Raw genomic sequence first — 40609 nt, 5'->3', positions numbered from 1 at the left:
CACATCATGCCGACCCTCGGCCCGAGGTTCCTCGTGGACATCACCCCGGCCCGGGGGCGGGCCCGGCGGGCCCCCCCGCGGGGGGGCCGGGGGGGGCGGGGCTGGCGGGGGGGCGGCCCGTCCTGCCCGGACCACCGGCGGCCCGGCCGCCGTCCGGCGGGGGCTCAGCGGCAGTTCAGGAGGCCGAAGCTGTAGCCCCGTGCCTTCAGGGTGCGCAGGATGCCGGGCAGCGCCGCGACGGTCTGGGCGCGGTTGCCGCCACCGTCGTGCAGCAGCACGACCGATCCCGGGCCGACCCCGGCGAGCACCCGCCGCTCGATCGCCGCCCGGCCCGGCAGTGACCAGTCCTGCGGGTCGACGCTCCACAGGCTCACCGTCTTGCCCAGCCCGGCCGCCCTGGACCGGACGGTCGCGTTCACCCCGCCGTAGGGCGGGCGCAGGCAGCCCGGCGTCGAGCCGGTCTGCGCGCGGATCCGGGCGTCGGTGGCGGTCACCTGGTCCCGGAACGCGGACCTGGAGAGCGACCTGAGATCGGGGTGCGACCAGCTGTGGTTCTGGACGCTGTGCCCCTGCGACGCCACCCGCCGCGTCAACTCCGGGTAGCGGGCGACGTTCTGGCCGATCTCGAAGAAGGTCGCGCGCGCTCCGTACTGGGCCAGGACGGAGAGGACCTGCGGTGTGTACGGACCCGGTCCGTCGTCGAAGGTGAGGTAGACGACCCGGCCGGCGGCATGCGCCGAGGTCGCGGGCAGGGCGATCACGGCCGTGGCGGCCGCGACCAGGGTGCTGAGCAGGAGACGGGCGGTACGGCCTGGCCGGCCCGCCCCGCGGGGCGAAGACATCCGTCCTCCCAACGGCTGTGCGGCGCAGGCCGTCCTTCCCGGTCGCGCCCGCATCCCGCCACGGTAGCCCCGGCGACCGCCCCGGCGACCCGCCAAAACCGGCCGCGAACGGTGCGCACGTGGCCTGCCGACGTCACCGCGTCCCAACCCCCGGGCCCAACCCCCGGGCCCAGGCCCCGGAACCCAGGCCCCGGAACCCAGGCCACGGAACGTTCGGCCGCGTCCGGATCGCGATGCCGGCGTGGCGTTGTCGTGTCCCGGACGCGGAACACTCGGGCGCATGGGGACATCGGGGGAGCGGGACGCCGTGCGCGCCGTCGCGCGCTGGGCGGGGCATCCGGGGACACTGGGCGCCGTTCTGGTGCTGATCGTCAACGACCATGTGGGCAAACGGATCTGGCCGGACACCCTGCTCACCGGCAAGGCCAGCGACCTCGCCTGGATGCTCGCCGCGCCCCCGGTCACGGCCCTGCTCGTGACCCTGGTGCTGACCCCGCTCGCGCCCCTGCTCGCGGCCCTGCTGCCGGTGCGCGCACCGCTGCGCCTGTGCGGCGACCGGCCCGCGGTGATCGGCCTGCTGGTCACGGCGGTGAGCTTCGGCTTCGCCAAGTCCGGGCCACCGGGCGGTGAGATCGCCTCCGGCATCTGGTCGTGGAGCGGGCTGCCGAGCCGGATCGAGGGGGACCCGGCCGACCTGGCCGCGCTGCCGCTGCTCGGGCTGAGCTGGTGGCTGTGGACCCGGGCGCGTGCGCCCCGGCGCCGCCGGCCGTGGTCGGCGGTGGTGGGTGTGCCGCTGGCCGTGGCCGCGATGGTGGCCACCTCGCCGACGCAGGACCGGACCCCGTTCCTCCGGGACGATCGGGGCCGGCCGGTGCTGGAGGTCGGGAGCGACCTCTGGACGACCGGCGACGGCGGCTCCACCTGGACCCTGCTGAAGGGGGAGCCCACCGCCCGGCCCGGCGATCGGGCCCGGCGCCCGGACACCGGCTCCTGCCTGCCCGGCGACCCCCTGCACTGCTTCCGCCTGCTCGACTCCACCTCGCCGATCGAGGTCAGCACCGACGGGGGTCGCCACTGGGGGCTCGCCAACGACCCCGGCCCGTCGGTGCGGAGGAGTCTCCCACCTCCGCGGCCGTCCGTCCTGGTTCAGGCCCTCCCCGGGCTGCCCGCGGCCGCGACGTCGTGGGGGCCGTTCCCGTCGGAGTCGTCGGAGTCGCTGATGCCGGAGGTGCCGGTGCCGGATCCGCCCACCGCGGACCCGCCGATGCCGGAACAGACCGTCGACGTCGACCCGACCGACGCGCAGCCGCCGGTGCAGCCGACGGCCAGGGCCGACTATCCCGCCCAGATCGTGGTCGTCACCGTGCACGGTGGCTGGGCGGTGCTCGCCAACTACCCCGGGCAGGCGCTGATCCGGGGCGACCAGGACAACAGGTGGGAGTCCCTGGCGTACCCGGTCCGCCCGCCCGTCGTCCACGTCGAAGGACCGCGCTCCTGGGGTCTGGGCATCCCGGTCGCGGTGACCGCCGGATGCGCGGCGGCCCTCGCGGCCCTCGCCGCCCGGCTGCTGAGCGGTACCGCGCGCGGCCGTCGAGCCCACCCGGCGCTCGGGCTGGCGATCCGTCAGGTCGTCTGCCTGTGCTGGCTCTGGCTCGCGGCCTGGCTCTGCGGTGGACGTTTCCTGTGGGCCGTCCCCGGGGTGGCGTTGGCCGCCGTGCTGACGCTGCTCCTCCTCCCGATGCTGGCCGCGCTGTGGCGCGGGCCGCAGCCGCCCCGGCGGACCCTGCTCGCCGTGCTGGTCCTCGGCTCGGCGGTGGGCGTCGTCGCGCTGACGCCCTACCTGCGCTGGGCCGACGGGGCGATCGCCATCTGGTCCCGGGCCTCCCGCCTGGCCTTCCTCTGCGCTCTCGTCGGGACGGTCGCCGGCGCGGTCCTGGGCGCCGTCGGCGACCGTGGTCGCCGACGGCGCCCAGGACCGGGGGGACCGGGCGGGCCGGACCTCCCGTCAGACGTCGGCGGCGACGGGAGCGGGGGAGGCGGGGGCGGCGTGCTGCTCGTCCTCGGGGCGGCCCTTCGCGGGCAGCAGGAAGGTGATGGCGAGGAACGCGGCCAGCAGGCACATCTGGACGACGAGGGCGTTCCGGAAGCCGCCGGTGAAGTCACCCTCCCCGGCGCGGTCGAAGAAGACCGAGCCGAAGACCGCGACGCCGACGGAGCCGCCCACGGACTGCACCGCGGAGAGGACACCGGAGGCGGAGCCGATCTCGTGGTCGTCGACGGCGGCGAGGAGGAAGCTGAACAGGGCGGCGATCACCATGCCCGATCCGATGCCGGCCACGACCACGCCCGGGGCGATGTCCAGGACGGAGAAGGAGTCGGTGCCCCGGCCGTCGAGCTCGAACCAGAGCAGGACCGCGCCGAGGAGCTGGACGAGCGGGCCGATCTGGAGCACCTTGCGCCCGATCCTGTCGGCGAGGAACGCTCCGCTGACCGCGCCGCCGATCGCGGTGCCGAGGGCGAGCGGCAGGTTGCCGACACCGGCCTCCCCGGCGGTGAAGTGCCGGCCGATCTGGAGGTAGAGGGTCAGGACGAGCTGGGTGCCGACGAGCCCGGCGAAGAACAGGGCGATGCCGCCGAGCCCGACGGTGAAGGCGGGCTTGCGCAGGAGGCCGGGGGTCACCAGCGGCTCGCGGCCGGCGGCGGCCGTCCGGCGCTGGTGGAGGGCGAACAGCGCGAAGCCCAGGGCGGACCCGGCCATCGACAGCCAGGTCCAGAGCGGCCAGCCGTCCTCCTGCCCCTGGTTGAGCGGCAGGACCAGCAGGGCGCAGGACGCGACGATCAGCCCGGCGCCGACCAGGTCGACCCGGAGGGTCCGGTCGCCGGGCTTCGTCGGGATGAACCGGGCCGCGACGACCAGGGCGGCGATGCCGATCGGCAGGTTGACGAGGAAGACCGACCGCCAGCCCAGTCCGAAGAGGTCGCTCTCGATGAGCCCGCCGCCCAGGACGGGGCCGATGATGCCGCCCAGGCCGAGGACGGGGCCGAAGATCCCGAAGACCTTGGTGAGTTCCGCGCCGGAGAAGTTCTCCCGCAGCAGGCCCAGGCCCTGGGGGAGGAGCAGCGCTCCGGCGGTGCCCTGGAGCAGGCGGAAGGCGATCAGTGAGCCGATGTTCGGCGCGAGTGCGCAGAGCAGCGAGGTGGCGGTGAAGGCGGCCAGGCCGAGCAGGAACATCCGGCGGCGTCCGTAGCGGTCGCCGAGCCGGCCGCCGAGGACCAGCCCGGCTCCCAGGGTCAGGGCGTAGCCGCCGATCACCCACTGCAGGCCGACGGGGGTCGCACCGAGGGACTCCTCCAGGGCGGGCCCCGCGACGTTGACGATCGAGGCGTCCAGGAGATCCATGATCTCCGCGACGAGCATGACCACGAGGATCAGCCACCGCCACCGGTAGGGCCCGGTTCCCTCGCGGGTGGTGGGGGACGGGTCGAGCATCGCGATACCTCCATGGTGAAGTAATTCCATGATGAAGGTAAAGTGATGGCGGTAGGTTGTCAAAGCGACCGCCGACGCGGACCGTGCGACGGGAGAGGAAGGGTGGCTGGCCGATGGCGGAACCGGCACACGAGGAGAAGGCGGCGCAGCACGAGCGACTGATGGAGGGGCTGCGGATCTACGGCGGCCACTACGCGGAGCTGAGCCGGCGCTTCGCCGCCTGGCTGGGCCTGCACTCCACCGACGCGACCGCGGTCCTGGAGATCGCCGCAGCCGAGGAGCGGGGCGTCCCGCTCTCGCCGGCCCGCCTGAGCGAGCGCATCTCGCTGTCCACGGGCGCCACCACCGCGCTGCTGAACCGCCTCGAAGCGGCCGGCCACATCACCCGCACCCGGGAACACACCGACCGGCGCGTCGTGACCCTGCGCGGCGGCGACCACATCCAGGACCGGGCCGACGAGTTCTTCGGCCCGCTCGCCCACCGGATGGGCGCCGCCATGGACCGGTACCCGCCGGACCTCCTGGACCGGTTCGAGTCCTTCGTGGCGGACCTGAACGCCACCATGGACGCCCACCTCGCCGAGCCGGGCGTCGACGTCTGACGGCCGCCCGCCCTTCGGCGGACACGATGGACGCGGCGGCCCGGTGAACGGACACGGGCCCGGTGCACCGGCCCGGCACACGTGACGGGCCCGGTGCACCGGGCCCGCGACCCGGCGTGCGGGATCAGCCGGGGTAGGGGTCGTAGCAGTCGGGCACGGGGTTGTAGAGGGCGTTCCAGGTGGCCGGGCCGACGATCCCGTCCTTGGCGAGGCCGTGACAGCCCTGGATCCACTTGATCTTGGTGCGGGTCGCGGGGCCGAAGACGCCGTCCACCACCAGCTTCGGGACGCCGCCCCAGACGTTGGTCAGGCACTGCGCCTGCTTGACGGCGGCGCCGGTCGAGCCCTGGCTGAGCACCGGGCGGTGGCTCGACGAGGTGTAGGCGCAGCCGCCGGGGACGGCGGCGGCTGCGCCCTGGGGCGCGATGAGACCGGCCGTGCCCAGGGCGAGCACGGCGGTGAGGGCGGCGGCGACGGTTCGGCGTTGCACGGGCGGTTCCCCTTCGTCGGCGCGGGCCGCGACGGACCGTCACGGCCATGCGCTCCCACCCTAGGAACCGAGGCTCCGGCCGGGCAGGGCGTGAAAGGACGCGCACGGAGCGTGCCCCGGGCGCGGGACCGCCTGCCCCGCCGTCGACCAACCCGCCGTCGACCAACCCGCCTCGAACGCCGCCCGTCACGGGTCGGGGCCGGGCGAGGGTCAGGTGGGTGACGCCGCTCGGGCCGGCACCCGATCCGGACCGGACCCTCGCTCCGGGCGACTCCGACCTCGGACCCCGCCTCCCTCCGGGCACCCCGCGCGGGTACGCCGTGGGCCGCCGCGGTACGGGTGCGGTGTCACTCGTCCTCCTGCTCCGGGCCGCGGGGGCGCAGGTGCAGGCGCCACGGGTCGGTCGGCTCCGACGTCCTCAGGACCAGCAGGCCGGGACGGGGCACCGCGACGGTCCGCATGGCCTCGCCGCTCGCACTCGCGAACGTCGAACCCCTGCTGGTCCAGCCCGGCGGAAGCGGGCACTTGCAGGTGCCGTACCGGTCCGCCCGCCAGCAGCCGCAGACGAACCTCACCTGCCAGGAGGAGGAGTTGACGTGGACGACGAGCTCGGCGGGGGCGTCCGGGCGGACCATGAGGACGGCGTCGCCGGAGCCGTCGCGCTCGCGGAGCAGCTCGTCGATCTCGGAGGGCCCGAACAGCCGGACGGACCACTGGCAGTCGCCGCTGCTCTCGACCTTGAGGTGGGTGACGTCCCGCGACACCACCGTGCGCGCCGTGCCGCGCTCGGTCGCGGAGTAGTGGAACAGCAGGTTCGCATGGGTCTCCACCCGGGTCGGGGTGCGCGTCATCGGGGTGATGGTGACGTGCCCGTGCTCGGCGGAGGCCTCGACCAGGGCGATCGTCACGGCCTCGGGTTCGGGCCGCTCGATGGGGAACTCCCGTTCGGTCGGCTTGTCCCACACCCCGGAGTAGTGGTGCCGTTCCCCCTCCCGGCGCCGGGGCACCGGGCCCGGCCGGTCCCGCGGGACGGGGACGCGGTCGAGCCGGGGCAGCCCGTCGTCCGTGACCGGGGAGTCCTCGGGGGGCGGTGACTCCGCCGCCGGCTCGCTGCTCCCGGCCCGCGCGGGCCTGGGTTCGGAGGCGGGCGCGGGCTTGGATGCCTTCGCGGGCGCGGCTTTGGACGCAGGGTTGGACGCACGTTTGGAGGTGGGCTTGGAGGTGGGCCTGGTCGTCGGGCTCACCGCCTTGCCCGGCGGGGTCCTGCGACCCTTCACCGGCGCGGGCTGCTGCGCCGCGGCGGCTGCGGCGGCCGACTCGGTGGCCGAACGGGCGGCTGCGGCGGCCGACCCGGCGGCCCGCCGGGCAGCCCCGACGGCCTGGTTCCGCAGCGCCGCCGCCGCGACCAGACACCCCAGGGCGAACCCCAGGATCCCGACAGTGGCAACCGTCATCGTCCCCTCCAGAGATACCCGCACCCTCGGGGTGAGGTTATGCCCCGCCTGCCGCGACAACCAGTGGTCGTGCGGGAGGAGTCGTGACGGTGGCCGCCGCCCTCACCGCCGGAGGAGTCCGGTCAGGAGGCTCCACCAGCCGCGTCGCTGCCGCGGGACGGGGGCCGACGCGGTGGACGCCGGTGACAGCCCGTCCCCGGCCGGCGAGGCCGGCTGCACGGGCACCCCGGCGTGCGCCCGGACGCCCGCCGTCGCGCCCTCGGTGCTCTCGGTGCCCCCGGCGCTCTCTTCGCTCCCCGTGCCGGTAAGTGCCGCAGCTCCGGCGGCGGTGGCGGTGGCGGTCCCGGTGGCGGTGGCGGTCGTCACGGGCGCGGTCACGGGCGTGGGGGCCAGCGGCTCGGGCAGGTCGGTCCGCGGGGTGAACTCCACGGGCAGCGCGACCAGATGGCGGGAGAGCCACGCCGAGGTCCACGTCAGCTCGGACTCGTCGACGGCGAGCTGGAGGTCCGGCAGACGGGTCAGCAGGATGTCGATCCCGGTGTCGGCGATGGCCCGGCCGACGTCCTGTCCGGGGCACTCGTGCGGGCCGCTGCCGAACGCCAGGTGGGAGCGGTTGCCGTGCAGCGGCTTGGCCAGGTCGGGGCGGACGACCGGGTCGACGTTCCCGGCGGCGAGGCCCAGCAGCAGCATGTCGCCGGCCTTGATCCGCTGGCCGCCGAGCTCCGTGTCGCCGGTGGCCCAGCGGCCCGCGACGAGCGACATCGGGGCCGAGTCCCAGAGGACCTGGTCCAGGGCGTCCGGGACGGTCATGTGTCCGCCGGACAGGTGGGCGCGGAACCGCTCGTCGGTCAGGATGAGCTTCAGGGTGTCCGCGATCAGGTTGACGGTCGTCTCGTTCGCCGCGAGCAGGACCACCCGCAGGTGTTCCAGCACCTCGTCGTCGGTGAGCCCGGCGGGGTGGGCCAGCAGCCGTGAGACGAGGTCGGGGCCGGGGGTGATGCGTTTGCGCTCCATCGTCCGGCGCAGCGAGGCCACGACGTAGTCGTTGCTGGCGATGGCCGTCTCGGTGCCCTTCATCAGGTCCCGGGCGGCGTCGACCAGACGCGGTCCGTACTCCTCGGGCATCCCGACCAGCTGGGTCAACACCAGCATCGGCAGGTGCTCGGCGAACCGGGTCACGAGTTCGGCGTGCCCGGCCGGGCCGAACTCCCGGACCAGTTGGTCGGTGAACCGGGTGACGTAGCGTCGGATGCCGCGCCGGTCGAAGCCGTTGAGGCCGTCGTTGAGGGCCTCGCGCAGGCGCCGGTGCTCCGCGCCGTCCGCGAACACGCAGAGCGGTTGCCAGGCGATCACCGGCATCAGCGGGGAGTCGGGTGCGACCAGGCCCTCCTGGAACGCCGTCCAGCGGCGGGAGTCCCGGGAGAACCGGGAGGGGGTGCGCATGACGGTGAGGTTGGCGGAGTGGCCGAGGACCAGCCAGGCCGGGAGGTCGCCGTGGAGGAGGACGGGAGCGACCTCGCCGTGTTCGGCGCGCAGCCGCTCGTACAGGCCCGCGGGGTCCGCCTCGGCCTCCGGGCCGTAGAGCCGCCGGAGGCCGGCGGGGGCGAACGCCTGGAGCCCGAGTTCCCGCAGTCCGCGGTCCGGCGGTCCGGTCTGCTGCAGCCCGAGGCTCTCGATCCCGAGGTCCTGAAGGCCCTGAAGGTCCTGAAGGCCCTGGGAGCCCTGAAGGCCCTGGGGGTCCGGGAAGTCCTGGACGCCCGGGAGGTCGGAGCCGGGCCGGTGGGCGGGGCAGCCGCTCGGCGGGACGAGGGCGGCGTCGTCGGGGAACGGGCTGGTCACGGTGGCTCCGGGAGTGGTCGGCAGACGAGGAGGGGTCGGTGGCGGGGAGTCGGCGACGACGGGCGGCCGTCCGGCCGGTCCGGGCGGTGAGCACCCGGCCGGACCGGCGCGGTCATCGCACCGGCGACGGGCCCGCGAGGTCGTACAGGTAGTGCATCAGGGCGAGCAGCACGTCCCGGCCGGATTCGCGGACCCGCGCGTCGCAGGCCACGATCGGCACGTCGACCGGCAGGTCGAGTGCGAGCCTCAGCTCCTCCTGCGCGTACGTGGGCGACTCGGGGAAGACGTTGGCCGCGACCACGAAGGGCACGCCGCGGTCCTCCAACCGCCCGATCACGTCGAAGCTGATCTCCAGTCGCCGGGTGTCGACCAGGACGACGGCGCCGAGCGCACCCTCGAACAGGCCGTTCCACAGGAACCAGAACCGTTCCTGGCCCGGGGTGCCGAACAGGTACAGCACCAGTTCCTCGCTGATGCTGATGCGGCCGAAGTCCATCGCGACCGTGGTGGAGGACTTGCGCTCGACGCCGGCGATGTCGTCGACGTCCGCGCCGGCCTCGGTCATGGTCTCCTCGGTGGTCAGCGGGCGGATCTCGCTCACCGAGCCGACCAGGGTGGTCTTGCCGACGCCGAAGCCGCCGACGACCACCACCTTGACCGCCGCGGCGGCCGAGTCCGGGAGCAGATCGGCGCTCGCCGGCCCCAGCACCGTCTCAGAGCCTCTGAAGTCCATGCATCACCGCCTCCAAGAGGGCACGGTCGGGGAGAAGCGCGGCCGGGACGGAGGCGCGGGCCTCGATCCGCTCCTCGTCGAGGAGGTCCGCCAGCAGCACGGTGACCGCGCTGACCGGCAGCCGCAGGTAGGCGGAGATCTCGGCGACGGACAGCGGCGACCCGCAGATCCGCAGGATCGCGGCGTGCTCCGGCGGCATGGTCGGCGTCGGCTCCGAGCGGGAGACGATCAGGGTGACCAGGTCGAACGCGGTACGTCCGGCCGGACCACCGCGGCCGCGCGTGATCACGTAGAGGCGTTCCGGGGCCTCGTCGCCCCAGTCCTGGTCGGCTGTGCTCATACGACGGGCTCACCCCTGCGCGGAGGCGTACTGAGATGCTCGCCGATCCGGGCGACCAGGTCCCGCATCCGCTGGCCCATGAGGCCGGCGTCGACGCCCTCGTCGGCCAGCACCGCGAGGTACGCCCGCGCGCCGGCCGCCATCAGGTAGAAGAACCCGCCGCCCATCTCGATCACGACGAGCCGCATCCGGCCGTCGCCGTGCGGGAACTCGTGCCCCACGGCGGCGGCGAGGCTCTGCAGACCCGCGCAGGCGGCGGCGAGGCGGTCGGCGGTATCGGTCTCGGTCCCGTGCTGGGCCATCCGCAGACCGTCGGCGGAGAGCACGACGACGTTGCGGACGTGCGGCACCTCCTCCGCCAGTTGCTTCAGCATCCAGTCCATGTTGGTTCGTTGGCTGATCACCGCTCGTCCCTCCCCGCCGACTCGTCGCTGCTGTGGCCCGCCGGTCCGGCGGACGGTGAGGTCCCGTTCACTCCGTCGTGGAAGGCGGCGAGCCACAGGCCGGGCTGCACCGCCCCGCCCGGGGGTTCGGTGGCCGCCCGGGGAGGTGGTGGGGGAGCGCCGCCGGTGCGGGAGGCCGCGGGGACCCCGTTCCGGGACGGTGCGGGGGCGGCGCCCCGGACGGGGGCGGGGGTGACGGTCCGGGAGGGAGCGGCGTGGCGTCGCCGCCTGGGCAGGCCGTTCGCGGTCCGCTCGCTCACCACCGGGGCCTCGTCCCCCGCCGGGAACGCTCCGGACCCGGCCCGCCGGGCCGGCCCGGTGTGCGGCCGGCGGTCGTCCACCGGCGGCGGCCCGGAGGAGCCCGTGACGCCGATGCCGTGGGCGCGCCCGGTGGCGGGTGCGGTGGTGATCAGCTCCTGCGGCACGATCAGCACGGCACGCACCCCGCCGTACGCGGACGGGCGCAGCGAGACCTGGAAGCCGTAGGCCCGCGAGAGCCGGCCGACCACGGCCAGGCCGAGCCGGGGGGTTTCGCCGAGGTCGTTGAGGTCGATGCCGGCCTGTGCCTCCCGGAGCATCCGTTCGGCGCGGGCGCGGCCCTCCTCGCTCAGGCTGAGGCCGCCGTCCTCGATCTCGATCGCGATGCCGGTCTGCACCTCGACGGCGGTCAGGTGCACGTTGGTGTGCGGCGGGGAGTAGCGGGTGGCGTTGTCCAGCAGTTCGGCGACCGCGTGGATGAGCGGTTCGACGGCCGGTCCGACGACGGCGACGTCGGACACCGGGTGCAGTTCCACCCGCTGGTAGTCGAGGATCCGGGACATGCCGCCGCGCAGCAGGCTGTACAGCGGAACCGCCTTGTTCCACTGGCGGCCGGGGCGCGCGCCGCCGAGGACGGCGATGCTGTCCGCGAGGCGGCCGATCAGCGCGTTGCCGTGGTCCAGGAGCAGCAGGTCGTCGAAGACGGCGGGGTCGTTGCCGTGCCGGTGCTCCATGCCGCGCAGCTCGTGGGCCTGCCGGTGGACGATCGCCTGGACCCGGCGGGCGATGTTGACGAAGGCCCGCTGGGCGGACTCGCGCATGCCCTCCTCGGTGTCGACGGTCTCCAGCACGGCGCGCAGGAGCGTCTGTTGGGCGACCCGGAACTCCGGTCCGACGAGGATGTCCTGCGGTTCGTTCGCGGTGACGACGTCGTCCAGGGACTCGCCGCGCTGGAGGCGGATCACCGCGTCGGGCAGGCCGATCCGGGCCAGCCGGACGGTCTCGGCCTCCTGCCGGGACAGCCGGCGGCGCAGCTCGTCCTCCCGCTGGGCGCACCGTTCGCGCAGGGCCTCCGTCGCCCGGCCCCGGCGGACGGCCTCGGCGGCCACCAGGGCCACGGACAGCGTGCCCACCGCCGCGCACCAGCCGACCGCGACGCGGGAGCCGGGGGAGGCCGTGGACACGGCGAGGACGGCGACGGTCGCCGTCACGAGGGCGGGGACGAGCCAGACGAGTACGGGAGCGGAGCGCCGGCCTCCGGGTGACGATCCAGCACCAAGCATTCGGCATCCTCTAAACGGTCGGAAGGGTAGGGGGCGGGACGTGCGGGGCCGGCGCACCGCGGACCGGCCCGGGTTCCGGCGTCCGGGGCGGTGTTGGCACCAGGTTTACCGTGCCCCGGCCCCACCGAACCGCAGGCCGCGCGCAGTTCGCCAATGCGGGCGGTATCCCGGAGAACCCGTCACGCGGAGGGGGAGGTTCGTGCTAACGCGGCTGCCGCCGAGAGGTCTCCGGGCCGTGACCGCGGGCCCCGCCGGGGCGTCCCGCCGCCGCTCCCGCACCCGCTGACGCGGCGGAACTGCCGGTCCGGGTCTCTCGTCGCGGAGGCCGCTCGTCCGTATGATCGGGCTTCCTGCCGTCGGGGCTTGTGGGGGACGGGAGTTGTGCTGCCCGGCAATCGTGGGCGGTACCGGTGGAACGGGCGGTCTCCAGCAGTCATCAGCAGTCACCGGGAGCCTCGCCGGGCCGGGTGGACCGGTCCGGCGAGGCCCGAGGGAGGGGCGGGAGCATGCGATTCGCGGGTGTGGGTCTGACGCGGGACGGCTATCGGATCGCCGTGCTGGACACGGCGGTCAGCCGTCCGGCGACGGTCGAGGTGTACGAACACTGCGTCCTGGAGAGGCCGGTGGCGCGGCTGGTCGAGCTGGCGCAGCTCGCGCCGGACGGTTTCGCGGTGGTCGTCGACAGTGGCAACGGGATCTTCGACGGTTCCCTCGCCGCCGCCGGGGTCACGGTGTTCCGGGCCGACCCGCCGGTCCTGACGGACGGTCGGGTGACGGCGGAGGCACTCGCCGAACTCGGCCGCTCCCGGCCGGAGGCGCTCGTGGCGCTGGGATCCGGGGGCTGGACGATGAGCGGGCGCGAGGAGGGGATCACCGCCGCGGAGAGGGCGTCCGGTCCGGTCGAGCGGAGGCTCGCGGCGGAGGGCCGGCTCCTGCTGGGCGGACCGGTCCGCCGGACGGAGGCGGACGGTGAGGTCGCCGGGTCCGGGTCCGCGCCGATGGTGGCGCTGACCTTCGACGACGGTCCGGACCCGGAGTTCACCCCGCAGGTGCTGGACGTGCTCCGCCGGTACGACGCCCCGGCGGCGTTCTTCTGCATCGGCCTGCACGTGCTGGCCCACCCGGGCGTGGTGCGCCGGATCGCCGCCGAGGGCCACACCCTCGGCAACCACTCCTGGTCGCACGCCTACCTGCCCGACCTCGGCCCGATCGGGCTCCGTGAGCAGCTCGGCCACACCTCCGAGGCACTCGCCGAGGCGGCCGGTCTGGACGGGCCGGTGGCGTGGCTGCGCCCCCCGTACGGCGGACGGAGTCCCGAACTGCTGGACACGGTGGCGGATCTGGGCCTCACCACGGTGCTGTGGGACGTGGAGACCAACGACTGGGCGCTGCCCGGGCCCGAGGTGATCGCCGAGCGGGTGTTCCGGCAGGTCCGTCCCGGTTCGGTGGTGCTGATGCACGACGGCGGCGGGGACCGCGCGCAGACCGTGGCGGCGCTCCCCGCGGTGATCACCGGGCTGCGCGAGCGCGGCTACCGGCTGGTGGGTCTCGACGAGTTGCTCGCCGCTCGGGTGCCGGCCGGGCGCGGCGTCGGGACGTAGGTCGGCGGGTAGACGTTCGCGGACGGCCCGGACCGGTCCCTCCGGTCCGGGCCCCCGGCGGGTGCCGGGCGGGTGCTAGAGCTTGTCGGACAAGCTTGAGCAGAGGGGCGAACGGGCGCCCGCCCGCCGCCGATCCAGCCGAAGGGTTCCGTGATGGCAGAGTCCACGTCCTCCAGATTCTCCCGTGTCGCAGGCCGCACCGCTCTGGCGGCCGCAGCCGCGCTCGCCCCCGTGATCGCCGCCGCCCCGGTCGCGTCCGCCACCGCCTCGGGGCTGGACGGCACCTGGTCCTGTTCCGTGCCGACCGGCTACGTCTACGACCAGATCCTCGCCTCGTCCTCCTGCGGGACCCGGCCGCTGTACCGCCTGCGCACTCCGGTGGACGGGCTCGTCTCGTGCGTCACCGAGCGCGGTTTCGTCTACGACACCGCCTCGCAGACGTCCGACTGCAGCATGGTGAAGAGCTCCAAGTCGGCCTCCTACCGGCTGCGGATCCCCGGGGACCTGGTCACCTCCTGCGTGACCGCCACGGGCTTCGTCCACGACCTGGTCACCGCGCGCGCGGAGTGCAGCATGAGCCCCGGGTCGACCAACCCGGCCTACCGGCTCCGCACTCCGGTCGACGGCCTCTGGGCGTGCAAGGTGCCGGCCGGGTGGACCTACTCGGCCACCGTGACCGACCGGGACTGCAGCCACAGCATCACCTCCACCGCCACCAAGTACCGCCTGAAGGCCTGACGGTCTCCGCGCCCGCCGCGGGCCGCCCGCCGCGGGCGCGGTGGGGCCGACGGCCGGCGCCGTCGGCCCCGCCGCGCGCCGGCTCCGGTCAGCCGCAGGTCGGACAGGGCTGGCAGGCCTGGACCTGGACGTTGTCCACGACGGGTCCGGCGCTGCTGCCGGCGGTGGTGCTCCGGAAGGCCAGCGTGGTCGAGGCGTTGGTCGCCACGAAGGTGAACTGCCGGGTCACGTACCCCATGGCGGCGCGCGTCTTCCCGGTGACGTCGAAGGAGAAGGCCTGGAACTCCTGTCCGTCCACGCGCGCCTGACCGGTCTTCAGGACGGGACCGGCGTCCGGGTTGCCGGCGATGGAGTAGGTCACCGAGTAGGCCGTGCCGGGCGTCGTCGTGAAGGACTGCGAGACGGTCCCCGCGTTGGTCCCGTTGAGGTCCACCGACTGGTCGCCCTCGGCGGCCTGCCAGAATCCGGCGCCGATCAGGTCCACCGAACCGGCGGTGACCTGCCACGGCCCGAGGGTCTGTCCGGCCGAGAGGGTCTGGAAGGTGTTCGCCGCGACCTTGGGCGTCTCGAAGCTGCCGTCGTCGAAACGGCTGAGCGCGCGGGTGGCGCCGGAGGCGGTGCCGCTTCCGGCGAGGAGGGCGGCGACGGCGGCGGTGGCGACGGCGGTGACGGCGGTCGTGCGGAAACGCTTGATCGACATGGGGTTCTCCCAGGTACGGGCCCTGCTGCGGGCCGGTGATCGGCCGGACACCTGAGATCGTCCGGGGCCGGTGGGGGCGGGGCCAAGGGTGGGGCACCGGCGCCCCGTGGTACGGGCCTCCGTCGTCGGGCCCCCGCACGCCGGTTTGACGGGGCGGTTCTCCGGTGCCGGGCGTGCAGGTCCACCGGCCGAGCCTGTGACCTGGTCGTTTCTTTGTGGGATCGGGCCGGCGGCGGGCAGGTGCCGGGCCGGCCGGGCCGGTGGGCAGCGGTCGCGGGGCGACGGTTCCGTGGTGCACGAAGCTTCGTGCGCCGTCGATCGGCTTCGTGGGCGCCCCGGCGTGCGCGGACGGCGCGGGCGGGACGCGACGCCGTCCCGCCGGGCGGTCGGGCGGGTGTGCTTCGGGCCGGGGCAACTTGTGGATTCGGCGCCGAACCGTCCGTGCGCGCCGGTAGCCTCTCGACGGGTGTCCGGCAGGTGCCCCGCGCATCCGCACAGGTTCGAGGAGGCGTCCGTGGAGAGGACTTCGGCAGGGCGGGTGGACCCCCGGCCCCGGTCGGCCGCGCAGTCGGGCGTGCCCGGCACTCCGAGGCCGTTCACCGTCCCGAGGCGGGCCGGCACTTGGCGGGACATGCGGTCCGACGCACGGAAGGACGCCCTCCGATGACTCTCCCCTCCCACCGCAAGCCCTCCTCCCCGGTCGGCGGCGACCCGCGCCGGGGCGTGCTCGACGCCGCCCTGGTCGACCGCGTCACGGACGCGGTCCTGTTCGCCGGGCTGCCGGTCGCGTTCGGCGACCAGGGCCCCGGTGTCCGCATCCGTCCCGCGGAGGCGGTCGACCCCGCCGACCGGTGCGAGGGCCTGGCGGCCCTCGACTGGCTGCCGTCCCGGCGCCTGGCCGACGCGGCCGCCATGGAGGACCCGCAGCACGCGGCGGGTTCGGCCCGGCAGGTGGTCGGGGTGAGCATGGTGAACGCGCTCGCCGAGTTCCTCCCCGCCTTCGGGCTGGACGTGAGCCGGGACCGCTCCGGCCGCGAGCTGCGGGTGGGCGGATCGGCGGACAGCGGACTGCGCGTGCCGCCGGACGTCCTGGTCCGGCGTCCTGCGGGGGCCACACCGGCCGAGCTCGGACTCGACGCGGAGCTCGTCGACGCCGTCCGCCGCAGCGCCGCACTGGCGGGGCTCCCCGTCGCCGTGCACCTCGGCGCCGCCGGTGTCACCCTCGGCCCGTGGCCGACGGGGGAGGGCGGAACCGGTGGGGACGGGGGTGCGGACATCGGCTGGAACCCTTCGCGCCGGCTCTCCGACCTTGCCGACAGCGGCTCCCCGGCCGCCGGGCTCGCGGCGGTCGCCCGCACGTCCGTCCACGCGGCGATGCTCCACGCACTCGGCACGATCCTCGGGGCCTGCGGGACGGAACTTCGCTGGTTCCACGCCCGCAACCGGCTGCGGGCCCTCGGCGAGTCCACCCCCGCCATCCGGCACTGACACCGGCCCCGGGGCGCGGCCCGGAGCCGCCCGGAGCACCCCGGAGCCGGCTCCGCCGGGCCGGCCGCCGCGTGTCGGCGGGCTCCTTCGGCGGGGTGCTGGTCCAGACCACAGGTGAATCTGGTCCAGACCATTGACGGTCGGCGGAGCGATGCCTACGGTATGGGGCACTTACCTGGCGCAGGCATGCCAAGATCCGCACGGCTGGCGCACCCCCCCACACGCGCTTTCCTGCGTCGGGCGCACTCCCCACCCCCCACGGAGGAGAACCATGCGCAAACGCCACATGGTGGGCGCGGCCCTGGCCGCCCTCGCCGTCCCGCTCGCGATGGCCGTTCCGGCCCAGTCGCACGGGTTCATCAACCTGCCGCCGAGCCGCGCCGCGCTCTGCGGTGCGGGCGTCGTCACCAACTGCGGTGACATCCAGTGGGAGCCCCAGAGCGTCGAGGGCCCGAAGGGCTTCCCGACCAGGGGACCCGCCGACAACACCATCTGCGCGGGCGCCGACTCGCGCTGGGCGCCCCTGGACAACCCGCGCAACGGCGCCTGGCCGACCACGAAGGTGACGGCCGGCCAGCAGCTCACGTTCACCTGGGAGATCGAGGCCAGGCACTCGACCACCAACTTCAGGTACTTCCTCACCAAGCCCGGTTACAGCGCGACCCAGAAGATCACCCGGGCCGGTCTGGACCTCACCCCGTTCCTGACCGTCCCGTACAACGGGCGGCAGCCGGCCGCCACCACCACGCACACCGCGACCCTCCCCACCGGTCGCACCGGACACCACGTGATCGTCGCGGTCTGGGACGTCGCCGACACGGCGAACGCGTTCTACTCCTGCACCGACGTGCTGTTCTGATCCGACCCGCACCACCGGGCCCGCCGACCTCCTCCCCGGGGCCGGCGGGCCCGCCGGCCGCTCAACTCCCGGACAGCAGCGCCGCCAGGGCGAGGGCCGTGTCCGGGTGGCGGCCGAGCAGCGCCGTGCCCGCGGGGCCGGACTCCGCGGGCGCCCACCCCCCGTCGCAGCCCAGCAGGCCGGCCAGCGCGTCACACGTCCCGGGGTGCGCCGCGAGCAGCGCGGCGCCGACCGGGCCGCCGCGCCGGGAGATCCCGGCCGCGGGCGGCACCGGCTGCGCCCGCCACGGCGGGACCCAGGTGTCCAGTGCCCCCGGCCGGCCGGGGAAGATCCGCCCGGCCTCCCGGATCAGCAGCGGTGCGAGGTCGGCGCCGTCGGCGCGCAAGGTGCCGATCAGGGTCGGCAGCCAGGGCAGCAGCACCGGGTCGGGCAGTCGTGCGAAGGCGTTGGAGACCGCCTCCACCACGAAGTCGGCCAGCCCGGGGGCCGGCTCCAACGCGTGCAGGAACCCGCTGAGGTACCGCGGATAGGAGGGCAGCACCAGCGGGTTGGCGAGCAGCTCGTCACACCGCTCCCGCAGCTCGGCCCGCGTCAGCCCGCCGAGCTGCACCCGGGCCGCCCAGAGCAGCGCCGTCCTGGACGGGTCCTGCGGGTGCGACTGCGCGACGGCGAGTTCCAGCTGCGTCCGGTCGCAGCCCAGGGACAGGGCCAGGTCCTCCATGCTGAGCAGGAAGCCCAGCATCGCCGCGACCTGGCGGACGGTCGCGTCCTCGTCGACGAACGCCGTCGGCAGCAGCGTGCAGTAGTGCGCGTACCCGGTCCTGACGAAGGACTCGATCCACCCGGGCAGGACCGGCTCGGCGGTCCGGTAGTGCGCCAGCAGCCGCCGGACCCGGCGCAGCACCTCCGGTGCGCCGTCGACCCCGCGCTCGGTGGCCAGCACCTCCAGGGCGCGGGTGCCCAGCTCCTCGGCGAGGCGCCGGCTGCGCAGGTAGAGGGTGGCGTCCTCGACCGTCCGCAGGACGGTCCCCGCCGTGGCCTGCGGCGCGTTGGCGGCGCGCCGCAGGCGCTGTTCCAGGACCTGTTCGACGCTGACGCCCTCGTAGCCGAGCTCGATGAGCGCCCGCTGGTGGGTGCCGATCGCCACGTCCCAGGACTCCTGGATGGGCCGTTCGCCGAGCCGGCGCTCGCCCATGATCGGTCGGGCGGCCTCGTGCGGCAGCAGTTGGCGCAGGATCCAGAGGAGGTCGGAACACCGCTCCAGCTCGGGGCGGGACGCGACGTCCAGCAGGGCCCGCTTCACGCCCCGCTGCTCCAGGTTGAGGCCGAGCGGGGCGAGGCGGTCGTGGACGTCCCGGGCGAGGGGCGGCAGCGCGTCGTAGCCGACCTGGCCGACCCGGTCGCCGCCCATCATGATCTCGACCAGCCGGGCGACGTCGCGCCGGCCCGGCACGGTGTCCTTCTCGATGCAGGTGACCGCCGCGTCCTGGAAGTCGTACGGCGTGGGCCTGGCCCGGTCGCGCAACCCGGCCAGCAGGATCGACGTCTCGAACACCGCGATCGCGTCGGCGGTGGAGGCGAGGTAGCCGTTGCGGCGGGCCGCGCGCACGATCTCCACGGACCAGCCGAGGAGTTCGGCCTCGTCCAGGGCGTCGAGGACGGGCGGGCGCTGCAGGAAGCCGGACAGCTGGTCGGAGGCCGGTGCCGAAACGGGGGGCGCGGGTGCGACCCCGCGGGCCTTGGCGGTCGACTTCCTCGCGCCGGGCCCGCCCGCCAGGCGGTACGGCTGCACCCGGGTGCGCTTGAGGTTCTTCGTCCACACCGTCGCGGCGATCGACACCGAGCCCGCGGCCAGGCCGAACTGGGCCTCGATCGCCGCGTGGCTGGAGGGGATGAGGCCGTGCCGCCACGTGGTGGCCGTGCGCGGGCCGATCTCGAACCCGGCACTGCCGTGGACGCCGAACTCGGCCACGCGGCTGGCCGCGTGGAACGCGCCGCAGACGTACAGGCAGTCGGCGGGGTCGGTGCCGGTGGCGGCCAGGTGCTCGCGCATCCTGGTCCACATGTACCGCTCGCGGTCCTCGTCCACCCGCACCCGCCGGACGTCGCCCGGGGCGAGGCGCCGGAACAGGCTGCCGATCAGCAGCATGACCTGCCGGTACGTGTCGTGGTCGGCGTCGCCGAGCGGCAGCTCGACGTACTGGTGCCACCACTCCGACCAGTGCCGGACCTTGCCGTGGCGCAGCAGGTGCTCCTCCAGTTCGGCGAACCGGGGCCGCAGGTCGCCGATCTCCACGCCGACCGCGTCGCCGTGCAGCGCGGCTTCCGGTTCGGCCGCCGGGGCGTCCGGGTCGGCCGGCCCGTCGGCGGCGGCGTCGCGCGGCTCCCACTGGAAGACGTGGTCGCTGGAGCGGTCGACGAGGACGAGTTCGACACCGGGGGTGTCGAGGGCGTAGGCGATGGCCTGGTACTCGGCGGACGCCTCGGTGATCGGGGCGACCACCGACAGCGGCGCCCAGTCGGCGGGGAAGCCCTCGATCTCGCTCGCGAACGCCTGCACCGCCACCGGGAGCCGGCAGTTGCGCAGTTCGGCGAGGAGCGGCGCCATGTCCTCGCACAGCTCCAGGTAGACCACCTTGGGCTGCTTCTCCCGGAGCCGCCGCGCCATCGCGACGGCCGAGGCGGGGGAGTGGTGGCAGACCGGGAAGATCTCCAGGGGTTCGCGCACCGCGCGGTCGATGTCGTCGACGAGGCCGAGCAGGATGCCCTCCAGGGCGTCCGGTCCTCCGGCGAACGACGCCGCGGCGTCCTGGAGTTGGGACCGCAGTGCGTCGAAGGTCCCTTCGTCCGCGGAGCCCCCGCCCCGGGCGGGCGTGCCGGCCCCCGCCCCGGCCCTGGTCGTCGCGGCGGTCTTCGCGGCGCTCACGCGAGCGTGGCGATCGTGTCGCGGCCGCCTTCGAGGAACTCGGGCCAGGCCCCGCCCTCCGCCTTGCTGCGCGGCTCGACGACACCGTGCAGGTACTTGTTGAGGATGGCGAGGTCCTCCGGCTCGCGCCGGGCGAGCGACCCGACGAGCGAGGAGGCGAGGGTGCGGGCGGTCAGGGTGCGCTCGCCGAAGAAGGTGCCGTGCAGGACGGCGTCCTCCAGCACACCGATCTGCTCGGCGGTGGACAGTGCGGACTCCAGCTTCTCGTCGTCACTGCCGGCCGCAGCCGCGGAGGCGCGCAGGTCCGCGAAGGACTGCAGCAGGACGTCGAGCAGGGTGGGCGGCACGTCCAGGTCGATCTGGTGCCGGCGCAGCAGCTCCTCGGTGCGGAAGCGGACGATCTCCGCCTCGCTCTTCCGGTTGGTGACCACCGGGATGCGGACGAAGTTGAAACGCCGCTTGAGGGCCGAGGAGAGGTCGTTGACGCCGCGGTCGCGGCTGTTGGCGGTGGCGATGATCGAGAAGCCGGGCTTGGCGAACACGATGCCCGCGTCGCCGGTGAGCTCGGGCACCGAGACGTACTTCTCCGACAGGACGGAGATCAGTGCGTCCTGGACGTCGCTCGTGGAGCGGGTCAGTTCCTCGAAGCGGCCGATCGCGCCGGTCTCCATCGCGTTCATGATCGGCGAGGGGATCATCGACTCCCGGGACTGGCCCTTGGCGATCACCATGGACACGTTCCACGAGTACTTGATGTGGTCCTCGGTGGTGCCGGCCGTGCCCTGGACCACCAGCGTGGAGTTGCGGCAGATCGCGGCGGCCAGCAGCTCGGCCAGCCAGCTCTTGCCGGTGCCGGGGTCGCCGATCAGCAGCAGTCCGCGGTCGGAGGCGAGCGTGACGACGGCGCGCTCGACGATGCTGCGCTCGCCGAACCACTTCTGCCTGACCTCCCGGTCGAGGCCGTCGGAGGGCTCGGAGCCGAGGACGAACAGCCGGACCATCTTCGGGGAGAGGCGCCAGGTGAAGGGCTTGGGGCCGTCGTCGATCGACTCCAGCCAGTCGAGCTCGTCGGCGTACTTGATCTCGGCGGGGGCGCGGAGCAGGTCGGACATCAGCGGACTGCCTTTCCGGGGTGTCGGTACGGGGTCGTGCGGGGGTGGTGCCGGTGGAGCGGGGAGGCGCTCGGCGTTACCCGAGGAAGTTCTTGAGCTCGTGGACGAGCTTGCGGATGTGACCCGAGATCACCGGCGTGCCCTGGTCCTTGAAGCGCTCCCGGAACCACGGGTTGACGCTGGCCCGGCCGGCGCTGGTCACCGAGCCGACCGGGATGAACTTCGCTCCGGAGCGGTGCACGGCGGCCATCTGCTCGAAGAGCTGCTCGCCGTTCCACTCGTAGAAGTCGGAGATCCACACCACCACGGTGTTGCGGGGCTCGGCGATCTTCGGCTGGGCGAGCGCCATGGCGACGGTGCCGTCGGTGCCGCCGCCGAGGTTGGTGCGCAGCAGCGTCTCGAAGGGGTCGTGCACCCACGGCGTGAGGTCGACCGCGCGAGTGTCGTACGCGACGAGGTGGACGTCCACCCTCGGCAGCCCGGCGAAGATGGAGGCCAGGATGGTGCAGTTCACCATGGAGTCGACCATCGATCCGGACTGGTCCACGACCACGACGAGGCGCTGGGGCGTGGTCTTGCGTGCGGTGTGACGGTAGTACAGGCGGTCGACGTAGAGCCGTTCCTGCTCCGGGTCCCAGTTGGTGAGGTTCTTCCAGATCGTCCGGTCGAGGTCGAGGTTGCGGAAGACCCGCTTCGGCGGGACGGACCGGTCCAGCGCGCCGACCGAGGCCTTCTCGACCTGGGTGCGCAGCACTTCGGCGACCTCGTCGACGAACCTGCGGATGAGCGCCTTGGCGTTGGCGAGGGCGACGCCGGACAGGTTGTCCTTGTCGCGCAGCAGCTGTTCGATCAGCGACATGCTCGGCGTCAGCCGTGCGGCGAGCCCCGGGTCCGCCAGGACCTCGCGCAGGCGCATGCGCTTGACCAGGCCCGCCTCGATGTCCGCGAGTTCGGGGCCGATCCACGGGATGAGCGTGGACAGGTCGGGGGCGCCACCGTGGCCGCCGGGGTTGGTGCCCGCCGCCGTCCCGCCGGGGCGGGTGCCGCGCAGTTCGCCGGGCCGGCAGCCCAGCGCGCGCTCCAGCCAGCCCGCGTCGGCCTGCCAGCCGGCCAGCTGTCCGGCGGTGACGGTACCGGAACCGGTCGCGAAGACGTTCAGCAGCACCTTCGACACCAGGGCCGCGCGGCGGACCTCGGCGGCACGGTCCCGCCCGTCGGGTTCGGACGCGGTCTCGGGCGTCATCAGGCCGTCGAACTCGCCGGCCAGCTCCGGATGGCGCTGCACGATCGAGTCGACCGAGGCGGCCGGGTCCAGCAGGGCGGCCGGCAGGCCGGACTCCTCGACGACGGCCAGGCTCGCCGACTCCAGCGCGGCCTGCTCCTCGGGGTCGAAGAGCCGGGCGAGCAGGCGCCAGTACAGGACCTGCCGGCGGTTGGCGTCACCGTCCGCCCCGGAGTCCGGCGTACGGTCCGGGCCGAGGACGGGTTCGGTCGTGGGTCGGGTCATTTCCGCAGCAGCTTTCCGGCCCGCTCGCGCAGGGCCTGGACGGCGTCGAGGGCGGCCTTCTCCCCCTTGAGGCCGGTCTTGTCGGCCGTTCCGCCCGCCCACGCCCCGGCGTGCAGCGCGACGGTCTTCCGCTTCACGGTGGTCTCGACGGCGAGGGGCTGGACGCTGAACCCTCCGGCGTCCCAGCGCAGCAGCCCGATGCACGCGCTCGACGCCGCGACGGCCTGCGGGGTGAGCGGCCCCGCGGTCGGTATGCGGTCGGTGTCGACGGTGATCCGGTGCCCGGCGAGGGCGAGGGTCAGCGTCTCGCCGTCCTGCTCGACGGCGTAGCCCTCCAGGAGGACGGGCGCCGCGATCCGTGCGGGGTGCCGGTCCAGCGGCGCGGTGGGCGCGACGAGCGCCGTGGCGAGGACGACGCGGGCGGTGGCGAACGGGTCGGCGCCCGTACCCGGCCGGGCCGCCGCGTCGTCCCAGAGCAGATCCCCCTCGGCGGTGACCGGCATGGCGGTCAGGTCCATCGAGAGCCCTTCGCCCGCGGCGGCCAGCAGGGACAGGTGGGGGCGAAGGAGCTGCCACACACCGGCACCGACGACCGTGTCCGGCTTGGGGACCGACACCCCGGCGCGGACCAGGCGGGGCGCGCCTCCGTCGGCGGGTTCGAACACCGCGTGGACCTGGACCTGTGCGGCGGTCGCGTGGGCGTGCAGGTCGACGCCCAGCGGCAGCAGCCGGCCCGTCACGACCGCCGGCGGTGCGGCGGCCGACGGGGCGCCGACGGCGCCCGGCTGCGCGAGCAGCATCGCCCGGGACCACAGGTCGGCCCAGCGGCGCAACGGCACCTGGTCCAGGGCGGCGCCGGGGCAGGACGCGGCGAGTTCGGCGGCGAAGCCGTCCAGCAGTGCGGCGAGGCGGCGCACCCCAGGGTCGGGCAGCAGGGCGGAGACCACCGGTGCGGCGCCGGCGACCGACTCGTGGTCGATGCCCTGCCACCCGGCGCGGGCCAGGTCGGCCAGCCAGGAGCGGGCGGCCGCGAGCAGGTTGGCGGCCGGGCCCGAGCCCGCCGGGGTCACCGCGGCCGGGCCCGCGGCCGGATCGCCGGTGGGAGGCCGGCCGGTCGCCTCGCCGATCCGGTCCGTCAGGGCGTCGTGGACGGCGCCCAGCAGTGCGGTGCGGGCCGCGGCGAGGACGGTGAGGTGCTCCTCGCCCGCCGCACCGGCGGCGGCCTTCCCGGCCGCTTCGGCGACCCGGTCGGCCAGCGGTGATCCGGTGACCGCGTCGGCGAGTGCGGCCAGGCCGGCGGCCTGGGCGGGGCCGGGCCGGCGCAGGCCGCCGACCAGGGCCCGGTCGAAGGCGTCGACCGCCGCCAGGGCCTCCTGGAGCCCGGCGACCGGTTCGGTGAGCAGGTCGACGCGCATCAGGCCACCGCCCGGCTCGACGGGAACCAGTGCAGCTCCGGCAGCGGCGTGGTGGTCGGCGCGAGTTCGAGGTAGGCCAGTTGGCGCAGGAAGCGGCTGAACACGCTCGCGGCGGCCGATCCGTCGGCCTTCGGCGGGCGGGTGCCGGTCATGGTGCGGGTGATCTCCGGGCCGCCCGGTTCCGGGGTGCCCGCGTCGACCCGCAGGTAGCGGGCGACGCGCTCGCCGCCGTACTGCAGCACCGCCTCGTCGACCAGTGCCGCCAGGTGCTTGCAGAAACTGCCGTACGCGCCGCCGCAGGGCCGGTTGTTGTTGGTGCTGCAGGTGAACGCGAAGTCGCCGGCCGCGACCGACGAGACGTAGACCCGCCCGATGTCCGAGCCGCTGGACACCACGCCTTGCAGTCGACCGTCCGTCAGTTCCACGAACGGGACCTTGGCGAGCTTGCGCGGCCGGGCGGGCGCGACCACCTGGGCCGTGCTCGACTCCTCCCGGGAAAACGACACACCAACTCCTTGCACTGAGAGGGTTTTCGCGCCGGAGCGGCGCTGTACGGAGGAACCTATCGGGGGCCACTGACAACGGCCGCCGCCCCCCTGCGCTGCGGAAACGTTCCCCCCGCTCCCTCTCCGGCCTCCACTGCCCGCCTCCCGTTCCCGGCCGACGTTCGGGGGCGCCCGGCGCGGCGGACCGGCGGAAAAACCCTGTCGCCGAACGTGGTCGCGCGGTTATGGTGAGTGACATTCGGGTCGTGTGCCGGTGGGAGGACCAAGAGGGCGGGAGGGCGCGGCAGTGGCGGTCACGGAGGTCAGGGTCGGTCGGGACAGGGTCAGGCTGGACGTGGAGGGGCTCTGCGGTGCCCGCCTGGCGCCGACCGGCTCGGTGGTGCTGCCGGAGCACGTCGAGGTCTACCGGATCGGGGTCGGCTGGGGCGAGCCGGTTCCCTGCTCGGAGGCCGACCGCGCGCGCTGGGAGGGTGCCCTGCGCACCTTCCTCGACCGCCTGTCGCGGGCCCTGGAGGAGGTGTACCGGGCGCACGGTGGCCGCAGCGCCGTCATCGACCTGGCCGAGGGCTCACGCGCCTGGCACGGCATCGGCCGCCCGCGCCGGTGGCCGGGCCGGCAGCGGCGGGCCACCGAGCGGTCGGTGCACGCGCAACAGGTCTTCGCGCTGGAGCTGCACCGGGTCACCGAGCTGTACCGGCCGGTGCGGGCGGAGCTCGAACAGCGGGTGGCGGAGGCGCTGGTGGCGCGGAAGGCGGCCGAGGAGGCCCGCCGGCGGGAGGAGCGGCGGAGACGGGCGGTGCTCGACGGGGTCGCCGCCCGCGAGGTGTGGCTCTACCGGCCGGCGGGCCGGGGCGAGCCCGTCCGCATCCACCGCTCCGACATCCACCGCTCCGACCTGCCGGCGGCGGAGCCACCTGGGGCACCCGAGGGCCCGCAGGACTCCGCGAGCCCCTCCCGGGGCCCTCTGACCGCAAGGGAACTGGCGACGGCTCTGCGGGAGCTGGTGCGCGCCCCCGACGGCAGCGGTGACTTCCGCTGGGACGAACGGGCCCGCGCCGCGACCGAGGAGGAGTGCCGTGCCCAGGACGTCGCCGTCACCTTCCACGACTGGTGGCGCGAGGTCACCGGGAACCACTGGCGCGCGGGTCCGGAGGGCCCGCAACCGGTGGTCGCGAGTCCCGGAACGAGGGGGTCGAGCCGAAGCCACGGCATCGGAGGCACCGGTGTGTCCGGATCCGGCGGCTACTCCGGCGGCCACGGACTCAGCGGGTTCGGGGGCTTCGGCGGCTACTGAATCCACGCCGGCACCCCGCCACCCCAGCCACGCCGCCACCCCGGCTCCTACCGGTCGCGCTTCAGCACCCGCCAGCCACCGGCCCGGTTGTCGGCGACGATCTGCCGGAACATCGCCAGCAGCGCCGCCTCGTTGACCGCCCCGCCCTCCCGGACGGCCACCGTGCGGGCGGTCTTGTTGTCGTGGCCGCCGGTGACGATGCCCTCCGGGTCGGGCACGATGCCGCCGTCGTAGAGGAACACGTTGACGTGGTCCTTGGCCGCGAGCAGCGCGCAGATGTTGCCCTGGAGCACGAAGTACGGGACGACGGTCCGCTTGACGGTCTCCGCGACCTCCGGATCGGCCTCGTGGACGAGGTCCCTGACCCGCCGGCAGATCTCCTGCTGCCAGCCGGGCAGGGCGTCGATGTAGGCATCCACGCGGGGATCGGTCTCGTAGCGGGCCATGGCGCTGCTCCTCGTGCCGGTGACGGACGCGCTGTCCCGGACGATTCTGCGCCCGGCACCGGCACGAGCCGGTGAACACCGCGCCGTCCCTCGGGTCGGTGCCGCGGCGGTCAGACCTGCGCCGCGTACCGGGTCAGCCCGGCGCGGACGGCGACGTCCACGGCCGGCTCCAGCAGCAGGGGCGGGCGCCCGTCGTCCCCGGTGCCCGCCGCGGCCAGCAACTCCGCCACCACGGAGGTGTCGACGGTACGGACCTCGGCGCGCCGCAGGTACCGGACGAGGGCGGCGGTGAACACCGGCTCGTCCGCGCGCTGCACGCCGGCCAGGCCGGTCGCCTCGTCGACGAACGCCTCCTCCGAGCCCAGCCATTCGGCGGCCCCGGACAGCCCGTCGTCGTGGACGGCGGCCGGGTAGGGGATCCGGTGCCAGGCACCGTCCTCCCACCAGTAGAGGAACCCGAAGAGGTTGCCCCGGGCGTCCTCGCGCAACTGCTCCGAGGGCAGCCAGTCCGGGCCTCCGGCGAGGAAGTCGATCTGCCGGCCGTCGACGTGGGTCACGCTCCCGTCGGAGTCCTGGCCGCAGAAGACCGCGTGGCCGTCGTCGAGCACGGTGACACGCCACCAGTAGGACCCGCCGGTGGCGTCGCACCACACACCGTGCTCGTCCAGCCAGTAGCCCTCGGGGTCGCCCTGGGCGGCCTCCAGCAGGGCGAGGGCGACGGCCCGCGCCCACACGGCGTCCGTGTGGTGCAGGTCCTCGGGCCGGCTCGGCCTGTGCATGGTGGTACGCCCCCTCCGTCGGTGACGCACAGCCTGCCACACCCCCTCATCCGGCGGTCGGCCCCGGACCGGGTGGACCCGGGTTCCCGCAGGTCGACGAGGTCGACCAGAATGGCGGCGTGGAAGAAGTGGACTACCAGGTGCTGTTGCACGAGGCGATGGAGGCGGCCCGGCGGTCGCCCCTGCGAGGGCGGGTCGCCGACTACATTCCGGCCCTCGCGAAGGCCGACCCGGCGGCATTCGGGATGGCGATCGCCACCGTCGACGGGGAGGTGTTCGGGGCGGGGGACTGGCGGCACCCGTTCTCGATCCAGTCGGTGTCGAAGCTCTTCACCCTGGCGCTGGCACTGGCCGAGGGCGACGACGGACTCTGGACCGGCGTGGGCCGCGAGCCGTCCGGCAACCCGTTCAACTCGCTGGTGCAGCTGGAGTCCGAGCAGGGCATCCCGCGCAACCCGTTCATCAACGCCGGCGCCCTGGTCGTGACGGACCGGCTGCTGAAGCTGACCGGGGACGCGGTCGGGGCCGTCCGGGACTTCCTGCGCACCGAGTCCGGGAACCCGGCCGTCGCGGTGGACGACTCGGTGGCCTCCTCGGAGGCGCAGCACGGTCACCGCAACGCCGCGATGGCACACTTCATGGCGAGCTACGGGAACCTGCGTAACCCGGTCGACAGCGTTCTCGCGCACTACTACGCGCACTGCGCGATCGAGGCCAGCTGCCACGACCTCGCGCTGGCCGGACTCTTCCTCGCCCGCCACGGGGTGCGGGCCGACGGTTCGCGGCTGCTGTCGCGCAGCGAGGCCAAGCGGATCAACGCGGTGCTGCTCACCTGCGGTACCTACGACGCGGCGGGCGAGTTCGCCTACCGGGTCGGCCTGCCGGGCAAGAGCGGGGTCGGCGGCGGGGTGCTGGCGGTGCTGCCGGGCCGGGGCACGGTCTGCGTCTGGAGCCCGGGCCTGGACGCCGCCGGGAACTCGGTGCTCGGCGTCGCGGCCCTCGACGCGCTGACGACCGCGACCGGCTGGTCGGTGTTCTGATCCGGAGGCCCGCGCGGGGTACGGCCCGTACCGGGGACGGCGCGTGCGCCACCGGTGCGACCGCCGGCGCACGGGTGTGCCCGTCCGCGTCGCAGCCACGGGAACGGCGCCCCTGCGGCACCGTCCAGGTGGTGTCCGCACGGCGGTCGACGGTCAGGTCGCGGTTGTCGGCGGTGCCGAGGGCGACGACGTCGCCGCCGACCGGCGCCGGGCCGACCCCGGTGGCGGTGACCTCGCACTCCCCGCCGTGCCGCCGCGCCGCCCTGCGTCCCCGGCTGCCGACAGACGGCGGTCGCGCGTCGGGCCGGTGGCGTCGGCCGCACGGGGCTCACGCCGGGCGGACCGCCCGGGGGCCGACGACGTCGGCGCCGAGCGCGGTGACCCTGGCTCGCAGTCCGCGGTCCGCGGTGACGACCAGGCACCTCCGCCGGGTCCGGTCGGTCAGGGCGTTCCCGACGAGGTCGACGATCCGGTCGTCGCCGCTGCCGGACGCGGCCTCGACCCGGACTCCGGGGACCGGGGCGACGCCGCGCGCGGCGCCCTCCACGACGAGGACCACCTCCAGCGGCCCGGAGTGCGCCCACGCCGGGCCGCCGGCAGGTGACACCAGCCCGCCGACCGCGATGCCGGTCAGGGAGTCGCGCAACCGCTCCGCGGCGCCCCGCCGGTCGCGCCACCAGCCGTCGGGCACCGACCCGACGACGTTGGCGGCGTCCACCAGCAGCAGGGGCACCTGCCCGCTGCTCTCGTCCGTGTCGCCCTCGTCCATGGTCCGAAAGTCTTCCACGGCACGCCCCGACGCCTCCGTCCGCCGCCCGACTCCGCCGGAACCTCACCCGTCGGCCGCCCGCACCGAGCTCCCGCGCGACTTCTCGGACGCCACGGACCGGCGGTCGGACGAGCCTGTCCGGGGCGCGGCGGCGCCCCGAACGCGATCTCACCCCGCTCCCGGCGTCGCTGCGGGCGGCTGCTCCGGGCCCGTGAACGGTCCGGCGAGGGCTTCGAGTTCGTCCGGGCGGAGGACGAGGCCGGCCGCCGCCACGGAATCGCGGATGCTGGCCGGGCGACGGGCGACGGGCGACGGGCGACGGGCGGCGGGCGGCGGGCACCGGGGATCGGGACGACGACGGGGGAGAGCGCGAGGAGCCAGGCGAGGCCGACCTGCTGCGGGGAGACCCTCGGTGCGGCGGCGATCCGGTGGAAGGCGGTGCGGGCCGCGGTGTCCTCCGAGGGGTCGTCCAGGACGCTGCGGGCGAGACCACCGAGCGGGTTCCAGGGGAGGAACGCGAGGCCCAGCCGTTCACAGAGCCGCAGTTCGGGCTCGCCGCCGCGCACGGCGGGCGAGAACCGGTTCTGCACCGAGACCAGGTCCGGGCCGAGGACGTCCCGGGCCGTCAGGATCTGCCGCTCGTCGACGTTGGAGATCCCTGCGGCCCTGATCTTTCCGGCGTCCAGCAGTTCACGGGCGGCCAGGGCCCGGGCGACCAGCCGCTCGTTGTGGCCGACCTCGTCGGCGTGCTGGTGGTAGGAGTCGGCGGTGTCGAGCAGGGTGACGCCGGCGTGCAGCGCGGCGTGCAGGGTGGTGAGGGCGGCGTCCGTGTCGGGCCGGCCCTCGACCGAGAGCGGCATCGCGCCGAGCCCGATCGCGCCGACCGTCCGGTCGCCGAGGGAGCGCTGTCGCACGGTCACGCCGCCCTTCCGCCGGACACCCCGGCGCCGTGGCCGTCGCGGCCGTGGCGCTCCTCGGGAGCGTAGGAATCCCCGCGGTCCCCGAGCCCTCCGAACTCCCCCGGCCCTCCGAGGGCTTCGAGGACCTCGCCCACGGCGCCGTCCAGCCACTGCGCCGTGGGGGAGAACCGCAGCCCGAGGCGGCGGCGTGCCGGTTGTCCATCGGGTACCAGCGGTCGAAGGAGAACGGCGAGCGGTCCGTCTCCCCGGCCCGGCGGTAGCGCGGCGTGGTGCCGAGCCGTTCCGCGATCAGCTCGCAGAGCGCGACCGCGTCGACCGGCCCGTCCGAGCAGGCGTTCACCGCGGCCACGCCGCGCTCGCCGGCTTCGAACTCCGGGTCGCGGGCTCCACCACCGACTACTTCCTCGCCCGGTCCCTGGTGGCGGCGGGCGTGGGCGTGTCCCTGGTGCCGTACGTCGCGCTCGATCCGGCACTCCCCGGTACTCGGGTGGTTCCGGTGAGGCCGCCGCGTCCCGCCCGCCACTTCGGGATCGCCCGGGCCCTGCGCAGCCGCCCCCACCCGTACGCCGAGGCCCTGGCCGCCCTCCTCCGCGAACACGCCGCCCCGGCCTCCCCGGGCGAGGGCCTCGCGGCCCCGGCCGCGTCCGGCGCCGTGCCCCGGACGTCCTGACGCCCCGAGCCGAGGCCGTCCGGCTCTGCGGCCGGAAGGACAGCACCGTCGGGTACGACGGCCCGGCACCTCCTCCGGCACGGACTTCAGTCCGATGCGGCGCATCGACCGGTGCCGGCGGGGACCGGCGTCCGGGCGCACGACGGGTCGAACCGCCGTGCGCCCGGTTCCGGGTCAGTCGCGCCGGTCGAACAGCCGGACCGGGATGGGTTCCGGCCGAGGGGCCGGGCGACCCGAGAGGGAGGACTCCTGCGGGGAGAGCATGAGCGCGATCCCGCCGAGCGCGAGGAGGACGAGCACCGCCACCGCGAGCGGGGTGATGAACTGCGAGGCGGGCAGGCCGGCGGTCGGCGTGCGGCCGTCCAGCACGACCGAGACGGCGGCCATCCCGGTGTAGTGCATGGCGACCACCGCGACGCCCGCGATCAGCGCGGAGGCCAGCGAGGCCAGCAGGCCGGTGATGTTGAGCGTCATCCACAGCGCGGCGGTGGCCGCGAACACCGCGATCGCGATCGAGGCGGCGACGACGAGCGGCTGGTACGAGACCTGCCCCTGCACGTGCATGGCGGCCATGCCGAGGTAGTGCATCGCCGCGACGCCGAGACCGGTGACCGTCCCGCCGATCAGCAGCGTCCCGGCACTACGCGGTCGGTAGCCGACGTAGAGGATGCCGAGGCCGACCACGCCGATCGCCAGCAGCAGGCTGCACAGCGTCAGGGGCACGTTGTAGAGGATCGTCGATCCGGTGACGTTGAATCCGAGCATCGCCAGGAAGTGCATCGTCCAGATGCCGCAGCCGATCTCGGTGGCGCCGAGCAGCAGCCAGCCGAGGCGCCGGCGCGGCGGCAGGTCGAGGGCGCGGACGGTGCACCGAAGGCCGAGAGCGGCTCCGGTGCAGGCGACCAGGTAGGAGAGGACCGGGTTGATCCAGCCGTAATGGAAACCGTCGATGGGGGCGGTGTGGAGGTGCATGCGGTACCTGAACTGACGTGTCGCTGATGGATGGTGGGAGGGCACGCGCGGCGCGCGACCCGGCGGCTCCGGGGGACCGGAGAGGCGCGGGAGGCGTACGGGAGGGGCGGGAATCCCGAGGGGAACCGGAGTCGGCGCCGGTACCGGCGCCGGTACCCGGTCCGGGCCGGGGCGGTCCACCGGCAGCCGGTGGAGCGGGGCCGGACGCGCGCAGGCGTCCGGCAGGCTGCGATCCGGGCACGGTTCTCCTCGACGACGCTGATGACCCCGGCGGCCCGTCAGGCGTCGAGGGTCACGAGCGCCACGGAGTGTCGGCAGGCGGGAGCGGGCTCCGGAACGTACGGAGCGGACACGGTGCGACGTTCGTCGTCGGACGGGCGCCGTGACGGGAAGCCGTCTGCCGGGCCTCACGTGCGGGTACATACTATCGACCCGCCGGTCAAGGGCTGTACGGGGGGTACGTCTACGGAGGATGTCGCGCGGGCGTGGCGGTGCGACCGCGTCCGCGACGCGCCGAGCGGGCCCCGGTCGGCCTGCCCCCTGGCGCCCGCACGCCGCCCCGACCGTCGAACGTGCGGTCGACGCCCCGGCCGGTCGGTCCACCGGTCGGTCCACCGGGCCTGCGCTCCGGATGGTGAAGCTGCGGGAACGGGACACGGGCGGCCCGGTCTTGGGACATGATCGGAGGGTGTCGACCCAGAACCAGTCTCCGCCGCCCCCGACCGCCTCCCTGGTCTTCTGGGCCGGGCGGTGCGACCACCACGCCCGGACCGTCGAGCTCGAACTCGCCCGGTGGGGGCATGAGTTCCCCGACGGACCACCCGACGCGGAGGACTCGCTGATCCTGCTGCGCCGTACCGTGGGGGAGCTGCGGTCGGACGCCGGGGCGGACGCCCTCCATGCGGACGGTCTCCGGGCGGAGGCCCTCGGCGCGGACCGCCTCCGCGTCGCGGATCTCCTGGAGCGGGCCGCCGGTCCGTTGGAGGCGGCGCGGCAGTTCACGGCCCGCACGCTCTCTCCGGCGTTGCTGCCCCTGATCGCCCACCACCTGCGCACCGCGGGCGCCGCCCTCGCCGCAGCCCGGACCTCCGTGCAGGCGGGTGCTCCGGCGGCGGGTCCGTTCCCGCCGGGGCCGACGCCGTAGGGCGGTCACGTCCGGCCGGGCGCGCGGGGCGGCCGTGGCGCCCCCGGCCGCCGCCCGCCCCGCCTGCCCCGCCCGCCTCCTTCCCCCCTTGTCGCTTCCTTCTCTCCCGGCTCCCTTCCTGGCCGGGTCCGCCCTGCCGCGCGGGCCTCAGCCGGGGAGCATGGCGCGCCGGCCGGGCGCCGCGGAGGACTGCATGGTCATGCCGCCGTCGACGACCAGGAGTTGGCCGGTGAGGTAGCGCGACTCGTCGGAGGCGAGGAAGACCATGGTGTGGCCGATGTCCTCGGGTGTGCCCAGGTAGGGGAGGGCGTTGCCGTTCCTGAGCGACCGGATGACCTCCGGGGGCAGGTTGTTCTCCAGGGCGGGGGTCATGACCGCACCCGGAGCGACGGCGTTGCAGCGCACGTGCTGCGGTCCGTACTGGACGGCGATCGACTTCGTGATGCTGACCACGGCCGCCTTGACGGCGCCGTAGGAGGTCTGGAGCACGTCGCCGACGAGGGCCGCCACGGAGGCGGTGTTGACGATCGAGCCGCCGCCGGCGCGGATCATGTGGGGCACCGCGTGCCGGGAGCCCAGCAGGGTGCTGCGCATGTTGAGGGCGACGGCCCGGTCGAACTCGTCGAGGTCCATGCGCAGCAGGTCCAGGTCCTTGCGGGGATCGGTCCCGCCGACGTGGTTGCAGAGGACGTGCAGTCCGCCGAACTCGCGGACGGCGGCGGCGACCATGTCGGCCACCGAGCCCTCGTCGGTGACGTCGACGGTGACGGGCAGGGCCCGGCCGCCGGCCGCCTCGACGAGCCGGGCGGTCTCCTCGGCGCCCCGGGTGTTGTGGTCGGCGACCACGACGAGGGCGCCCTCGCGGCTCATCAGCTCGGCCGCCGAGCGTCCGATCCCGCTCCCCGCGCCGGTGATGACCGCGACCTTCTCCTTCAGGCGATCCATGGCCAGGTCCTTTCGTCGTTCGTGCTGGTGCGGTGGTTCGTGTCGGGCCGCACGGGCATGATGCCCATATTGTGTAGCGTACATATGATGTGCACTATGCACAAAGAATCTGCGGAGCGGAGGACCGGAATGAGTGAGCACGAACGTCGGCTGGGTGAGCTGGAGCGTGAACTGACCCTGCTGTCCCGCCACTTCGTGGCGGCCCGTGGCCCCCGGATCGGCCAGACGCTGGAGCGCTCGGCCTACGTCCTGCTCACCCGGCTGGAGGCCGGTGAACCGCTCACGCTGAAGGAGCTGGCCCTGACGTTCCACGTCGGGGTCTCCACCGTCAACCGCCAGGTCGGGGCGATGCTCCGGGCCGGCCTGGTGCAGCGGATCCCCGATCCCGCCGGAGGGACGGCCCGCCGGTTCCGCCCCACCGCGCTCGGCCTGGAACGCCTGACGGCCGACCGGGCCGTCAGCCGCGCGGGCACGGCCCGCCTCATCGAGGCCTCCGGCTGGCCCGAACCGCAGACCGAGCGGTTCCTCACCTTGCTGGTCGAGTTCAACCGGAGCATCGAACAGCTCGAAGGGCTCACCTGGTCCCGCCCCGCCCGAGCGGCCGGCCCGGCCGACCGGTGACGCCGGCGGACGGGAGGGCGAAGGCCGTGCACGGGCACGACGGCGCCGGCCCCGCCCTGCGGGTGGGCAGGACGGGGCCGGGAGCGGCACGAACCTCAGAACCTCAGGAGCTCAGTACCGCAGGACCGCGGCGATGTGCCCCATGCCGCTCAGCTTCCCGTCCGGGACGAAGTCGACCTGGGCCCCGCCGTCCAGCGCCTTCTCGATGATCTCGTCGACGATGTCCTCACGGGCACCGGCCTCGCCGTCGGTGGCCGGGACGAGGTGTTCGCCGTCGTCGCGGACGGTGGCGCGGTAGTCGTCCTCGACGACCAGCCGACCGATCCGCCCGTCGCCCGTGGTCTGCCACACCTCGTCGAGCCCGGCGGCCAGCAGCTGGCGGCCGCGGGCCTGGTCCAGCTCGGCCTCCGCGTTCGCGGCGGCCCGGTCGGCCTGCTGGGCGAGGGCGGGCCGCACCGCCTCCCGGAGCGCCTGGGCCGGCCCTTCGGCGAGGCCGCCCACCGCGACCGTCGCCACGGGGCCGGGGGTGGCGGTCCAGAGGTCCTGGAAGAGGGACAGCGCGTGGGCCTCGCCCACCAGGTGGAACGGGCGGGGGTCCTCGGCGAGCACGTCCCGCAGGCCCGCCTCCGCCTCACGGAAGAACTGGCGGGTGGCCTCGTCGCTGAAGGTGCTCGGCAGGTCGCCGATCCGCTCCTTGCGCTCGGCGTCCGGGTCCTCCAGGCTCCGGGTGAAGGGGAAGCTCCCGGACTGTGCCTCCAGGCGGTCGCCCGTGCCCGCCCACAGGCTGATGCGGTCGGCGGCGAGCGCCAGGACCCAGTAGGGGCGGTCGGCCGCACGGGCGGCGACCAGGTTGCGGGTGAGATAGGAGTCCGACACGACCGTGCGGGCCGGCACGGCCCGGGTCAGCGACCACACCTGGTGCTCGCCGGGCGAGACGAACAGGGCGAGGCCGTCCTCCGCGTGCACGAGGTCGACCTCCTTCAGCGCCTGGTCGAGCTGGCCGGTCACGTCGAGCCGGTCGGCCCGGGAGATCGCCTGGTCCTCGTCGATCCTGGCCCTCGCCTCGGCGACGAGGTTCCGCAGGAGAACCGGGTCCTGGGCGTTGTCGGGCTCCCGGCGGTGGGTCGGCATCAGGATCGAGACCGCCGGGTACGGGCGGGGACGGCGAAGCTCGGCGAGCGTCGCGGTGGTGAGATCGGAACGCATGGGGGAGTACCTTTCGTCAGAACCCGTCCGGCGGGCGTACGCGCGCGGCGGTCCGCTGTCCGCGGTCCGCCGCGGACTCAGTACCTCTGGGCCTTGACCACGACCGGGGTCAGCGGCAGGTCGCCCGGTTGGCGGCTGAACGCGATCGGGTCGGCCTTGCCGCCGGCAGGGATGTTCTCGGCGCCGACCACCGCGGTGTCGACGGTGTTGCCGGACGCGTCGGTGAAGTCCACCCGGACCGCGTAGGAGGCGGTCTCGCGCGTGCTGTTGACGATCGTCACCACGGCCGCGTGGAGGCCGCCGGTGGTGCTCCGCGGTACACCGGTGAGGGTGACGTCGGAGAGCGCGTTGCCGCTGCCCGCCACGCCCTGGAGGACTTCGGTGGCCTTCTGGCGGCTCTGCGCGGCCTGGGCGTCCGCCGACGCCTGGAAGGACGACGCGGCGGCCTGGGCCGAGGCCGAGCGGGAGGAGGCCTCGGCCAGGGCGGACTCCGCCTTCGAGGCGAGTGCGGAGGGCGGCTCGCCGGAGAACGTCGACGGGTTCGGTGCTTCCGTCAGCGTGGGGCGGGCGGTGTCGGTCGGCGTCGCGGGCGCCGACGAGCTGCTGCACGACGCCACGGTGAGGACGACCGCTCCCGCGACGGCCGCGAGGGCCGCCGCAGTTCGCGCCGGCCTGCTTCCTCTGGTGCGGCAGGGGTAGAGCGTTCGCATCCCGTGCAACCTTTCAGCCGTCCGTTCGGCCGCCGGTGGGGGCCGTTCCCATGCTCGGCTCCGGGCGGCCGGGCGACGAACGCTGCTGGCCCATTGGAGTTGCCTCCGCGGAGTCACCTCCGTCCGTCGGGCTCCGCACCGCACGACGGCACCGGCACGACGGCACCGGCACGACGGCACCCTCCCACCGGCCGGCCGGCCGGCCGCCGGTACGGGAGGGTCAGCCGGCGACCGACAGCTCCGGCCGGCGGCTGCCGGGGGTGAACCCGGCCGCGGTGGCGACGGCCAGGGCCGCGGCGGGGGCGAGGTGGCCGGGGTCCTCCAGGTACGCGAGGACGGGCGTCAGTTCGGCCTCGCCGAGGCGCGCCTCGGAGGCAGCCCCGACGAGGGCGTCGAGCCGTGGACAGAACACCTCGCGGACCTCGTCGTAGTCCCCGGAGCGTTCCACGGCGCGCTCGAAGAGCCGGTCCTCGATGTCGTGGACGGATCCGGTGACGGTGGCACCGCGGTCCGGCGGGCACGGCGCGGACGACCACGCGCCGGCGCCGCGCTCCCACCAGAAGCAGAAGGCGATCCGCTCGGTGAGCCCGGACCAGTCCCGGGGGAGCCAGCCGGGTCCGCCCGCCAGCAGCTCCCGCACGTCCTGCTCCCGGCTGAAGTCCACGTCGAACCCGGTGACCACCGCACGGCCCCCCGGCAGCCGGAGCAGCTGCCAGTGGCTGCTGCTCCCGTCGTCGTACTCCAGACAGGGGCCCGACAGCCGGTACCCGAGGTGGTGGACCCCGCCCTCCTCCAGGGCCGCCGTCAGCCCGCCCATCAACCAGGCGTACTCGGGCGGCGGGGGCGTGTAGCGGTTCACGGCGGTGCTCCTGGGCTCGCGGACGGCTCTCCCGGACGGGCTGCGCCCAGGGTCCGCTCCGGGCCGGCTCCGGGCCGGCTCACGGCCCGGACCGCTCCCGGACCGGCGTCGCCGACGCTACCGCCCGGAGCCGACGACCCCGCCGGAGGGGCGCTCCCCCCGGAGGGGCCCGGCGCCGCCCGCGCAGGGGAGCCGGTGAGCCGCCGGCCGGAGCGGTCACCGGCCCCGCTGCGGGCCGATCTCCTCGGTGACCCGGGTACCGGGGTGCAGCAGCGCGCACAGGAACGCGACGGCGAGCGCCGCCGCCATGCCGTACAGCACGGGCCCGTTCGCCTCCGCGAAGTCCGCCCGGATCGCGTCCGTCATCGCGGCCCCGACACCGGCGGGGGACTGGCCGCCGGAGCCGTGGCCGGTGATGCCCGCGGTCACCGTGTCGGCGACCTGGTGCGCGGTGTCGGCCGGGACACCGTCGGCGACGAGGGTCTCCCGCACGTTCCTGGTGGTGGTGTGGAGCAGCACGGTGCCCAGCACGGCCAGCCCCAGGCTCGCGGAGTAGTTGCGCACGGTCTGGGTGATCCCGGTGACCTCGCCGTAGGACGCGTCGATCGAGCGGTTGACGGCGTCCGTCGACGCGGGCGTCAGCAGCAGCCCGATGCCCGCGCCCGCCAGCACGATGTACGGCCACTGCGCGCCGAGCGAGAGGTCGGTGATCTTCGAGGCCCACAGGGCGAACCCGACCGCGGACACCGCCGTGCCCAGCAGCATCGGCGGGCGCGCGCCGCGCCGGTCCAGCATCCGTCCGCCGATCTGCGAGCCGGGGGCGAAGCCGGCGAAGAACACCAGCAGGTAGAGGCCGGCCTCGTTGGGGGACTGGTCCAGCGCCACCTGGGCGTAGACCGAGGCGAAGAAGAACACCGGGACGAACGCGATCATGGCGAAGAACAGCACGGCGTTGTCGGCCGCGAAGGCGCGGTCGGCGAAGACCCGAAGCTTGATCAGCGGGTGTTCGGTGCGCAGCTCCAGCACGCAGAACACCACCAGCACCACCAGCCCGCCGACGATGCAGAGCCAGGTCGCCCAGCTGCCCCACCCCCAGGTCGCCGCCTGCTGGAGCCCGAGCACGCTCAGCCCCATCCCGGCGGCCACCAGGAGCGCGCCGGTCCAGTCGACGGGCTCGCGGCGCGGGGTGTTGCGGATCCGGGCCAGCACGGTGAGCACGATCGCGATCACGGCCACCGGCACGTTCACCCAGAAGATCGCCCGCCAGGTCCAGGAGGTCAGCCAGCCGCCGAGCACCGGGCCGATCGCCGTGAGGCCGCCCGCGACCCCGAAGAACAGTGCCAGCGCCCGGCCGCGCCGCTCCAGGGGGAACACCTCGACCACCACCGCGAGCGCGGCCGGGAACATCAGCGCCGCGCCGAGTCCCTGGACCGCGCGGAAGCAGATCAGCCAGGACTCCGCGGCGCCGCCTGACGGCACCGCGCCGCACAGTGCGGAGGCGATCACGAAGGTGAGGGTGCCGATCAGCATCATCCGCTTGTGGCCGAGGACGTCGGCGAGCCGGCCGCCGAGGGCGAAGAACGCCGCCAGGGAGAGCAGGTAGGCGTTGACCACCCACTGCATGCCGACGGCCGACAGGCCCAGCTCGCGGATGATGTCGGGTGCGGCGATCGAGACGATCGTCTGGTCGATGAAGGTCATCGAGACCGCGAACAGCATGGCCGCCAGCGCGAGCCGCCGGCTCGTCTCGGCGGGCACGGCCGATGCGGCGGGCGCGGGATCCGCCGGGGTGGGGTCGGGCCGCTGGCTTCCCATCCGTTCCGTCCTTCCGCCCTACGGGCCTTCCGGCGCTCGGGCCTGGTGGTGCGCGGGACCGGTCGTGGTGGCGGGGCGGGGGAGGATCCTCGTCGCTCCGGCCGTCACCGGTCGGGCCCGGGCTGCCGTCCGGGCCGAACACCGACCATGCCCGGGCGGCGTTCCGGTGGGGCGCTGCGCCGCGTTCCGGTGGCGGGGATGTCATCCGTGCGGCGGATCGGCCGTACGGTCACGCGGTCGGCCCCGCACCCCGGTCCTCGTCGCGGTCCGGGTCCGGGTCCCCGTCGCGGTTCGGGTCCGGGGCGGGAGCGGTGGCGGGGAGCGGGTGCGGGTCCAGGCGTGCGAGGTCGTGGGTCAGGCCTTCGAGCCAGGCGGCCACCTCGTACAGGAAGGGCGCGCCACCGGGCGGTGGCGGCGGTGGTGGCGGGGGAGGGGTGGCCGGGCCCGGTGCGGCTGTGACCCGGCGGCGCCGGTCCGCGAGCCGTGCCGCCGCGGCCGTGTACGCGCCCGCCACGTGGTCACCGGACCGCAGCAGCCAGGCCCGCTCGGCCGCGTCCGGCCCGGGCCGGACCGGACGCTCCAGGAGCCGGGTGCTGCCGCGACGGGCGTGGTGGCCGGCGATCAGCGCGGCCTGCCAGTCCGGTCCGGGCAGGTCGGCCACGGGCCGGGGCTCGTCCTGGAACTGCGCGTACGCCGACTCCACGACCGGCAGGGCGTGCGTCAGCGCCGCGGTCGGGTCCCGCGCCGTCCCCGGGGTCGCCCCGGGTGCCGGGAGCGGGCCCGTCGCCGGAGCCCCCGCGAGGGCCGCGGTGGTGGCCGTCACCGCCGCCGCGACCGCGTCGAGCAGCATCGCGGTGTCCCGTGGCAGGACCGTCCGCGCCCCGTGCGGCCAGGCGAGCAGGCCGCACAGCAGACCGATCAGGCTGCCGGTGAGGACGTCGAGCAGGCGGACCTCGGCGAGGTGCCAGGAGGCCGGGGCGAGCTGGCCGAAGATCGCGGCGACGACGACCGTGAACAGCGCCTGGGCCCAGCCGACCCCGAGCAGCGGTCCGAGGAAGAACGTGACGGCCATCAGCGGTGGCAGGAGCACCGCGTACACGACGCCGTGGTGGCCGACCACGGCCAGCAGCGCCCCGGCGGCGGTCGCCCCGACCACCGTGCCGGTGAGGGCCAGCCGGATGGTCCGCCCGGTCTGGACGAAGGTCGTCCGGGTCAGGCTGAGCGCGGCGAGCATCGCCCAGAAGCCGTGCGGGAGGGAGACCGCGCCGGCGACCGCGCGCGCCACCGCCAGGGCGAGGCTGATCCGCAGCGCGTTCTGGAAGTACACCGACCGGGGGCCGGCGTGACCGGCGATCCGCCGCCAGTACAGCCTCCCGGTGCTCTGCCCGGCGTACGCGAACGCCGGTCCGCCCACCCACCCGGCGGTCACCGCGCTCCGGCCGCACACGGCCAGGCGGGCCGCCGTGGACAGGGCCACCGCGGCCTCGGCGGTCTCCGCGAGCGCGGCGCGGCGACGGGGCGCCGCGGCCGCGTCCGTGCCGTCCCGGCCGCGCGGGCCGCCCGCCCCGTCCGGGGCTCCCCCCGCGTCCGTCGCGTCGGGCGGTGTGCTCCGGAACGCGCGCAGCGACCGTTCCAGGCGCCGTGGGGCCGGCTCCTCGCCGGTGGCCAGGAGGTGTGACGACTGGGCGGCGCTGCGGGCGATCTCCGCCAGCAGTCCGGCCTCGGCCCTCGGCACGGACCCGGCGCCGGCCGGCGGCCGGGGTGCGGCCGTCAGCCGTGCGAGCAGCGCCCGG

35 protein-coding genes and 1 pseudogene are annotated in these 40609 nt (G+C 74.9%); 10 read left to right on the top strand and 26 right to left on the bottom strand.

Going from position 1 to position 40609, the window contains the following annotated elements; translation table 11 throughout:
• Positions 1–164: 164 nt before the first annotated feature.
• Both ABZY91_RS28160 and ABZY91_RS28155 read right to left on the bottom strand, forming a co-directional pair.
• Complete coding sequence (locus ABZY91_RS28160) at positions 165–842, bottom strand: polysaccharide deacetylase family protein (protein WP_355405754.1); 678 nt, start codon at positions 840–842, stop codon at positions 165–167.
• 2005 nt (positions 843–2847) lie between these two features.
• The gene (locus ABZY91_RS28155) at positions 2848–4332 is read right to left on the bottom strand and encodes an MFS transporter (protein WP_329881336.1); all 1485 of its coding nucleotides are present in this window, start codon (positions 4330–4332) and stop codon (positions 2848–2850) included.
• Between the two features lie 113 nt (positions 4333–4445).
• Here ABZY91_RS28155 and ABZY91_RS28150 point away from each other — a divergent pair, with 113 nt between their 5' ends.
• Entirely contained in the window at positions 4446–4934 is a 489-nt protein-coding gene (locus ABZY91_RS28150) for a MarR family transcriptional regulator (RefSeq protein WP_355405753.1), read from the top strand.
• Between the two features lie 124 nt (positions 4935–5058).
• On the opposite strand, the gene ABZY91_RS28145 is transcribed toward ABZY91_RS28150, so the two are convergent.
• From ABZY91_RS28145 to ABZY91_RS28115, 7 genes are all read right to left on the bottom strand, one after another.
• Positions 5059–5424 carry a peptidoglycan-binding domain-containing protein gene (locus tag ABZY91_RS28145; RefSeq protein ID WP_355405752.1) on the bottom strand — a complete coding sequence of 122 codons (366 nt, stop codon included), beginning with the start codon at positions 5422–5424 and terminating at the stop codon, positions 5059–5061.
• A 347-nt stretch (positions 5425–5771) separates the two neighbouring features.
• The gene (locus tag ABZY91_RS28140) at positions 5772–6878 is read right to left on the bottom strand and encodes a hypothetical protein (protein WP_355405751.1); all 1107 of its coding nucleotides are present in this window, start codon (positions 6876–6878) and stop codon (positions 5772–5774) included.
• A gap of 102 nt (positions 6879–6980) precedes the next feature.
• Positions 6981–8510: a cytochrome P450 gene (locus ABZY91_RS28135; RefSeq protein ID WP_355405759.1), complete on the bottom strand. Its 1530-nt coding sequence runs from the start codon at positions 8508–8510 to the stop codon at positions 6981–6983.
• Positions 8511–8829: 319 nt separating this feature from the next.
• Positions 8830–9450 carry an ATP/GTP-binding protein gene (locus ABZY91_RS28130; RefSeq protein WP_329876462.1) on the bottom strand — a complete coding sequence of 207 codons (621 nt, stop codon included), beginning with the start codon at positions 9448–9450 and terminating at the stop codon, positions 8830–8832.
• A complete protein-coding gene (locus tag ABZY91_RS28125; RefSeq protein ID WP_329876465.1) occupies positions 9431–9790 on the bottom strand; it encodes a DUF742 domain-containing protein in 360 nt (119 codons plus the stop codon). The genes ABZY91_RS28130 and ABZY91_RS28125 overlap by 20 nt, the downstream gene beginning before the upstream one ends.
• Positions 9787–10194, bottom strand: coding sequence for a roadblock/LC7 domain-containing protein (locus tag ABZY91_RS28120; RefSeq protein ID WP_355405750.1), 408 nt, complete (start codon positions 10192–10194; stop codon positions 9787–9789). Before ABZY91_RS28120 ends, ABZY91_RS28125 begins: the two co-directional genes overlap by 4 nt.
• The gene (locus ABZY91_RS28115; protein WP_355405749.1) at positions 10191–11774 is read right to left on the bottom strand and encodes an ATP-binding protein; all 1584 of its coding nucleotides are present in this window, start codon (positions 11772–11774) and stop codon (positions 10191–10193) included. The genes ABZY91_RS28120 and ABZY91_RS28115 overlap by 4 nt, the downstream gene beginning before the upstream one ends.
• Before the next feature lie 506 nt (positions 11775–12280).
• Here ABZY91_RS28115 and ABZY91_RS28110 point away from each other — a divergent pair.
• Positions 12281–13375, top strand: coding sequence for a polysaccharide deacetylase family protein (locus tag ABZY91_RS28110; RefSeq protein WP_355405748.1), 1095 nt, complete (start codon positions 12281–12283; stop codon positions 13373–13375).
• A gap of 153 nt (positions 13376–13528) precedes the next feature.
• Positions 13529–14113 (top strand): hypothetical protein, encoded by a 585-nt coding sequence (locus ABZY91_RS28105; RefSeq protein ID WP_355405747.1) that lies wholly within the window; start codon positions 13529–13531, stop codon positions 14111–14113.
• Between the two features lie 88 nt (positions 14114–14201).
• Here the strand turns inward: ABZY91_RS28105 and ABZY91_RS28100 are convergent, their stop codons facing one another.
• Positions 14202–14813: a choice-of-anchor C family protein gene (locus ABZY91_RS28100; protein WP_355405746.1), complete on the bottom strand. Its 612-nt coding sequence runs from the start codon at positions 14811–14813 to the stop codon at positions 14202–14204.
• Positions 14814–15476: 663 nt separating this feature from the next.
• On the opposite strand from ABZY91_RS28100, the gene ABZY91_RS28095 reads away from it, so the two are divergent.
• Complete coding sequence (locus tag ABZY91_RS28095; RefSeq protein ID WP_355405745.1) at positions 15477–16301, top strand: hypothetical protein; 825 nt, start codon at positions 15477–15479, stop codon at positions 16299–16301.
• A gap of 271 nt (positions 16302–16572) precedes the next feature.
• Positions 16573–17160 (top strand): lytic polysaccharide monooxygenase, encoded by a 588-nt coding sequence (locus tag ABZY91_RS28090; protein ID WP_329876479.1) that lies wholly within the window; start codon positions 16573–16575, stop codon positions 17158–17160.
• A gap of 61 nt (positions 17161–17221) precedes the next feature.
• On the opposite strand, the gene ABZY91_RS28085 is transcribed toward ABZY91_RS28090, so the two are convergent.
• The 5 genes from ABZY91_RS28085 to ABZY91_RS28065 form a co-directional block, all read right to left on the bottom strand.
• Positions 17222–19987, bottom strand: a complete 2766-nt coding sequence (locus ABZY91_RS28085) for a hypothetical protein (RefSeq protein ID WP_355405758.1) — start codon at positions 19985–19987, stop codon at positions 17222–17224.
• Between the two features lie 95 nt (positions 19988–20082).
• Complete coding sequence (locus ABZY91_RS28080) at positions 20083–21198, bottom strand: AAA family ATPase (RefSeq protein ID WP_329876481.1); 1116 nt, start codon at positions 21196–21198, stop codon at positions 20083–20085.
• A 76-nt stretch (positions 21199–21274) separates the two neighbouring features.
• Positions 21275–22705, bottom strand: a complete 1431-nt coding sequence (locus ABZY91_RS28075; protein ID WP_355405744.1) for a VWA domain-containing protein — start codon at positions 22703–22705, stop codon at positions 21275–21277.
• Positions 22702–24150, bottom strand: a complete 1449-nt coding sequence (locus tag ABZY91_RS28070; protein ID WP_355405757.1) for a hypothetical protein — start codon at positions 24148–24150, stop codon at positions 22702–22704. The genes ABZY91_RS28075 and ABZY91_RS28070 overlap by 4 nt, the downstream gene beginning before the upstream one ends.
• Entirely contained in the window at positions 24120–24626 is a 507-nt protein-coding gene (locus ABZY91_RS28065) for a hypothetical protein (RefSeq protein ID WP_355405756.1), read from the bottom strand. Before ABZY91_RS28065 ends, ABZY91_RS28070 begins: the two co-directional genes overlap by 31 nt.
• Positions 24627–24912: 286 nt before the next feature.
• Between ABZY91_RS28065 and ABZY91_RS28060 the strand changes: the two genes are divergently transcribed.
• Positions 24913–25920, top strand: a complete 1008-nt coding sequence (locus ABZY91_RS28060) for a hypothetical protein (protein ID WP_355405743.1) — start codon at positions 24913–24915, stop codon at positions 25918–25920.
• A gap of 47 nt (positions 25921–25967) precedes the next feature.
• Here the strand turns inward: ABZY91_RS28060 and ABZY91_RS28055 are convergent, their stop codons facing one another.
• Together ABZY91_RS28055 and ABZY91_RS28050 are read right to left on the bottom strand one after the other, a co-directional pair.
• Positions 25968–26366 carry a DUF1801 domain-containing protein gene (locus tag ABZY91_RS28055; RefSeq protein ID WP_329876487.1) on the bottom strand — a complete coding sequence of 133 codons (399 nt, stop codon included), beginning with the start codon at positions 26364–26366 and terminating at the stop codon, positions 25968–25970.
• Positions 26367–26476: 110 nt separating this feature from the next.
• Positions 26477–27145, bottom strand: coding sequence for a hypothetical protein (locus tag ABZY91_RS28050; protein ID WP_355405742.1), 669 nt, complete (start codon positions 27143–27145; stop codon positions 26477–26479).
• A 128-nt stretch (positions 27146–27273) separates the two neighbouring features.
• On the opposite strand from ABZY91_RS28050, the gene ABZY91_RS28045 reads away from it, so the two are divergent.
• Positions 27274–28185: a glutaminase gene (locus tag ABZY91_RS28045; protein WP_329876610.1), complete on the top strand. Its 912-nt coding sequence runs from the start codon at positions 27274–27276 to the stop codon at positions 28183–28185.
• A 328-nt stretch (positions 28186–28513) separates the two neighbouring features.
• Here ABZY91_RS28045 and ABZY91_RS28040 read toward each other — a convergent pair whose 3' ends face one another.
• Together ABZY91_RS28040 and ABZY91_RS28035 are read right to left on the bottom strand one after the other, a co-directional pair.
• Entirely contained in the window at positions 28514–28954 is a 441-nt protein-coding gene (locus ABZY91_RS28040) for an NTP pyrophosphohydrolase (RefSeq protein WP_355405741.1), read from the bottom strand.
• A 168-nt stretch (positions 28955–29122) separates the two neighbouring features.
• Positions 29123–29868, bottom strand: a pseudogene (locus ABZY91_RS28035) (aldo/keto reductase).
• Between the two features lie 193 nt (positions 29869–30061).
• Between ABZY91_RS28035 and ABZY91_RS28030 the strand changes: the two are divergent.
• Entirely contained in the window at positions 30062–30544 is a 483-nt protein-coding gene (locus ABZY91_RS28030) for a LysR substrate-binding domain-containing protein (protein WP_355405740.1), read from the top strand.
• A gap of 174 nt (positions 30545–30718) precedes the next feature.
• Here the strand turns inward: ABZY91_RS28030 and ABZY91_RS28025 are convergent, their stop codons facing one another.
• Positions 30719–31516, bottom strand: a complete 798-nt coding sequence (locus ABZY91_RS28025; RefSeq protein WP_329876493.1) for an MHYT domain-containing protein — start codon at positions 31514–31516, stop codon at positions 30719–30721.
• A gap of 688 nt (positions 31517–32204) precedes the next feature.
• On the opposite strand from ABZY91_RS28025, the gene ABZY91_RS28020 reads away from it, so the two are divergent.
• Positions 32205–32660 (top strand): hypothetical protein, encoded by a 456-nt coding sequence (locus ABZY91_RS28020; protein WP_355405739.1) that lies wholly within the window; start codon positions 32205–32207, stop codon positions 32658–32660.
• A 147-nt stretch (positions 32661–32807) separates the two neighbouring features.
• On the opposite strand, the gene ABZY91_RS28015 is transcribed toward ABZY91_RS28020, so the two are convergent.
• A complete protein-coding gene (locus tag ABZY91_RS28015; RefSeq protein WP_355405738.1) occupies positions 32808–33605 on the bottom strand; it encodes an SDR family NAD(P)-dependent oxidoreductase in 798 nt (265 codons plus the stop codon).
• A gap of 129 nt (positions 33606–33734) precedes the next feature.
• Between ABZY91_RS28015 and ABZY91_RS28010 the strand changes: the two genes are divergently transcribed.
• A complete protein-coding gene (locus ABZY91_RS28010) occupies positions 33735–34226 on the top strand; it encodes a MarR family transcriptional regulator (RefSeq protein ID WP_355405737.1) in 492 nt (163 codons plus the stop codon).
• A 111-nt stretch (positions 34227–34337) separates the two neighbouring features.
• Here the strand turns inward: ABZY91_RS28010 and ABZY91_RS28005 are convergent, their stop codons facing one another.
• The 5 genes from ABZY91_RS28005 to ABZY91_RS27985 all read right to left on the bottom strand — a co-directional run.
• On the bottom strand, positions 34338–35432 hold the full coding sequence (locus ABZY91_RS28005; protein ID WP_329876502.1) for a chemotaxis protein: 1095 nt from the start codon (positions 35430–35432) through the stop codon (positions 34338–34340).
• 77 nt (positions 35433–35509) lie between these two features.
• On the bottom strand, positions 35510–36142 hold the full coding sequence (locus tag ABZY91_RS28000; RefSeq protein ID WP_355405736.1) for a hypothetical protein: 633 nt from the start codon (positions 36140–36142) through the stop codon (positions 35510–35512).
• A gap of 220 nt (positions 36143–36362) precedes the next feature.
• On the bottom strand, positions 36363–37001 hold the full coding sequence (locus ABZY91_RS27995) for a hypothetical protein (protein WP_355405735.1): 639 nt from the start codon (positions 36999–37001) through the stop codon (positions 36363–36365).
• A gap of 216 nt (positions 37002–37217) precedes the next feature.
• Positions 37218–38720, bottom strand: coding sequence for an MFS transporter (locus ABZY91_RS27990; RefSeq protein WP_355405755.1), 1503 nt, complete (start codon positions 38718–38720; stop codon positions 37218–37220).
• Between the two features lie 325 nt (positions 38721–39045).
• On the bottom strand, positions 39046–40609 hold a 1564-nt coding region (locus ABZY91_RS27985), incomplete at its 5' end, for an FUSC family protein (protein ID WP_355405734.1).

The sequence above is a fragment of the Kitasatospora sp. NPDC002965 genome, assembly GCF_040611255.1.
Taxonomy (GTDB): domain Bacteria; phylum Actinomycetota; class Actinomycetes; order Streptomycetales; family Streptomycetaceae; genus Kitasatospora.
This window is presented reverse-complemented; position numbering and strand designations above follow the sequence as displayed.

What these genes read in the sequence shown, in the direction of transcription:
- ABZY91_RS28055 (WP_329876487.1), bottom strand. Translation starts at nt 26,366, where the DNA reads ATGGCCCGCTACGAGACCGATCCCCGCGTGGATGCCTACATCGACGCC.
- ABZY91_RS28005 (WP_329876502.1), bottom strand. Translation starts at nt 35,432, where the DNA reads ATGCGTTCCGATCTCACCACCGCGACGCTCGCCGAGCTTCGCCGTCCC.
- ABZY91_RS28040 (WP_355405741.1), bottom strand. Translation starts at nt 28,954, where the DNA reads ATGGACGAGGGCGACACGGACGAGAGCAGCGGGCAGGTGCCCCTGCTG.
- ABZY91_RS28010 (WP_355405737.1), top strand. Translation starts at nt 33,735, where the DNA reads ATGAGTGAGCACGAACGTCGGCTGGGTGAGCTGGAGCGTGAACTGACC.
- ABZY91_RS28100 (WP_355405746.1), bottom strand. Translation starts at nt 14,813, where the DNA reads ATGTCGATCAAGCGTTTCCGCACGACCGCCGTCACCGCCGTCGCCACC.
- ABZY91_RS28130 (WP_329876462.1), bottom strand. Translation starts at nt 9,450, where the DNA reads ATGGACTTCAGAGGCTCTGAGACGGTGCTGGGGCCGGCGAGCGCCGAT.
- ABZY91_RS28050 (WP_355405742.1), bottom strand. Translation starts at nt 27,145, where the DNA reads ATGCACAGGCCGAGCCGGCCCGAGGACCTGCACCACACGGACGCCGTG.
- ABZY91_RS28025 (WP_329876493.1), bottom strand. Translation starts at nt 31,516, where the DNA reads ATGCACCTCCACACCGCCCCCATCGACGGTTTCCATTACGGCTGGATC.
- ABZY91_RS28075 (WP_355405744.1), bottom strand. Translation starts at nt 22,705, where the DNA reads ATGACCCGACCCACGACCGAACCCGTCCTCGGCCCGGACCGTACGCCG.
- ABZY91_RS28115 (WP_355405749.1), bottom strand. Translation starts at nt 11,774, where the DNA reads ATGCTTGGTGCTGGATCGTCACCCGGAGGCCGGCGCTCCGCTCCCGTA.
- ABZY91_RS28090 (WP_329876479.1), top strand. Translation starts at nt 16,573, where the DNA reads ATGCGCAAACGCCACATGGTGGGCGCGGCCCTGGCCGCCCTCGCCGTC.
- ABZY91_RS27990 (WP_355405755.1), bottom strand. Translation starts at nt 38,720, where the DNA reads ATGCTGTTCGCGGTCTCGATGACCTTCATCGACCAGACGATCGTCTCG.
- ABZY91_RS28080 (WP_329876481.1), bottom strand. Translation starts at nt 21,198, where the DNA reads ATGTCCGACCTGCTCCGCGCCCCCGCCGAGATCAAGTACGCCGACGAG.
- ABZY91_RS28140 (WP_355405751.1), bottom strand. Translation starts at nt 6,878, where the DNA reads ATGACGGTTGCCACTGTCGGGATCCTGGGGTTCGCCCTGGGGTGTCTG.
- ABZY91_RS28105 (WP_355405747.1), top strand. Translation starts at nt 13,529, where the DNA reads ATGGCAGAGTCCACGTCCTCCAGATTCTCCCGTGTCGCAGGCCGCACC.
- ABZY91_RS28150 (WP_355405753.1), top strand. Translation starts at nt 4,446, where the DNA reads ATGGCGGAACCGGCACACGAGGAGAAGGCGGCGCAGCACGAGCGACTG.
- ABZY91_RS28000 (WP_355405736.1), bottom strand. Translation starts at nt 36,142, where the DNA reads ATGCGAACGCTCTACCCCTGCCGCACCAGAGGAAGCAGGCCGGCGCGA.
- ABZY91_RS28155 (WP_329881336.1), bottom strand. Translation starts at nt 4,332, where the DNA reads ATGCTCGACCCGTCCCCCACCACCCGCGAGGGAACCGGGCCCTACCGG.
- ABZY91_RS28110 (WP_355405748.1), top strand. Translation starts at nt 12,281, where the DNA reads ATGCGATTCGCGGGTGTGGGTCTGACGCGGGACGGCTATCGGATCGCC.
- ABZY91_RS28095 (WP_355405745.1), top strand. Translation starts at nt 15,477, where the DNA reads ATGACTCTCCCCTCCCACCGCAAGCCCTCCTCCCCGGTCGGCGGCGAC.
- ABZY91_RS28015 (WP_355405738.1), bottom strand. Translation starts at nt 33,605, where the DNA reads ATGGATCGCCTGAAGGAGAAGGTCGCGGTCATCACCGGCGCGGGGAGC.
- ABZY91_RS28125 (WP_329876465.1), bottom strand. Translation starts at nt 9,790, where the DNA reads ATGAGCACAGCCGACCAGGACTGGGGCGACGAGGCCCCGGAACGCCTC.
- ABZY91_RS28160 (WP_355405754.1), bottom strand. Translation starts at nt 842, where the DNA reads ATGTCTTCGCCCCGCGGGGCGGGCCGGCCAGGCCGTACCGCCCGTCTC.